This is a genomic window from Nocardia mikamii NBRC 108933 (assembly GCF_001613505.1).
GTDB lineage: Bacteria > Actinomycetota > Actinomycetes > Mycobacteriales > Mycobacteriaceae > Nocardia > Nocardia mikamii.
Genome location: NZ_BDCM01000017.1, coordinates 170206 through 226576, shown reverse-complemented (window position 1 = coordinate 226576; position 56371 = coordinate 170206). Strand labels below are relative to the sequence as shown.

Below are 56371 nucleotides of genomic sequence, written 5' to 3'. Positions count from 1 at the left end.
TGGGAGAGCGTAGATGAGCCCGAGTGTGACGCCGAGTTCGAACTCCGACACCCTTGCCGGCGACGGTATCTGGACCGACGAAACCGATTGGGAGATCGCCGATTTCGAGGGTGACGCGGACGCGCACGATCACGTGGCGATGCCCACCGTGGCCGTCGTCGGCCGCCCGAACGTCGGCAAATCGACGCTGGTGAACCGGATTCTGGGCCGCCGCGAGGCCGTCGTGGAGGATATCCCGGGCGTCACCCGTGACCGGGTGTCGTACGAGGCGAGCTGGGCCGGGCGCCGATTCCTGGTGCAGGACACCGGCGGCTGGGAGCCCGACGCCAAGGGGCTGCAACAGGCGGTGGCCCGGCAGGCCGAACTGGCGATGCAGACCGCCGATGCGATCCTGCTGGTCGTGGACGCCACCGTCGGCGCGACCGCGACCGACGAAGCGGCGGTGAAGGCGTTGCGGCGCTCCAAGACGCCGGTGATTCTGGTCGCCAACAAGGTCGACGGCGAGAAGGCCGAGGCCGATGCGGCGGTGCTGTGGTCGCTCGGTCTGGGGGAGCCGCGGATGGTGTCGGCGGCGCACGGCCGCGGTACCGGCGATCTGCTCGACGATGTACTGGCGGTGCTGCCGGAGACTCCGCGCGAGGGTTCCGGGGGAGGGGGTCCGCGACGCGTGGCGCTGGTCGGCAAGCCGAATGTCGGCAAGTCCAGCCTGCTGAACAAGCTGTCCGGCGACGAGCGCTCGGTGGTGCACGATGTCGCCGGAACGACGGTCGATCCGGTCGACTCGCTGGTCGAATTGGGCGGCAAGACATGGCGTTTCGTCGACACCGCGGGTCTGCGCCGCAAGGTCGGCACCGCCGACGGAACCGAGTTCTACGCCTCGTTGCGCACCAAGGCCGCCATCGAGGCCGCCGAGGTCGCGATCATGCTCATCGATGCCTCCGAACCGATCACCGAGCAGGATCTGCGGGTGATCGGCATGGTCGCCGATGCCGGTCGCGCGCTGGTGCTCGCCTTCAACAAGTGGGATCTGGTCGACGAGGATCGCCGCTACCAGCTCGAGCGTGAGGTCGAGCGCGAATTGGTGCGGGTGCCGTGGGCGCAGCGGGTGAACATCTCCGCCCACACCGGCCGCGCGGTCCAGAAACTCGTTCCGGCAATGGAAACCGCACTCGAGTCCTGGGACCAGCGCATTCCCACGGGCCGGCTCAACACCTGGCTCAAGGAGGTCATCGCGGCGACGCCGCCGCCGATGCGGGGCGGGCGTTTGCCGCGCGTGCTCTTCGCGACCCAGGCGACCACCCGGCCGCCGACGTTCGTGCTGTTCACCACCGGATTCCTGGAGGCCGGCTACCGCCGTTTCCTGGAGCGCCGCCTGCGTGAGGAATTCGGTTTCGACGGTTCGCCGGTACGCATCTCGGTGCGTGTGCGCGAGAAGCGGGACCGTTCGAAGAAGTAGTGGAAAGTGCCGGTGCGGGCGGATTTTCCGTCCGCACCGAACGCTCCGCGGGCCGTGTCGATGGAAGTTCACCGTGTCCGTCTGCCGCCCGTCGTTCATTGCCTCACGGACATATGCGCATCAAAACATGTGAATGCGTAGTGTCGGGGCAAGCCGGACTTCGCCGCGACGGCAACCTTCACAGTTTCGGCCACGATGTGAACCGCATCGCGCTACGGTGAATCCGCTTGGCCCACAATCGAAGAGGTTTGCCATGTGGAGCATCGCCGTCCTGTCGGTCATCGCCGCCGCGCTCATCGCCGCCGGATTTTCCGCCGGGTTCCCGGACAAGTAGTCCGCGGGGGCGATGCGGGTTCGCTTCGATCGCTGAGCATTTCGGGCTCGGGGACCGGAACGCGCCCACCCGGTATGGCCGTGCGGGGGTGGGCGAATGACACCGACGTCCCGATGCTGTGGGGCGGGTCGGAAATTTATCGGTCCACTCGAATTACCCTATGGCGCAGGGGAATACGCCCATCCGCCTCGGATGGTCACACAGATTCTTCGGCATCGAGCCGGTCGGCGACGAACCGGATGGCCCGGGCGAGATCACGTCCGCGCGGCGTGCTTTCCGCGTCGATCAGCTGGTGCGCCGCCAATCCGGTGAGCAGCACCTGATACAGCGCGCCGACCGCTTCGGTGTCGGTAGCCGGAGGTGTGGCGCGCGCGGTTCCCTCGGTGGGTTCGTCGAGTCCATCGATCAGTCGTGCCAGGCCCGAGCGGGCCTCGCCGAGGTTCTCGGCAAGCCGGTCTCGGATTTCCGGGTGGGCCAAGGCGTCGAAGGTGGCCGACCAGAGGCCGCGGTGGGTGGTGAGGCTGTCGATCACCGCGTCCCACCGAGTCTCGAATCGCCCGGCCGACGGCGATGTCGCCTGTGGTGACTCCGCCACGGCGCCGGCCAATTCCGTTCCCCAGTCGCGGGTGGCCTGGGCCAGCGCCTCGCCGAGCAACGCCTCCTTGGATCCGAAGTGGTAGCCGATCGCGGCCATGCTCACCCCGGCTGCCGTGGCGATATCGCGCACCGTCGTCCGGTCGTATCCCTTGTCGAAGAGGCATTGCCGGGCTCCGGCCAGCAGATCCTCACGATTTCCCATACGGGACAGGGTAGTGCATTCGCCTTAGACAAATGTCTTGCGCGTTTGCGCAAATTCGCTGTACGGTTCCACCATGCAGCAGACGAGCAACACCACTGTCCTGATCAGCGGCGCCGGCATTGCGGGCCCGGCTCTCGCGTTCTGGCTTGTCCGGCACGGTTTCGAGCCGACAGTCGTGGAGAGGGCCCCGGCATTGCGGGCCGGCGGGCAGGCCATCGACGTGCTGGGCACGGCGACCGAGGTGGTTCGCCGGATGGGTCTGCTGGAGCGGGTGCACGAACGCAGTACCGGTAAGCGCGGCACGTCCTATGTCGACGCCGACGGGCGGGTGCGTGCCAGTATCGACAGCGAGACCTTCAACGGCGTCGGCGCGGACGGTGACACCGAGATTCAGCGCGGCGATCTGGCGGAGGTGCTGTACGAGGCGACGCGCGACGACGTCGAGTATCTGTTCGGCGATTCCATCGCCGTGCTCACTCAGGACGAGGGCGGCGTGCACGTGGTCTTCGAGAATGCGGCACCGCGCCCGTTCGACCTGGTGATCGGCGCCGACGGCGTGCATTCGAACACTCGCAAGCTGGCCTTCGGGCCGGAGTCGCAGTTCCTGCGCCACATGGGTTACTACATCTCGATCTACACGATCCCCAATGTGCTGGACCTGGACCATTGGGAGCTCGACTACAACTCGCCCGGCAAGATCGCCGGCAGCTACAGTGCGCGATCGAACACCGAGGCGAAGGCGATCTTCGCGTGGGCCTCGGACCGGCTCGACTGCGACTACCGCGACAACGCCCGTCAGCGCGAGATTCTCACCGAAACCTTCGCCGGTGAGGGCTGGGAGGTGCCGACGCTGCTCGAGCATCTGCCCGCCGCGCCGGACTTCTACTTCGATGCGATGGCTCAGATCCGGATGCAGACGTGGTCGTCGGGCCGGGTCGCGCTGGTCGGCGACGCGGGTTACTGCGCGTCGCCGCTGTCGGGGCAGGGCGCGGATCTGTCGCTTGTCGGCGCCTATGTACTGGCCGCCGAACTGGCCGCGGCTCGTGGTGATCATCGAGCGGCGTTCGCGCGCTACGAGGAACGGATGCGACCGATGGTCGACGCCTGTCAGAAGTTCGCCGAGGGTGTCGGCGCGTGGTACGCGCCCACCAGCAAGGCGATGATCGGGTTCCGCAACCTCAACGTGCGGATGCTGCGTTACCTGCCGTGGCGCGGATTGATCGGTGGGGCGCCGCAGAAGGTCGCGCGCACGATTTCGCTGGACGACCCGGACGGGCGGACGCCGGACACCTCCGCCGCGTGACCGCTCGGCAGGTATGTCTGTTATGCGAAACCGATCGGTCGGAAATAAACATCACATTTCAGTAACGGGGCCGAGTGGGAGGTCGATACGGGCGTGACACGCGCAGTGCGGCGGACCCCGGCGAGGCAGGGGGTCGGGGGGCGGCACTGGGCACCGTCGCGGCCGGGCGGGGGCACGGCCTGCGGCGTTCGATCACGAAAGGTTGCTGTGACATGCGAAGATTGCGTCGGCAGAGATCCGGCCGCTCCGGTGCGACGCCGGGGCGGACCCTGCTCGCCTTGGCCCTGGCTCTGTTCGTACCGCTGACCGCGGCGGTATCGGGCCAGCTCCCGCGGGCCGCGGCGGCCTTCGACCCTTCCGGCTTCGACTTCTGGGTCGATTCGAGCATGGGGCCGGTCAAATCGCGCGTCTTCCGCGCCGCCGACGGCAATACCGACCGCGTCGTCTACGCCCTCGACGGCATGCGCGCTCGCGAGGACCTCAACGGCTGGGAGATCGAGACCGATATCGCCCATCTGCTGACGTCGTGGAATATCAACGTGGTGATGCCGGTCGGCGGTCAGTCCAGCTTCTACGCGGACTGGAACGCGCCGTCGAGCTTCCTCGGGGTCGCGCCGGGCTCGGGCTCCTCGTCTGGTTCCACATCGGGATCCGGTGCGCTGCAGGCATTTTCGGCCGGGCCGGGTAAGTCCTACACCTACAAGTGGGAAACCTTCCTGACGCAGAACCTGCGCGGCGCGCTGCGCGACCGCCTGGGCTTCCGGGCCGACCGCAACGGCGTTTTCGGCCTGTCGATGGGCGGTAGTGCCGCGCTGACCCTGGCCGCCTACCATCCCGATCAGTTCAGCTTCGCCGGCTCCTTCTCCGGTTACCTCAACATCTCGGCACCGGGTATGCGCGAGGCGATCCGCGTGGCGATGCTCGATGCCGGCGGTTACAACGTCGATGCGATGGCTCCGCCGTGGGGCCCGCAGTGGCTGCGGATGGACCCGTTCGTGTTCGCGCCCCGGTTGATTCAGAACCACACGCGGCTGTGGATCTCGGCCGGCAGCGGCATCCCCACCGCCACCGACGGACCGAATATGGGCACCGTCAACGGCATGGGACTCGAAGCTTTGGCGCTGGTGAACACCCGCGCATTCCAGGTGCGGATGGCGTCCCTGGGCGCGCAGAACATCGCCTACGACTTCCCGGCCGCGGGCATCCACGCCTGGAACAACTGGCGTGACGAGGTGTACCGGATGGCTCCGGACCTGTCGGCGAACATCGGCTGACGCGGATTCGCCGGGTCTTCTTCGAACGAGCCCGCCGGTCGGTAACCGGCGGGCTCGTGGTGTCGTGGTCACTCCGCCATCGCGGCTGCGTCTTCGGGGTGCGGCGCACGGGTGGCAGTGATGGTCATGAGCAGGCCGCAGGCGGTGAAGCCGGCGGCGACCAGGTAGAGGAGGCGGGGGCCTGCGGGGGAGTCCGCGATCAGTCCGCCGGCGAGCCCCGCGGCGGCGGCGGCGAGTTGGTAGCCGGAGGCGTTGACGGCCATGGCCAGCGTGGGGGCCGCGGCGGCGGTTCGCAGTACGCGCGCCTGCATGCCGGGGATGACGGCGAAGCCGAGCAGGCCGATCGCCACGACCGCGACCACGGTGAGCGCGGTGACGGTCGCGACGAACCACGCTGCCACGAAGGTCACGGCCAGTAACCCGAGCAGCGCGGGCTGGGCGAAGCGGGGATTGCGGTCGTAGAGTGTGCCGCCGACGAGGTTGCCGAGGGTCGCGCCGACGCCGTAGGCGAGCAGCAGCAGCGGCAAGCGGCCGGCGGGATGGCCGCCCAGGTTCGTGAGCAGCGGCGCGAGGTAGCTGAACACCATCAATGCTCCGATGTTGCCGACCGCGGTGATCGCCAGCGCGACCAGCACCGGCGGCCGCCGCAGGACCCGCAACTCGGCGACGGCCGAGGTCCGTTCCGCCGCGGCCACGGAGGTGAATGTCCGGGCGACCGACACCAGCCCGATCAGGCATGCGACCGCGATCGTGGCGAATGTCGCCCGCCACCCCCACTGACTGCCGATTCGGGTGCCGATCGGGGCGCCGAGAATCATCGCCAGGTTCATGCCGAATGCCAACCGCGCCACCGTGGTTCCGGCGCGTTCGGGCGCCGCGGACTGTACCGCGAACACGACGGCCTGCGCGAAGAACGTCGAGGTGACCAGTGCGGTGAGCAACCGGGCCGCCAGCAGCAATCGGAAGTCGGGTGCGAGAGCGGAGACCGCGTTGCCGACGACCGCGACGGTCAGTAACGCCACCATCAACCGTTTCCGGTCGATGCCGGCTGTCATCGCGGTCAGGAGCGGGCCGCCGACGATCATGCCGACCGCGTACGCGGTGATCAGCAAGCCGGCGGCGCCGACGGTGACGCCGAGATCGGCGGCGACCTCGGGCAGGATCCCGGCGACGACGAATTCGCCGGTGGTGACGCTGAATACGCAGAATATGAGGATGCCGAGTCGAAGCATGCTGGGACGCTAAACTCTCACGTCGACGTGAGAGTCAAGTCCGCACAGTGAACGGAGCACCGGATGAAGATCGGAGAGTTGGCCGAGCGAACCGGGGTGAGTGTGCGCGCACTGCGCTACTACGAGGAACGAGGTGTGCTGAAGCCGGAGCGAACCGCCACCGGATACCGCGTCTTCGGCGACTCCGACATCCGCACGGTGGCGCACATCCGCACACTGCTCGCGGCCGGCCTGCGTATGGAGCTCATCGGCGAAATCCTCTCGTGCCTGTCCGGCGATTCCCTGCTGCTGGACGGGTGCCGCGAACGACTGCAGGTGGAGCGTCGCCGGATCACCGGTGATATCGACCGACTCGTCCACACCCGGTCGCTGCTGGACGACCTGCTCGCGACCACCTAGGCCGTGTTTCGAAGTGAAGGGTGACCGCTCCGCTAAGTATCCGATGAGGACGGTCAGCCTGGTGGAGGTCGAGGTGCCTGGCGGTGTGTGCCTTCCCGCCGAGGGGATGGCCACAGTCGGCCCGGCATCGCGATTGAGGTCAGCATGATCGCGTGGATACAACTACGTAATTGGAGCGGTTATGGGTGTGTGGGGCGGAATCTGCGCGTTTGATGAGCAGCGACTCCGCGAGGTCATCGTTCCCGCGTTACGGACGGGCCAAGAACATCCGATGATCGCGCGCTCGCTGGAGACCCTGTGGGCGCATGGGCTTGGGATGGAAAGTGACCCAGACGGGGCGGATCTCTTTGATCAGCCGTATGTACCTTGTCGATTCGAGGGTCTGGCAGCAGTGATGGCGCATATCGACGACGCGTTCACCGCATGCGATTTGGGTCGTGATTTCTGGGTCGTGAACGGCGTGCTCACTGGGCCGGACGAGCCGCGAGACAAGCCCAGATGGGGATATGAGCAGTTGGCCGATCTGGTGGAGTGGGTGATCACCCGGGAGGCGCTGCGTGCTTGGGCTCATCTGGGTCTTGGGGGAGGGTCGCCGTGGGCGGTGTTCGATTACCATGTGCCGGATCGAGATGAGTGGACCGAACCAGACAGCGAATCGTTCAGGCTGCAGAATCTTCTCACGCGCCTTGACACCACCTCGGGATACTGGGTGCACGACAGCGGCGGATTCGGCGAGGGAATCTGCGGCTGGTTGAACACCGCGCAGACGCGTGAACTGGCGACACTGCTGCCACGCCCCATCGCGGCTATGAGCGCTTCAGACAGACGGTGCCAGGAATGCATTTGGACAGCCTTGGAATGGGCCATCGACCACGGCCTCGGACTGCTCTGGGGACGAGATCTGCACCTCTTCTACGAACACGATCCGACGGCAAATATTCTCGCCCCAGGAGCAGCACCGATCATCGAACTCACCTAGACAGTGTTTCGAAGTGCGATGAGGGGGCGGGCGCAAGTCCGCCCCCTCATCGATGTGGAAGCCACTGGTTAATGGCGGCGATGTGGATGGTGGCCAGGTAGCGGACGGCGAGTTTGTCGAATCTGGTTGCGACAGCCCGGTGTTGCTTGAGGAGGTTGATCCCGCGCTCGACGGTGTTGCGGTCACGGTAGAGAGTTGGGTCGAACGCGGGTGGTCTGCCGCCGGACGAGCCACGCTTGCGACGGTGGGCAGCCTGGTCAGCCGGGATCGGGATGGTCGCTTTGATACCGCGTCGGCGCAGGTATTCCCGGTTGGCGCGGGCAGAGTAGGCCTTGTCAGCAAGCACACGATCCGGGCGGATTCGTGCTCGGCCGATCCCGATACGGGGCACGGCGATGGCTTCGAGCACTGCGGCGAACTGCGGACTGTCACCGGCTTGACCGGCGGTGAGCAGCAAGGCCAGGGGTTTCAGTCCCTGTTCGCAGGCCAGGTGCAGCTTGGTCGTCCACCCGCGGCGGCATGCTGATGCGCTCGCATGATCGTGGAATCCACGCTCACCTGCCAGGAAATCGTACCGGCCGCCTCGGCGAAGGCCTGCAGCATTTTCAGGATCAACACCCAGGCCCCCGCCCGCTGCCAGCGCCGGAACAGCCCGTAGATCGCTTGCCAGGAACCGTATTTCGGCGGCACATCTCGCCACGGCGACCCGACCCGGGTGCGCCATCGGATCCCGTCGATGAGCTGCCGTTTGGTCCACATCGGCGGGCGGCCCGCCTTCTTCCCGCGGGGCAGCAGCTGTTCCAGCCGCGCCCACTGGGCGTCGGTCAGATCCGCACGCCCCGTAACCACCACGCTGGCCACGAGGTCTCCGGTATTCCAGATGATGTTTCTTCGCTGAACCCCCTACCGGGGATCTCGCCGCGTCAAGTCATCGACCCATCAACGCAGACAACACCTTTCAACTTATCAACCGCCAGTCCGCGCGCACCGATCGTCCACTTCGAAACACTGCCTAGCGGGCGGTCGGAACCGTTCGACACGAACTGCCTCGGACACCGGCGTTCGAGCTGCCTTCTGGTGCGGCGCTAACGTTGAACATCGAGTAATCGATGACGGAACTCGTTGGAGTCAATTCTGATGGCAAGGTCGGCACCGCCGTACCACCATGGCGATCTGCCCAATGCGCTGGTGCGGGCGGCGGTGGAGATTTTGGAGGAGGGCGGCTCGTCGGAGCTCTCACTCCGTGGGGCGGCACGGCGCGCGGGTGTTTCCACCGCGGCGCCGTACCGTCATTTCGCCGATCGCGATGCGTTGGTGTCCGCCGTCGCCGCGGTCGGGTACCGGGACCTGGCCGTCCATCTGGCCGCGGCGCAGCCGAGCCCGGTGACCTCCGCGGGTCTCGGCGACGTCGCGGTCGCCTACGTCCAGTTCGCGTTGTCTCGGTCGGGAATGTTCCGGGTGATGTTCACCGAGTCCTGCGATTCGACCAGCCCGGAGCGGGTCGCCGCGGTGGAGGCGATTCACAAGTATGTGGAATCGCTGGTGCGGCAGGCATTTCCGGATGCGGACCCGGAACCGGCCGCGACCGCGATGTGGGCGCTGGTGCACGGCCTGGCCATGCTGCATCTGGACGGGAAGTTCGACACGTCGTCGAAGAAGGCCGTCGCCGAACGGGTTCGCACCGCCGTGTCGGCGGTACTCAGCCTTTCGTGATCCAGCCGATTCGGCCCGGCCGAGCCGGCCGAGCCGTCACGGTGATCATGCCGGCTGCAGGGCAGGCACACGGGTGGTGCGAGTCAGGCCTTTCCGGTCGTAGAAGGCGGTCACCAGAACACCGGAGACGATGCCGACGGCCAGCCCTGCCGCGGTCGTCCACAGTCCACGTTCCAGGCCGGCCGCAGCGCTGCCGTCGAAGTACATCAGCGACCGCACGGCCAGGTAGACCTGACGCATCGGCTCGAAATCGGCCAGCCGTTCGAACACCCGTGGTGTCGCCTCGATCGGGAGTGTCCCACCCGCCGAGGGCATTCCGAGGATGACGAACAACACCAGGTTGATCAGGATGCCTGCCGAGCCTATGGCGGCCATGATCGTCAGCGCGGTGACGCCGACCGCGGTCATCGCGAAGGTGCTGTAGAGGAACAACTCGAACGGCCGGTCCATGTGCACGCCCAATGCCGTGGCGATACCGGTCAGGGCGCCGGAGCTCAGCGTCGCTGCCGCGGCCATGACGCTCCATTTGATCAGCAGCGTGCGCAGGCGTGAGATCGGTGCTGCGGGTGCATGGTTGAAGAACGGGCCGAATTCGGTCGGCGCGAAGCCGAGGATCGAATCGATGAGTGCCTGGATGGTCATTGCCCCGGTCATACCGCCCAGTAGGACGGTCAGTGCGAAGAAGAACGCGGTCAGTCCCTTGCCGGATCCGTCCGGCATACCGTGGTAGGCCTCGATGACCGGCTGGACGGGTTCGTTCAGGGTCAGCCGGGCCGCCGCACCGAGTTGGGTGGCCGGGCCCACCTGCTGTTGCACCCGGTCCACGAGCTCGGGTCCCAGCGCGCCGTTGACCGCCGTCAGCGTCTGATTCGCGAACGTGGTGGACAGCGAGGTGGCGAACGGGCCCAGGCGCGGGTTGGTCTGCATGGTGATCGTCGGTCGCTGCAGATCTCCCGGCAGGACCGAGCCGGCGCCGAGATTGCCGAGTCGTTTGGTGAAGTCGGCGGGAACGATCAAGGCGCCGTAGACCTTGCCGTCCTGCATCAGCTGTTGCGCCTCGTTGATGCCGACGACGCGCAGGTCGAATCGTTGGGGCGAGGTGTGCGTGGTGACCGCGTCGAGTACCTGGCGGCCGTAGTTCACGTGCGCACCCGATGCCCCGGCGGTGTCGCCGACGTCGTTGTCGACGATCGCGATCGGATAGTGGTGCAGGTTCTGGTCGGGTTTCGCGACGTAGGCGAGATACATGAGCCCGAGGAGGGATGCGAACACCGTCACCACGACAGCCGGGGTGATCCATCGCAAACCTATCGAGCGCGGCGGGGCCGGCGCGGATGTGGTGTGTTCGGGAAGGTCGCTCATCTGATGCTCCTGGTCACGGTTCTGGGACGGGGGTCGCCGTGCAACGGAATCGACGATCCTCGGTTCGCGCCTGCGAATCGAGGTCAGAACGCCACCGATTTCTTCTTGGGAGGTGCATAGTGTTCATGTGGATCGAGGGTGGTCGCGCCCGTCGCATCGGGTGGCCGAGGTCTGGCGGCGCGCTGCCGAGGTGGCGTTCACCTCCGGTGAGGCCTGGTTCGGACCCGGGGCCGAGACGCTGACCGGCGAACAGTTGCGCCCGATCGCCGAGGACCCCGCGCTGGCCGAGGCGGTGTGGCGTGGCAATGTGGCCGTGCTGCGGCAATGGGCGGTGCACAATATGCAGCGCCCGGGCCGGCGGGTACCCGCCGACGTGCCGCCGGAACTGCTGGCCAGTGCCCGCGATATGGCCCGCCGCGGCCTGGACAGATCTGTCCTCAACGCCTATCGCACCGGTCAGAGTCTGGTGTGGCGGCGGTGGATGCAGACCTGCTTTTCGCTGGCTTCCGAGCCTGCCGACCTACCGGAACTGCTGGATCTCTCGGCGCGATCGATCAGTACCTATGTCGACGATATTGCCGACGCGGTCGGGGTCGCGATGGACAGCGAGCGGCGCGCCCTGACGCGAGGCACACATGCCGAGCGCCTGGCGGCGGCGACCCTGGTCCTCGAGGGGACGGCCATCACCACCGCGCGAGCGGAGTCTCAACTCGGTTACCGGCTCACCGGCCCGCATACGGCCGCGATTGTCTGGGATGTGTCGGCCGAGGCGGCGGGACAGCTCGACGCGGCCGCCGAGGCGCTGACCCGGCACACGGGTGTGCTGAACCGGCTGACGGTGATCGCGAGTGCGAACGCGCTGTGGGTATGGCTGCCCACGGCGGCCGCGATCGACACCGCGGTGTTGGCATCGGACATCGCGCAGTACGAGGCCATCCGCATCGCCATCGGGCGGCCGGGGCGGGGAGTCGACGGGTTCCGGCGCAGTCATCTCGAAGCGGCGAACACCCAGCAGATGCTGGCGCGCCTGACCTCGCGGCAGCAGGTGGCTCGCTACGACGACATCGCGGTGGTGGCGCTGATGACCCGGGACCCGGCGTCGGCCGACGAGTTCGTTCAGGACACGCTGGGGGATCTGCTGACCGCGGATCGGGAAACGCTGACGATCCTGCGGGTCTACATCCAGCACCTCTGCAACACCTCACGAACGGCGCAGCGGTTGTACATCCACCGCAATACGATCATCCGGCGTCTGGCTCGTGCCGAGGAACTTCTGCCGAAGCCGTTGGCGGACAACGTCGTTGCGGTCGCCGCCGCGCTCGAGGTGTGGCATTGGCGGGGTGAGGCGGCCCGCTCGGGCGCCTGTGCGCATGACCGAGGTCACTCGGGTTGACGACCGACTCCGATGTCAGCGGCGCTTACTCGAGGTAATGTTAGCGCTGTCTACATAGGATCGATCGACGAGGAGACGATATGTTCGCGGTGACGCTCGACGGATTCGGCGGACCGGAGGTCATGAAGTGGGCGCAGGTCGACGACCTGCCCGCCCCCGGGCCGGGGGAGGTCGCGGTGGATGTGGTGGCGGCGGGTGTCAACCGCGCCGACATCATGCAGCGCTGGGGCGCGTACCCGCCGCCGCCGGGTGCCAGCGAGATTCTGGGTCTGGAGGTTTCCGGCATCGTCGCCGAGGTCGGTGCGGGTGTGCAGGACTGGCGGCCTGGTGACGCCGTCTGTGCGCTGTTGCCCGGCGGCGGTTACGCCGAACGGGTGAACGTACCGGTCACCCGGGTGCTCCCGGTGCCGGAGGGGGTCGGCCTGGTCGAGGCGGCGGCGCTACCGGAGGCAGCCGCGACGGTCTGGTCGAATGTCGTCATGGCCGGTGGGCTCCGCGCGGGGCAGACTCTGCTGATCCACGGCGGCGGCAGCGGAATCGGCACCCATGCCATCCAGGTGGGCCGGGCGCTCGGCGCCAGGGTCGCGGTGACTGCCGGCTCGCAGTTCAAACTCGAGCGCTGCCGCGAGCTCGGCGCGGATACGCTGATCAACTACCGGGACCAGGATTTCGTGTCGGTCGTGACCGACGAATACGGCGGCGCCGACGTGATTCTCGACATCATGGGCGCCGGATACCTCGGCCGCAATGTCGACACCCTGGCCGAAGATGGTGACCTGACGATCATCGGATTGCAGGACGGAGCCGTCGCGGAGGTGAATCTCGGTGTGCTGCTGGGCAAGCGCGGTTCGATCCACGTCACCAACCTGCGCCGCCGCCCGGAAACCGGCCCCGGATCGAAGGGCGAGATCGTCGCCGAGCTGCGCCGCGAACTCTGGCCACTGATCGCGGCGGGCACGGTCACACCGGTGGTATCCGCGACGATTCCGATCGCCGATGTCGCGCAGGCGCACCCGCTGCTCGATTCAGCGGACACGGTCGGCAAAGTGCTGCTCACCGTCCGTGAACCCTGACGAAAGTCTCCGCGCGGGCTGCCCCAGACTGTTCGGCCCGCCTGGACGAGACAGGCCCGCCACGGGACGCTTCGCCGGCCGCGCACCCGATGCCGGATGCCCGGTGTACAGCTGCCGATCCCGTACGACGAACGGGAGCAACGGAATACGGCCCTTCGTGTAGTGCTCCGCTTCGCCGCCGCGACCAAGGCGATGAAACTCTCACCGGCGCTGGACTGTTCGGCCGACATGAGTTCGCTCGTCTCCCCTGATCGGCTGCGCGCCCCGCCGGCGTTCGGTCCATGATTAGTCCGCGGCGGTGCGGGCGTAATAACGCGAACCTGGCAGACGTCGATGATCTCCTCGAACGCGTGTCGCCGGGCCTCGCCGTTCTCGAGCTGGATCGGGCCGTGCTGACCGACGTCACCGAGGACATGATCGTCTACGACGACGAAACGTTCGGACCAGCGGTCTCGCTCGCCGACCATTGCCGTCGAACGCGGGCTGCCGGTCGGCGCCCCCGCCGGTATGGACGCCGGGTGTTGTGCCCGCATCGCCCACCGCCGGAATGCGGCTGCTCAGGGATGCAACGCGTCGCGCAGGGTGTCCTGCGTGAGCTTGATCGCGGTGGTGGCGGCATGGGTGGAGCGCATCGAGTTGATCATCATGAAATCGTGGATGATCCCGCCGAATCGCACGTGCGTGACCGCGACCCCGGCCTCGCGAAGTTTGGCGGCGTAGGCCTCGCCTTCGTCGCGCAGGACGTCGGCCTCGCCGGTGATCACCAGGGCGGGCGGCAAACCACGCAACTGCTCGAGCGACGCGCGCAGGGGAGAGGCGTAGATTTCCTCCCGCTGAGCATCGTTGTCGGTGTACTGGTTCCAGAACCACTTCATGCCCTCGCGAGCGAGGAAGTAGTGCTCGGCGAACTGGTGGTAGGAATCGGTGTCGAAGTCGGCGTTGGTGACCGGGTACAGCAGCACCTGCTGGCTGACGCGGATATCGCCGCGTTCCTTGGCCATCAGTGTGAACACCGCGGACATATTGCCGCCCACGGAGTCGCCCGCAACAGCGAAACGCGATGCGTCGAGCCCTTTTTCGGCGCCGTGCGCGACCACCCACTGCGCGGCGGCGTAGTTCTGTTCGATCGCCGTCGGATACTTCGCTTCGGGTGACAGCGAGTATTCGGGGAAGACCGCGGCGGCATTCGCGCCCACCGCGAGTTCGCGAACCAAGCGGTCATGGGTGTGGGCGTTGCCGAACACCCAGCCCGCGCCGTGGATATAGAACAGCACCGGCAGGGGCCCGGTGGCGCCCGCGGGTTTCACGATGCGTACCGGGACGGTGCCCGTCGGCCCGCCCTCGACGGTGACCCATTCCTCCTCGATCGCCGGCATCTCGATCTCGCCGGATTGGACCTCGTCGACGGTCTTGCGTCCCTCCTCCGGCGACAGCTGGTACAGGAATGGCGGCGTGTCGGTGGCCTTGGCGAATTCGGCGGCTTCGGGCTCGAGCACGGGCTTGATTTCGGTCATGGACGATCTCCTTCCGATGGGGATGCGAGGTCAGCGCTTGTTCGAGGTCGGTATCCATCCGGTACCTGTCCTACAGGCCGTCTTTCGGGACACTGACCGTGTGACCGCCGAGATCCACCTTCACTGTTTCACGCTGAATAGTTGCCATCGGCGTGAGCTCTCCTCGCTCGAAGGTGTGCGGTGCTGGTGACCAGGTTAGCCCGGCAATGTAAGCACCGGCAACACTTTTCTTGATTTCATTGCAGGCGAAACGAATTCGGACAACTGCGGCCGTATCGAGGCCGGCTGCCTGTAGTTCGCGTGAAAGCATTTCCGGTCGGTACTTGCTTTGCTGAGAATGAGCTCATGACCGATCCAGTCATGCCAGCGACGCGAACCCCATATCAGACCTGGGTGAGCCCGAGTTCCGCGCAGCCGGACCGCAGCGTATCGAGACCGAAGGCCTCGACCGGGCCGACGACCCCGGCGGTGCGCGCCGGCCGGGTAGCGAGTTGTCCTGCGGCCCAGGCGATGAGCTCGCCGGTGAGGGTGTAGGAGCTGGGACCTTCGACGTGGACCTCGGCGCGCGGACCGGAGCTCGCGGTCGAGGCGACGGCGACCACATGGCTGCGGGTGCGGGCGCGTTCGGTGGCGTCGGGGCCGCCGGCCGGGCCGATCATCGGACGGGTGCCGATGTCGATCAGCTTGCGGCCCAGGGCGGTTCGGGTCGCGACCGCCGAACTCGCCGACATCACTCGGATCGCCCGGCTGAGCGAGGGGAACCAGCCGTTGTAGACGGTGACCGTGTCGAGGTCCGGGAAGGCCGCGGGGAGCAACAGAACTTCGCTGCCGGACACCAGGAATGCGGTTCGGCGTCGGCCTCGGACGGTGAAATCGCGGACACGCGCGGCGGTGCGTTCCTCGATGAGCCGACCGCGGTACCAGCGCGGCGACGGCAGGGTGAGGCCGTCGCGCATGGTGGTCCGGGTGCCCTGGCTGAGGCCGCGCCACAGCGGGCCGGTGGCGAAATACCCGATGTCGACCGAGCGTGCTTCCGGCCCCGCCTGCTGCGCGGCGAGTGTGCCGGCCAGGATTCCGGGCACATAGTCGTAGCCGAATGCCGGCAGCATCACCGACCCGGATTCCCGGGCGTGGTCGTGCAACTGCCGCCGCAGATCGAGCACGAAGCCCACTTCCCCGGTCGTATCGAGATAGTGGGCTCCGGACTCGGCGGCGGCCCGGGCGACGGCGGGTCCGAAGCGTTCGAAGGGCCCGACCGTCGTGATGAGAACATCGCCCGGGCCGACCAGCGCGGCCACGGAGGCGGCGTCGGTGACATCGGCCAGAGCGTATTCGAGGTCGCCGTGGTCGGCGGCGAGCCGAGCGACCGCGGTGCGGTTGCGCCCGGCCACGACCGGTTTCGTCCCGCGCCGCCGAAGGGCGTCCAGAACGAGACCGCCGGTATAGCCTGTGGCGCCGAGCAGCACGATACGTCCGCTCATCGATACTTCTCCTTCGAGGGCCGAGTTGTCCGAGTTGTCCGAATTTCCGGCGAATGTCGTTGTGTGCGTGATAGTTCAGCGAATGCCGAGCCGTTTCATGATTTTCAGCGCAGTGGTCAGACCGGTGGCCCAGGTGTCGTAGGAGATTCCGGCGGGCGGGGTGAAACCTGTGATCCGTTGCTGGGCAACGGTTTGCGCCTCGGTGTATTTGAGGATCCCTTCGGCGCCGTGGCGGCGGCCCAGGCCGGAATCCCCCATGCCGCCCATCGGGGAGTCGATACTTCCCCATGCCGCCGCATACGCGTCGTTGACGTTGACGGTTCCGGCGTGCAGCCGGGCGGCGACCGCCCGGCCCTTGGCGCCGTCGCGGGTCCAGACGCTGGCGTTGAGCCCGTACGGCGTGGCGTCGGCGCGGGCGATCGCGTCGTCGATGTCGTCGAACGGATAGATGGAGACGACCGGACCGAAGGTTTCGTGCGTGTACAGCGTCATGTCGGGAGTGACGTCGGTGAGAATCGTCGGTTCGTAGAACAGCGGTCCGAGATCCGGCCGCGGCCGGCCGCCTGCCAGTACGGTCGCGCCCTTGGCCACCGCATCGTCGACATGTGCGGTCACGGTCTCGAGCTGGGCCGGCGTGGTCAGGGACCCGACGTCGCGGCTGAAGTCGTAGGCGCCGCCGAGTTGCAGTTTCCGGGTGCGTTCGACGAATGCGGAAACGAACTCGGCGCGAACAGATTCGGCCACGTAGAGCCGTTCCATCGACACGCAGAGCTGCCCGGTGGACGGGAAGCAGGCGTTGATCGCGCCGTCGGCGGCGCGGTCGATATCGGCGTCGTCGAGAACCAGCATGGCGTTCTTACCGCCGAGTTCCAGAGAAGCGCCGATGAGGCGTTCGCCCGCGTCGCGGGCGATGCGGCGGCCGCTCGCGGTGGAGCCGGTGAACATCATGTAGTCGGCGTTGTCCATCAGGGTGTCGCCGATCGAGCTGCCGCGGCCCACCACCATCTGCCAGACGTCGGCAGGTAGACCGGCCTGGTACATCAGATCCATGGCCCACAGTGCCGTCAGCGCGGTCTGGGTGTCGGGCTTCTGGACCACGGAGTTGCCGGCCATCAGTGCCGGAATCGTATCTCCCGCCGCCATACTCAGCGGATAATTCCACGGCGAAATGACGGCGACCACACCCTTGGGGTGACGCAATTCGGTGGTGTGGGTCAGCAGCGGGATCGCGCCGCGGCGGCGCTTGGGCGACAGCAGGCCGGCCGCGCTGCGCGCGTAGTAGCGCGAGCAGATCGCGATATCGGTGACCTCGAGGAAGGCGTCGCGGCGCGTCTTGCCGCTCTCGGCCTGCATCAGGTCCAAAGCCTCGTTCCGGCGTTCGAGCAACAGGTCGTGGAAGCGCAACACGACACGTTTACGTTCGGCGAATGACGTTGCCGCCCAGCGCTTCTGGGCGGCGCGCGCCCGGACGAAGGCGGTATCGACGTCCGCCGGGGTCGAGATCGGCAGGTCGGTCAACTCGGCTCCGGAGTAGGGCGCGGTCTTGGTGACCTGGGCAGCGTCGGGCGCCGCTGTCACGCGGCGGGCCAACCGCGTGACGAGGTCCTCGGTCAGAGTCGGCGGCCGGTCGGCGCGCCGGGGCGCGGTTGTGGCAGGGGAGGTGTGATCGGTGGTCATGGCGGACTCTCCGGAGAATGGTCAGTTGCGGCTGGGAATCGAGGTGGGTGCCGGCATGTGCAGCGCGAGTTGGCCTTCGGTCATGACGTCGAGCCGGACGGTGGTGATCGGCGCGAGTGAGCGCAGGTCGTCGGCCATCCGGCCCTGCCCGACCGTCAGGTCGATCCCGCGTGGGAACAGGGCGGTTCCGGCCGACAGCAGGTTGATCTGGCTCAGGGTGGAATGCCACGCTCCGTCGATCGTGGTGTAGGAGGTCAGGCTCGAGACCCGTTCGCCGGTGCGGTGTGCCTTCTGTCGTGGTGTGGCCACCGACAGTGCCAGATCGGTACCACCGTCGGTGTTCGCCACGCGTGCGGTGGTGCGAGCGCCATCGATGTCGACGTCGAGGGCGGTGACCCATTTCGGGAAACCGTAGCCGTCGTGCCCGCGGACCTGGGCGATCTCGGTACTGACCGGAAGAGACAGCACATACGAGTGGATGTGGTCGTCGTCGAGTGCGGTGAGCAGATCGGTGAAGCCGAGACGCCCGTGCCGAGCCGGCCGGACCGCGACCCCGACCGCCGCCTCGGTGTAGAAGTCGATATCGCACACGTCGTAGCGGAAGAACATGACCGAGACCAGCCCGACGCCGGGGGCGACCTCGAGGGGTGCCAACTCCTCGGGCAGGCGCGACCGGATGGCGCGTGAGCGCGCGAGCATGGTCAGCCGGGCGTTGGACATGCGGTAGTAGAAGTTCGGGGTCAGCGTCGGACCGATCCTGGATTCGACCGCGGTCTTGGGTAGCCGGCGGAAGAAGTCCACACTGCTGACCCGCGGATCTCGGGCCACGGCATCGAGATCGGTCTTCATCCGGTAGCGATCGTAGAGACCGCCTTTCGGGACGGTGACCGTGCGCCCGCCCAGGTCGATCTCGACCGTCTCGTCCAGTGTCTTCGGCATGGGTGCAGCTCCTCGAAGCGAATGTTTACGGCGTGAACATGAGGTTAACGAGCAATGTAAGCACTGTCAACAAATTGGTGGAGATCGAGGCGCTGCTGTTGACGGCAATGTTACCGTCGCTTACATTCGGGGTGTGAGTGGCGCTACTCGGACTTCGCCGGATCTTCCCACCTTCGCACATCGCACCGTTGCCGTCACCGGAGCGAACAGTGGGCTCGGGTTGGTGGCGCCGCGCCACCTCGCCCGCGTCGGCGCTCACGTCGACTGCCGGCCGGGGGTACGCCGCGACCGGAAGCCGCGCCGGAGTAGAGCCCGATGATGCGGCGGCCGGTGTGGAAGGACCTTCGGCGCGGTACGTCGGGCGGTGTCGCGAGCCTGCTCGAATTGGGCGCGAACCATGGATTACCGCCTTCGGATTGTCTGCGGGGCAGCGGATTACGCCTCGATGATCTGCGCCGGAAAGCGACGCCCGTGATGGCCGAACAAGAACTCACGGTGATCGGCAACCTGGTTCGTCTGCTCGGCGACCGGCCGGGGCTGGGTGTCGAGGCGGGCCGGCTGGTGAATCTGGGCAATCTCGGCATCTTCGTCTTCGCGCTGCTGTCGAGTCCCACGCTGGCCGACGCCCTGTCGGTGGCCACGCGGTTTGCGAATCTGACCAACACCTACGCCGATCTGTCGCTGATGCACGACGATGCGCGGTTGCGGCTGGTCTGCGGATTCGACGATCTCGACACCGAGGTGCGCGCCTTCGTCATCGAGCGCGACCTGACCGTCGTCGCCGGGCTGGTGCCGATGGTGCTCGGTGACGCGGTGACGCGGTGCCGCTGAGCATCGAGCTCGAGCTGGGTGCGGATCGGGCGTCCTGTCTCGCCGAGTTCTTCCCGGCCGAGCGCTTCGTCTGCGATGCGCCCCGCACAGCTCTGAACGTTCCGGAAACGTGGGCCGATCGCCGCCTTCCGCACGCGGATGCCGACACCGCCCGCAGTTGTATCGAGCAATGCGAAAACCTGCTCGCGACAAGGCAGCTGGGCATGCGATCGCTGGCGTGGTCGCGACTGACGGACCGCGACGTCCCGGTGCGATCGCTGAGCGAACTCGCCGCCGAACTGCACATCGACCAGCGGACCCTGCAGCGCAGGCTGGCGCGCGAGGGCGCCTCGTTTCGTACACTGCTCGACGAGGCGCGCCGGACACGCGCCGAGGAATTGCTCATCACGACCGAGTGGACGGTCGATCAGGTTGCCGCCGCATTGGGATATGCCGAGCGTGCCACCTTCATCCACGCTTTCACGCGCTGGCACGGCACGACCCCGTCGCGGTTCCGTTCCGGGCGCAGGTGACCGCATTGCGGGGCGGCGGGAGCTTGCGAATCACCGAGATCGCAGCCCGGACCGCCGCTCGTGTCGTTGCGACCGCCGCAGGCGCCGGCTTCCGCATCCGCAAGGCCGCCAGCACATGATCATCGTGCAGGGACAGTACGAGCGGGCGTGCCAGCCAACGCAATCCGCGCGGAAAGCGGCGATGCGCGAACTGGCGCAACAGCGTTTCCGCGACCCGATGGCCCGCGACCGAGGGGCCGAACCACTCCGGCGCGGCCTCGTACGCGCGCATCGCCTGCCGCATGCCCTGCCAGGAGCCGGGCATGTCCCGCACACCCAGATACGTGCCGACGGTGCGCCAGTGCCGGACCTGGGCCTCGCGCTCGACTTCGGAGAATCCGGGTGCGCCGACGATATCGGTGAGACATTCGAGTTGCACCGTGAAAAAGGCGATGGTGTGAACGAATGTCTCGTTCGACATCGAATAGCGCTGACCGATGCGGTCGTGGATCCGTTTGATCTCGGCGGCCGAGGTCCGGGTGGCGGCACTGCTCGCGCCGTCGTACATCCAGCCGGTGAGGTAGCCGATGGTGTCGGCTGCCCGCCGATCGCCGTTGCGATAGACCTTCCCCCGCCCCCGGCGATCGACGGCGGCCGCACCCTCGAGCTGTCCCATCACCCGCATCAGCGAGACGGTGAACACCAGGTCGAGCACGAATTCGGCGCCCACCGGCGGGAGCAGCGAATCGAGGACCGACCGGACGATGTGCGCGGTGTCGTCGTGCGGGGAGAGGTCGTCGACGTCCTCGCGGATGGTTGTCATGAGCACCGACGGTACGAACGACCGCCGGTGCTGCGGAATGCTCGAAGACGACCACTACGTGACATTTCGCGACACCGCTACCGTTCCGCAGCTCTCGGTGACCGCGTGATCAGGTCCGCGACGGCCTCCGGTGCCACCCACAGCGGAGTGTGCCCGCCCCTGGGAAGCGTGGTGGTCGTGCCGTGCGCTTGCGGCTCGAACGACGCGGAACGGGTCGCCGCCGAGGCGAGCAAGAACTTCGTCGAAAGCGCTGTGCGGCAGGTATTCCCCGGACCGATCCGAACGCCACGGCGATCGCCGTGTGGGGGCTGGTGCACGGCTCGGCCTTCTTGCGCCTCGCCGGCAAGCTCGACGCGTCATCACCGGACGCCGTTGCGCTCACGGTGGATTCGGCCGCGCTCGCCAGACGGCGTCCGACGTCACGGACGAAACGCTGTGACCTGCACGGCCTTCCAAGCCGCGTCACACTCCGAAGATGTGGCTCAGCCGCTCTCCTTCGAACAAGAGCAGGAACAAGCCGTAGTACACATCGAGCATCAGAGCATTGTGCACTGCCGCGGTGTCGTACGGCGTCGAGATGCGCGAGTTCGGTCCCACTGAGCGGGTTCGGTGATATTCGGACCATTCGGAATGTGACACGGTTCACGCCATCTTGTTCACCTGTCACTCCGGAGGGCATATGTCCACCTCCCTCGAAGCGACGACACCGTCGGAGCCGGTCGATACGACCGGCCGTCTCGACGGTGCGTCCCCACTGCGCATCTTCACCGTGCTCGCGGTGATCGTGCTGTTCACCGAGGTCGCCCCCATGCAATTCGTCATGGTGTCGGCGGCGCTGCGCCAGATCGCGCCGACCTTCCCCGACCAGGGCGCGAACATCAACTGGGCGATCATCATCTTCGGCGTCATCGGCGCCGCGGCCTCACCGCTCATCGGCAAGATGAGCGACATCTGGGGCAAGAAGCGGATGTTCATGCTCTGCGGGGTGCTGTTCCTGATCGGCTGCGCGCTGTGCGCGATCACCAGCAACTGGATGCTCTTCCTGCTCGGCCGGGGTCTGCAGGCCACCGCGATCGCCACCGCGGTGATCTCCTACGGCCTGATCCGCGACCTCATGCCCCGCAAATATGTGCCGATCGGGCTGGGTGTCGCCTCCACCGGCCTGGGCGTTTCGGCCGTGGCCGGACCGCTGATCGGCGGCTACATCGTCGATCATCACAGCTGGCGGGCGATCTTCTGGTTCCTGTTCGTCTTCACCGTGATCATGCTGCCGCTGGTCGCGCTGATCGTGCCGGAGTCGCGGCTGCGCACGCCGCAGCGGCTGGACTTCATCGGTGCGGTGCTGCTGGCCGCGGGTGCGGTGCTGACGCTGATCTACCTGGACAAGGGGCAGGATTGGGGGTGGGCGAAGCCGTCCACGCTCGCCTGGCTGGTCGGCGGGCTGGTGCTGCTGGCCGCTTTCCCGATCGTGGAAATGCGCGTGCGGCAACCGATCATGGATATGAAGCTGCTGTTCCACCCGCGGGTGAGTGTGGTGCTGTTCGTCGCGCTGCTGGCGTCGTTCACGATCGGATACCAGGGTTACGCGGTGGGGTACATGACCCAGTCGCCGCCCGCGGCGGACGTCACCGCCGGTGTCGTGCAGGGCACGCTCGCCGAGATCCACGCCCAGACCGGGCAGATGTTGCCGGCGCAGGCCGTGCAGGTGAGCCTGAATCCGGGCTACACCTACGGCGACAGTCTGACGCTGCTCGGGTATGCGGTGCACGTGGCCTTGGCGCAGGCGGTGATCGGCATGATCGCCGGGCTGATCGGCGGCTTCTGGATTCGCCGCTCCGGCGCCCGGCTGCCGCTGATGTCGGCGCTGGTGGTGATGGTGCTCAGCGGGCTGGCCTATGCGGTCCTCGATCACGGCTGGAGTGTGATCGCGCTGATCAGCGCCGTGTACGGGCTCGCCTTCGGCCTGTACTACGCCTCGACGCCCAACCTCATCGTGGAGGGCGTCCCGGCCGAACAGCAGGGCATCAGCGCGGGCATGCTCGGGGTGATGCAGTCGATGGGCGCCGCGATCGGCATCGCGGTGGCGACCGCCTTCCTCAACGCCAATCCGGTGCGCGCCGATATCTCGGTGGCGGGAAATCATGTGGCCACCAAGGATATTCCGCTGTTGTTCGCCGACCGCGGATACGAGCTGGGCTTCTACTTCGTGGCTGCGTCCGCGGCGATCGCGCTCGTGGGTGTCGTGTTCATGAAGCACGGTCGCAGCGCGGCCACCGGTGGTACGGCGTACTGATTCCGGGCTGACCGCGGGCGGTGCGGTGACCGGCGACGGCCACCGCACCGCCCGTATGCGTCGAGGTCAGCGGCCGTGCGGATTCGGCAGCGAGCCCGGCAGTTCGAGCGGCAGCGACCCGGGCTCGACGAGTTCGCGGGCGAGCAGATCCGCGATCACGTCGGCGTGCACCGGATGGTGGAAGTACCAGCCCTGGGCGGTATCGCACTGCAGTCCGAGCAGCCGATCGGCTTGATGCCGGGTTTCCACACATTCCGCGGTCACGCTCAGGCCCAGATCGTGGCTGAGGTCGATGATCGTCTCCAGGATCAGCAGATCGCTGCGGCCGACCGTGCCGGCATTGCGGATGCGGTGGATGAACGGCCCGGCCAGTTTCACCACGTGCAGCGGAAGCTGGCCCAGATAGGCGAGATTGGAATAGCCGGTGCCGAAATCGTCGATGGCGATGCGGATTCCGGATTCGGCGAGGGTGTGCAGCGCCTGTAGCGGCCGCCCGATCGCGTGCATGAAGGTGCGCTCGGTGAGTTCCAATTGCAGCCGGTCCGGCGGGATTCCGGTATCGGCCACGATCTTCTGCACCCGTTCGAGCCACGCCGGATCGGCGACCTCCTCCGCCGAGACGTTCACGCTGACCACCGGCGCCTTGTCGCCGAAGCGGTCGCACCAGCGCCGCCCCTCCCGGCACGCCTGCTCGAGCACCACCGTGCCGAGCGCGATGATGTGGCCGCCGCCCTCGGCCAGGTCGATGAACCGTGCGGGACTGAGAATTCCCAGCTGGGGGTGGTGCCAGCGCACCAGCGCCTCCACCGCGACCGGCCGATGGTCGCCGAGATCCACGATCGGCTGGTAGTCGAGGAAGAATTCGCCGCGGGCGAGCGCGCCCGGGAGATCGGCGAGCAGTTCGGCGCGGGTGTGCTCACGGCGGCGCCGGCTGGGGTCGAAGACCGCGTAGCGGCCGCGGCCGTCGGTCTTGGCCCAGTACATGGTCGAATCGGCGGCCTGCAGCAGCTCTTCGGTGGTGGTTTCGGCGGCCTGTTCGGAGATGACGCCGATGCTGACCCCGATCCGCAACCGGTGCCCGTCGATGTCGAACGGCACGGTGAACGCGTCGAGCACCGTGCGGGCGAGGTCGATCAGTTCGCGCCGGCGTCGGGTGCGGGGCACCAGGATGACGAATTCGTCGCCGCCCATGCGGGCCACCAGATTGTTCTCGCCGACCGCGCACGCGCACAGCCGGGCCGCCGCGCGGGTGAGCAGTTCGTCGCCGATGGAATGGCCGAAGGTGTCGTTGACGGCCTTGAAATGGTCGAGGTCGACGTAGCACAGGCCGACGCGCGCGTCCGGGTCGGCGAAGGCCTCGGTGAGGGCGTCGAAGAACCGGGACCGGTTGGCCAGTCCGGTGAGCGGATCGTGATGGGCGCGGTAGCTGAGCCGCTCGCGCAGCTCGCGCTGTTCGGAGATGTCCTCGACCAGGACCAGCGTGTACTGCGGCCGGCCGTGATCGTCACGGATCAGCGAGACGTTGATATTGGTCCACACGGTATGCCCGTCGCGATGACGATAGGCCTTCTCCATCTGCGCATGGTCGTGATCGCCGCGCAGCACACCCGCGTACAGCTCCCACATGCCCGGCGGGTCGTCGGGATGGGTGAGGTCGGTGACCTCGAGTTCGTACATCTGTTCCGGTTCGTAGCCGAGCATGGCGGCGAACGCGTTGTTGACCTCGATGATCCGGCCGGTCATATCCGACAGCCCCGTGCCGATCCCGGCCTGGGAGAACACGGCCCGCAATCGGGCCTCACTGGCACGCAACTGTTCCTCCACCACACTGCGCGCCGCGATGTCGGCGGTGCGCACACTTTCCTGTTCGCTGAGCAGCCAGGCCCGGAACGCTCGCACGTAACCACCGGCGAAGGCGCCGATCAATTCCGCGGCCCGGCCGGAGGCGATGTCGAGTTCGGCGAAGTAGGTGGCCAGCACCGTCATGGTGCGGCCGAGAACCTCGTCGCCGACGAAATGAGCGCGGGCCAGATCGCCGCCCAGTTCGGCGACCCGCGCGGTACCGCCGGAGTCGGCGGCGCCGATCAACCCCCGGGCGAGGGTGAGCAGCAACTGGTGGGCCTCGGAAACGCTCATGGGTACGACGTGATCGCGGACCCCGCCGCCGAGCGCCGCTGCCCATCGGTGCGCCAGGTCGGCGTGCGGACCGTCGTGTTCGGACCCATCCCACGCCATGTCGACGATGGTAGCCGGGGCGTGGACTTCGTGTGAACCGCGGGAGTTTCGCACGTGTGTCGAATACGATTGCGTGGCTTCGCCTTCCGGCGGGGTTCAATTCCGGAGAGGTTGCGATGACCAGACCTAGTTGGGCGCCGGAAGGCATCGACCTGGATCGGCCCAGCGCATCCCGGGTCTACGACTATTTCGTCGGCGGGATGCACAATTTCGAGATCGATCGCACACTGGCCCGCCAGATCGAATCGTTCACTCCGAATGTCGCCGAAACCATGCGCGCCAATCGAGATCTGTTGCGTCGCTGCGTGCGTCATCTGGTCGATGCCGGCGTCACGCAATTCCTGGATCTGGGCTCGGGCATTCCGACCGTCGGCAATGTGCACGAGGTGGCGCAGGCGCGCAATCCGCGGGCGCGGGTCGTCTACGTCGATATCGATCCGGTGGCGGTGGCGCACAGCCGGGCGATTCTGGATGGCAACCCGCATGCGGCGGTCGTGCAGGCCGATGTCGCCCAGCCGGACACGATTCTGAACGATCCGCTGGTGCGGGAGGTGCTGGACTTCGACCGGCCGATCGCCGTATTGCTCTTGGGAGTATTGCATTTCGTCCCGGACGAGGCCGATCCGGCGGGATGTGTGGCACGGCTGCAGCAGGCCGTGGCCCCGGGCAGCTATCTGGCGATCACCCATGCCACCGCCGACGGGCAGCCGGTCGAAGTGCTGGAGGCGCAGAAGCTCTCGGGGCGCACCTCGACCGAGATCGTGCTGCGCGACAGAAACCATATCGCGGGATTCTTCCACGACTGGCCGTTGCTGGAACCAGGACTGGTGCATCTGCCGTTGTGGCGGCCGGACAATCCGGCGGACGTGGGGGAGCATCCCGAATTCTCCGGTGCCTATGGCGGTTTGGCGTTGCTGAGTTGAGCACGACGGTAGGGTGTGGACGCCCGTTTGAATATGGAAGGAATGCGGTGCGTACACCTTTGCTGATGGTTGTGTTCGGTCTGGCGCTGACGGCCGGTGGGGCGAATGCGGTTGCCGGGGCCGACCCGATTCCCGCGGTGCCCGGTGCCGTGCAGGCGGTATCGGAGCCGATCATCGTCGGTACCGACGGCGACGGCGGGACCACGACCCTCGAGGTCGGTCAGGAACTGGCGGTGGCCCTGCCCGACAACCCGACGACCGGTTACGTCTGGCAGATCGGTGAAGTCGACCGCGGGGTGCTCGCCCAGGAGGGTGACCCGGTGTTCCGGCCGGGCAGCTCGATGCCGGGTGCGCCCGGTACCAGCGTGTGGACCTTCACCGCTGCCCGCGCCGGCAGCACCCGGCTGAGCCTGGTGTCGGTGCGGCCGTGGGATCAGGCCAACCCGGGCCAGCGGTTCTCGATGACCGTCACCGTACGGTAATACCCCCCGGTATCGATACGGCCCGTCACCGGAAGGGACGGGCCGTTCGTGTGTCCGGGGACGCCGTACCGGCCGCCGCGCCGCACGAGTATCACCGGTGTGGCGGTTCGTGTCCTGGTGTCGCGGTGGCGTTGTCGTCGAGCAGGCGGCCGTCCGCGAGTCGCAACCGCCGGCTCACCCGCACCTCGGCGAGGAACCGTTCGTCGTGACTGACGACCACGATCGCGCCCTGATAGGACTCCAGGGCGCCGACCAGCTGCCCGACGCTCACCAGATCGAGGTTGTTGGTGGGTTCGTCGAGCAGCAACAGCTGCGGCGCCGGTTCGGCGAACAGCACGCAGGCCAGGGTGGCTCGCAGTCGTTCCCCGCCGGAGAGGACACCGACCGGCAGATGGGCGCGGGAGCCGCGGAACAGGAAGCGCGCCAACAGGTTCATCCGCTGCGCGGCGGGCAGGTGCGGGGCGGCGGCGGCCAGATTCTCGGCCACGGTCCGGTCGGGGTCGAGCAGGTCCAGCCGCTGGGACAGGTAGGCGATGCGACCGTCGGCGCGGGTGACGGTCCCGCTGTCGGGTGTGAGGTCGCCGTGCACGATGCGCAGCAGCGTGGATTTGCCCGCGCCGTTGGGACCGGTCAAGGCGATGCGCTCGGGTCCGCGGATGGCGAGATCGGCGCCTTCGCCGGCGAACAATTCGCGGTCGCCGAAGCGGAACCGGATGTGCTCGGCGGCGAACAGGGTGCGCCCGGCGGGGACCTCGGTCTCGGGCAGGTTCAGCACGATGCGTTGTTCCTCGCGCAACGCCCGCCCGGCTTCGTCGAGGCGGTTCTTCGCGGCGTCGAGACGGGCGCCGTGAGTTTCGTTCGCGCGTCCCGCCGACTGCTGGGCATTGCGTTTCATGGTGCCGGCGAAGATCTTCGGCAGTCCGGCGTTGCCGAGATTGCGTTGCGCGTTGCTCGCCCGGCGCGCGGCGCGTTCGCGGGCCTGCTGCAATTCCCGTTTCTCGCGCTTGACCTCCTGTTCGGCGGTGCGGATGTTCTTCTCCGCGACCGCCTGTTCGGCCTGCACCGCCTGCTCGTAGTCGGTGAAACTGCCCCCGTAGTAACGGATTTCGCCGTCGTGGAGTTCGGCGATGCGATCGGCGCGGTCGAGTAGGGCGCGGTCGTGACTGACCAGCAGCAGGCAGCCGTTCCAGTCGGTGAGCACGTCGTAGAGCTGGTGACGGGCCTCGAGGTCGAGATTGTTGGTCGGTTCGTCGAGCAGCAGTACGTCCGGTCGCCGCAGCAGCTGAGCGGCCAGTCCGAGTGAGACGATCTGGCCGCCGCTGAGGGTGTGCAGCCGCCGGTCGAACGGCAGCTCGCCCAGCCCGAGCCGGTCGAGTTGTGCGCGGGTGCGTTCCTCGATGTCCCAGTCGGTGCCGATGGTGGTGAAGTGCCGCTCGTCGGTGTCGCCGGATTCGACGGCGGCCAGCGCGGCCAGCACCGGTGCGATGCCGAGGACTTCGGCGACGGTCAGCTCTCCGGTCAGGGGCAGATTCTGCGGCAGGTATCCGAGAATGCCGTCGACGGTGATGCTGCCCGCCGACGGGGTCAGCTCGCCGGCGATCAGCCGCAGCAGGGTGGTCTTTCCGGCGCCGTTGGGAGCGACCAGGCCGGTCCGCCCGCCCGGCACGCTGAAGGACAGCTCCCGGAACACCGCGGTGTCGTCGGGCCAGGTGAACGACAGATTCGAACAGACGATGAAGGCATCGGACATGAGTGAGACCTCGAAAGTCGTTGTGGCACGGGACGACCGCGCCACAGGGTGATCGGGTGAACGACGACATGGCCACGTCGGCGGCGCCGCATGCGCCTACCGGTGGCCGTGACTTCCGGGTCTATCCGGAGATGTCGAGTTCACCAACCATGTCTGGTCTCCTTGATCTACCGACTCCGCCCGACGATAACAGCCGGACCGGATCTCGGCGAAAAAGGCGAGGTCGGATTGTCCTCGTGCGTTGACAGGTCGCCGCGACAACCGTAATCTTGACAGTGTCAAGATGGACCGATCCGAAGGGTGTCTCATGGCCCCGCTCGTCGTACTCGTCGTCGTCACCGCACTGGCCCGGCTCGCCGGTGCGATCGACCTCGCCGGCTGGCTCGATTCGTGGCCGCACGCCCTGCGCGTCGGGCTGGCCGCGATGTTCCTGCTGACCGCGTCGGCGCACTTCCAGCAGCCGCGGCGCGACGCGCTGATCGCGATGGTCCCGCCCGGGCTGCCGTCGGCTGCCGGATTGGTGACGCTGACCGGTGTCCTCGAGGCGGCGGGCGCGGTCGGACTCCTGATACCGCCGGTCGCGCCCGTCGCCGCCGCCGGTCTGGTCGTACTGCTGATCGTGATGTTCCCGGCGAATGTGCGGGCCGCCCGGGCCGATCTGGGCATCAAGACCATGCCGCTGCCGTTGCGCACGGCCGTTCAGGTGGTGTTCATCGCCGCTGCCGTCGTGGCGGCGTTGTGATCCGTTCCCGGCCGGTGATCGCGCACTGGAGTCCGCTCGGCCATCCGGAGAACCGATAGTGTCGACAGCGCGCCGAGGTCGCTCGGCGTGTTGCTATCGCCCCGCGGTGACCGGCGTCGCCGGGCGCCGGGACCGGACAGGAGTGTTCACGGATGTCGCTGGTCGGCCGGGAATCGGAACTCAAATATCTGGACGAAGCGATCGCCGGCATCGAGGAGCGCGGCGGCGCCGTCGTCGTCGCGGGCGAAGCGGGGATCGGTAAAACCGCACTGCTGCAGGCGGTTACGGCGATGGCCACACTGGCCGGCGTCCGGACCGTGGCCGTGACCGCGACCGAGGCCGAACAGCAGCTGCCGTATGCGGGATTGCACCAGATCGTCTTCCCGCTGCGGTCCGGTCTCGATGCGCTGCCGCCCACGCACGCCGCGGCGCTGAACGCCGCGCTCGGATTCACGGACGCGGCCGCACCGAACGAATATCTGATCGGTTCGGCGCTGCTGACCCTGCTGAGCGATCGGGCGGCTGAACAACCGCTGCTGCTGGTGGTGGAGGACCTGCACTGGCTCGATGCCGCCACCGCGGGGGTGCTCGCCTTCCTCGCGCGCCGCCTGGAATCCGAGCCGATTCTGCTGGTCGCCTCCACCCGGGACGCGGATACGGCGCTGACGCCGGCCGGATATGCGACCCTGGCGCTGTCACGGCTGGCCGAGGAGGAGGCGCGGCAGCTGCTCGACACCGCCGCCCCCGGCCTCGACGATCGCCGACGGGAACGCGTGCTGGCGGCCGCGGCCGGAAATCCCTTGGCGCTGAAAGAATTACCGTCGGTCGCCGACCGGCCGGACGTGCCGCTGCCGCTCACCGAGCGTCTGGAACGCGCATTCGGTCTGCGCGCCGATCAGTTGCCCGAGACGACCCGCACCGCCCTCCTGCTCGCCGCGCTCGACGAACTCTCGGTGGCGCAGACGCTGGGGGCCGCCGCACTGCTGACCGACGGTCCGGTCGAGGATGCGGAGCTGATCCCCGCCGTCGCGGCCGGGCTGATCGAGATCGATTCCGGCGCAGTGCGATTCCGTCACCCGCTGATGCGTTCCGCGATTCCCGCCGCGGCGCCACCGGCCGCCCGCCGCGCCGCCCACCGTGCCCTGGCCTCGATCCTGCGCGATCAACCGGATCGCGCCGCGCGCCATCACGCGGCCGCCGTCGTCGGACCGGACGACACCGCCGCCGCGGAACTCGAGGCCGCGGCCGAGCGGGCGTTGCGCCGGGGTGGGGTCGCGGCGGCGATCACGACCCTGGAACATGCCGCGCGTCTGACCGGAACACCGGCAGTGCGGGTGGGGCGACTGTTGCGCGCGGCCGAACTGGCGGTGGAATCCGGTGCGCGCGAAACCGTCGATCGGCTGCTGCGGGAAGCCGGACGCCAGGATCTCGACTCACGCCGGCGCGCCTTGGCGACATGGCTGGTGAGCGGATTCGACGACGGCGTCGGCGAGGATCCGGCTCGCACGACCGAACTCGCGAATCTGGCCGAAACCGTTGCGGCGGAAGGTGATCGGGATTTGTCGATGCGCATTCTGTGGGGGACCGCCATGCGCTGCTTCTGGTCCGAGCCCGGTCCCGACGCGCGCCGCGCACTGCTGGCGGTCGCCGACGGCATGGGCCTGCCCGCCGGCGATCCGCGGCTCGTCGCGATCACCGCCTACGTGGCCCCTTTCGAGCGCGGCGCGACGGTCTCCGGCGAACTGCGCGCACTGGCCGGGCGAACCGGCGCCGACCCGGAGGTCGACCGCTACCTCGGCAGCGCGGCACTGCAGATCGGCGACTTCGCGCTGGCCGGCCGCTTCTCCGCGACGGCTATCACCGGCCTGCGGGAACAGGGCAGGCTCGGCCTGCTGACCAGGGCGCTGGCGGTGCGGGCCTGGAGTTGTGCGCGCACCGGCGATCTGGCGGGCGGTGCGACGGCCGCGGCCGAGGCCGGGCGCCTCGGACCCGAAACCGGACAGCACTTCATGTACGGTCTCGCCGTCGCCGTCGCGGCCGAAATCGCCGCGCTGCGAGGCGATTTCGATGATGCCGTGAAACGGGCGGAGGAGGCCGAACGGATCGGCGCGGCCGCCGGGGCGCGACCGGTGCTGGCGACCGTGCAACGGGCCCGCGCTCTCGTCGCGCTCGGACAGGGCCGCTACGACGACGCGCTCGCCGACCTGCGCCGGATTCTCGACCCCGCCGACCCGGCCTACCAGCTCGCCCTGCGCGCCTACATCGTCGGCGATCTGGTCGAAGCGGCGGTGCGCGCCGGACGCGTCGAGGAGGCGGAGGAGATCGTGCGCGAATTCGAGCAGCAGGCGCCGCGTACTCCGTCGCCGGCTCTGCACGTCGGCCTGCGCTACGCCCGTGCCCTGCTCGCCCCGGCCGAGTCCGCGGAGGAACTGTTCACCGCCGCACTCGACGGCGATCCGGACGGGTGGCCGCTCGAACGCGCCCGCGTCCAGCTCGCCTTCGGGGAGTGGCTGCGCCGGCAGCGGCGCATCGTCGAGTCGCGTGCCCATCTGCGCGCGGCCCGCGACACCTTCGACGCGCTGGGCGCGCGGCCGTGGGGTGAGCGGGCGCGCCGCGAACTGCGGGGTGCGGGGGAGAGCAGCCCGCGCCGTGACCCCGACGCGCGCGACAGCCTGACCCCGCACGAACTGGGTATCGCGCAGCTGGCCGCCGAAGGGCTCACCAATCGGGAGATCGGGCAGCGACTGTATCTGTCGCATCGCACCGTCAGCACGCACCTGCACCGCATCTTCCCGAAACTCGGCGTCACCTCCCGCGCCGAACTGGCCGACGCGCTGCGCACGGCGGCGGATCCGGTGACGTAGTCCGGGCGCGATGACGTACGCACATACCGTCATCCGACGGGCGCGACCGCACACCGGTGCCACCTACCGTTTGTCCTATCGAAGCCGTGGCAGTGGGCGCGGCGGACGAGGACACGGGAGATGAGCAGATGTTCACCAAGAAGCGATTCGCGCAGATCATCGCTGCGGCGGCGGTAGTCGCGTCACTGGCGGCGTGCTCGTCGGGAACGGATGCGCAGGCTCCCGCCGCTCCGGCGAGCGCAGCGGGCGTCGGCGCCGGTGAACACACCACGCTCGGTCCCATCAAGCACATCACCGCCGGTGTCCTCGACACCGCCTACGTCGAATACGGTCCGGAAAACGGCCCGGCGGTCGTGCTGATCCACGGCTGGCCCTACGACCCGGCGAGCTACATCGACGTCGGCCCGCGGCTGGCCGCTCAGGGCTACCGGGTGATCGTGCCGTATCTGCGCGGCTACGGTCCGACGCGATTCCTGTCTCCGGCCACCGTGCGCAACGGCGAGCAGGCGGCGGTCGCGCACGACATCGTCGCGCTCATGGACGCCCTGCACATCGACAAGGCGGTGTTCGGTGGATACGACTGGGGGGCAAGGACTGCCGACGTGATCGCGGCGCTGTGGCCGCAGCGGGTGAAGGCGCTGGTGGCCGTGAGTGGATATCTGATCACCGATGTCGCGGCAAATCAACAGCCGCTCGCGCCGGCCGCGGAGGCCGGCTGGTGGTACCAGTACTACTTCGCCACCGACCGCGGCGTGCTCGGCTACCGCCGCAACGTCCACGACTTCGACAAGTACATCTGGAAGACCGCCTCGCCGAAGTGGAACTTCGACGACGCCACCTACGACCGCAGCGCCGCCTCGTTCGACAATCCCGACCATGTCGACGTCGTGATCTCCAACTACCGCTGGCGCCTGGGTCTGGTCCCCGGCGAACCGCAGTACGCCGCGGAAGAGACCGCGCTGGCCCAGGGGCCGGCGATCACCGTCCCGACCGTCACCATCGGCAGCGATTTCGACGGCGCCAATGCCGACGGCAAGAGCTACCGCGCGAAGTTCACCGGCAAGTACGAGCACCGCACGCTGCCCGGGGTCGGCCACGACGTCCCGCAGGAAGCGCCCGCGGCCTTCGCGCAGGCCGTGATCGACGCCGATCATCTCTGAAACTCGCTCGCAGACAGCAGAACACCCGCGCCGCGATGATGCGGCGCGGGTGTTCGAGCGTCGGGTCAGGGCAGCGGGATCCACTGGCCGAACAGCCAGAAGCCGTGCTGGGCCGGCTGCGGGTTCGGCTGCTGATTCTGATGCTGCTGCGTCGGCTGATGCTGTTCGGGAGCCGGTTGCTGCTGGTGGCCGGGGTCGGCGCTGGCGACACCGGCACCGATTCCGACCGTCGCGAGCGCCACGCCCCCGGCCACCGTCGCCTTCGCGAGCTTCGACTTCATCTTCACCGTGAATTCTCCTTCGGCACATTCGGTTCGGGTACGCACCGATCCTGTGCGGCGTGGATGTGTGCGCCCGCGGTCTCGCCTGTGCGGCGGCTATGACTGTGTCGCGAGGGGGCGTAGACGGGTGAGCACCTCACGGTCGCCACGTGTGGTGAGGCCGATCCGCTGCGCCACCTCGAGATCGATCACACCGGTGAGCAGGCCGAGAACCGCATTGGCAGGTCCGTCGAGGACCAGATCGGCCGCCTCGGTGCCGCCGACGCGGGTCCGGACGCGGCCCGCGCCGATATCGACGACAGCGTGCACGTCGTCGACGACGAGCTGAATCACCACCGGTGCGGCCGCGGGGTCGGCGTCGGCGGTGAACCAGGTGGGTACGTAGGCCAGCCACTGCGGGAGGAATGTGTCCGTCGGGGCGACCGTATCCATGTACCTCAGACCCCAGCGCCCGAGTGCGCGCAGGGCGGGTTCGAGTTCCCGCCCGGTCTCGGTGAGCCGATAGAGCGCCGTCGCGACGGGCGGCGGCGCATCCTCGCGGTCGATCAACCCGGCGTCCCCCAGGTCGCGGAGGCGGGTGGACAGCAGATTCGCGGCGATGCCGGGCAGCCCGTTCTTGAGGTCGGTGAATCGGCACGGCCCCTGGATCAGCAGTTCGCGCACGATCAACAGGGTCCAGCGATCGCCCACCACATCCAGGGCGCGAGCGATCGAACAGTACTGGCCGTAGCTTCGCATGCGTCCACTATATCGTTTAAGTAGCTTTTCTGAATTTGTTAGTTGAAAAACTCTACTTTGCAGTTCTAGCATGAAAGGCAAGGTCGGTCGCCCAGTGGCCGGGAATTCCTCTGTATCGGAGTAGACGCATGACTCGCACTCAGATCCCCGCCCAGTACGCCACCGGCGCGGCCCGGACCGATATCGAACGGGCACTGCTCGCCGCCGGCAAGGATCTCGACGGGCTGCGGCTCGATGATCTGGCGATGCTCGAGGACTTTCACACCAGCGGCCGCGTCGCCACCGGCGAGCTGGCCGACCTTGTCGAAATAACTTCTGCCACAGCGGTTCTCGACGCCGGCACCGGCATCGGCGGCACCGCCCGATACCTGGCGGACCGATTCGGATGCCGGGTCACCGGCGTCGACATGGTGGAGGAGTACTGCGAGATCGCCCGCTGGCTCGACCGGCTCGCCGGCCTGGACGATCGAATCGCCGTGCGGTGCGCCGATGTCACCGCACTGCCGTTCCCGGACGGCGCTTTCCAGGTCGTATTCAGTCAGCACGTCCAGATGAACATCGCCGACAAGGAGGGCCTCTACCACGAAATGCGCCGGGTGCTGGTGCGTGGGGGACGGCTCGCACTCTGGGACATCACCACCTCCGGCGCCGGTGAACCCGACTATCCGCTCCCGTGGGCCGACAGTCCCGGCTTCGGGCACCTCATCACCCCCGTCGCCCTGCGCGCGGTGATCGAGGCGGCCGGATTCGCCGTCGAGCGGTGGGACGACCGCACCGACGAAGCCGTGGCCGTGATGCGCATGGTGCGGGAGCTGCCGGCGAGCCCGCTCGGCCTGCACGCCTTCGTGCCCGACTTCGCTACGCGCGCAGCACATCTCACCGATGCGCTGGCCGACGGGCGACTGCGGGCGATACGGGCGGTGGCGCGGGCGCGGTGACCGGTCAGCGCGTCAGCGCTGCGCCCCGGGTGGCCAGGTAGTCGCGTTCGCGCTGGTTTTCGGTGAGGCGGGCGGCGGTCTCGAAGTCGCGTCTCGCCTCGCCCGTCCGGCCCAGTCGGGCGAGCAGATCCGCGCGCACGGCATGGAAGAGGTAGTGCTCGGTCAGCTCCAGGTCGTCGACGAGGCTCAGTGCCGCGGCCGGTCCGTCGACCTCGGCCACCGCCACCGCTCGATGAAGTGCCACAACCGGATTCGGGTCGAGGCGCGTCAACCGGTCGTAGAGCGCGAGGATCTGCGTCCAGTCGGTGACCGCATCGGTGTGCGCGGCATTGATCGCGGCGAGCAACTGGCACCGGCCGGGCCGGTTGCGGCGCAGGCAGGCGCGGACGATGGCCCGGCCCTCCGCGACCAGTGCGGTATCCCAGCGGCCGCGGTCCTGGTCGCCGAGCCGGACCAAAGCGCCGGCCGCATCGGTGCGGGCATCGCGGCGAGCGTGGGTGAGCAACATGAGGGCGAGCAGGCCCGCCGCCTCCGGTTCGTCGGGCATCGACGCGACCAGCGCGCGAGTGAGCCGGACGGCCTCCTCGCACAGGTCCGCGCGCAGCAGTTCCGCGCCCGACGATGCGACATATCCCTCGTTGAAGATGAGAAACAGTGTGGCGAGAACGGAGTCGAGCCGTTCGGGCAGATCGGCCTCGCCGGGCACCCGGTAGGGGATGCGGGCGTCGCGAATCTTGGCCTTCGCGCGGGCCAGCCGCTGCGCCATCGTCGTCTCCCGGACCAGGAACGCACGAGCGATTTCGGGGGTCGTCAGGCCGCCCAGCAGCCGCAGGGTGAGCGCGACCTGTGCGGGCCGGTTCAGCGCCGGATGGCAGCAGGTGAAGATCAGCCGGAGTCGCTCGTCGGGCACGGCGCTCTCCTCGATGTCGTCGGGCGGGGCGTGCACGATCGCCGCCTCGGCGTACTTGCCGGGCCGGGCCGATTCGCGACGCAGTTGGTCGATGGCTCGGCGCCGGGCGGTGGTGATGATCCAGCCGGCCGGACTCGGCGGCGGCCCGTCCTGCGGCCAGCGATGCAGCGCGATGGCGAAGGCGTCGGCGACCGCGTCCTCGGCCAGGTCGATATCGCCGAGCACGCGGATCAGCACGGCGACGGCCCGGCCGTATTCGGCGCGGAAGACGGTGGCGATCTGCTCCGGTGTCATCGCGTCAGAACGGCGGAACGTCCTGGAACGGGCGGATTTCGATCGGCAATGTGGTGGCCGCCGCGGCCTTGCGTCCCCAAGCCAGCGCAGCATCCAGATCGGGCGCGGTGATCACCCAGATCCCACCGATATGTTCCTTGCCCTCCAGATAGGGCCCGTCGGTGATCAACCGGTCGGCTCGCACCACGGTCGCGCTGTCGGGCCCGTGCAGGCCGCCGGTGAACACCCACGACCCGCTGTCGCGCAGTTCCTCATTGAGCCGGTGCAGGTCGGCCATGATCCGGTCCATGGTCTCGGCATCGGGCGCACCCCCGTCGGGCTGGTAGATCGAGAGCAGATACTCGGGCACGGCCCTCTCCTCAGCGCCGGGCGTAGCGGGCGATGATCACGCCCGTGGTGGTCGCGACGCTACCGAGGAGGCGAAATTCGGTCAACGGCGCGGCACCCTCGAACAACCTGGTCCCCGCACCGAGGGTGAGCGGGTGGATCACCAGCGTGTACCGATCGATCAACCCCGCGCCGTGCAGGCTGCGCACCAGGGCCGCGCTGCCGATGATCGACAGATTCTTCCCCGGGCGCGACTTCACTTCGCGCACGGTTCGAGTCGCGTCGCCGCGCAGCAGGATCGAGTTCTGCCACGCGTCGACGTCGTCGAGGCCGGTCGACGCGACGTACTTCGTCGCCGCGTTCATATGTTCGCTGTAGGGGTTGTCGTCCGCCCGTCCCCATACCGTGGTGAAGTCCTCCCAGGTGCGCCGCCCGAACAACATGTCGCCGGGCTGTGCCATATCCCTGCCCATTTCACGGGCGAGTACGTCGTCGTGAAATCGCTGCCCCCAGCCGCCGAACGGAAAACCGCCCCGGGTGTCCTCGTCCGCGCGTCCGAGCCCCTGGACGACACCGTCGAGCGTGACGTTCATCGTCACCGTGATCGTTCGCATCGCGCTGTTCCTCTCGATTCCGGGGACGCGCACGATCGCGACCCTCACCTCCCATACGAACGGGTGTCGCCGAAATCGACATCGCGCGAAGAATCGTTCGAATCGGTGGCAGCCATCCGACCTGAGCGCCGCCGGCTACGGCTTCGGATTCGGTGCGGGCGTGGGTTTTCGCGATCGCGTGGCGAGCGCTGAGCGCTCGGCCGCGATCTGGGCGTGGAGGGCGTGGCATCGGCGCAGCACGTCGGCGCGGTCGGGTTCCTCCGGTATGAGCGGGACCGCGTGCTCGATCATCGTCGCCTGTTCGAGGATCACCCGGAGCCGGTCGGGATCGGTGACGCGGTCGGAGATCTGCGCCAGCGCGTCGAGCTGGCGGATCATCACCGCCGGTTGCCCGGCACCGGCCTGGCGGATCTTCTCGAAGGCGCGCTGAACCAGCCGCTCGTAGCTGACCTGCGCGGCGAGTACCCGGATGTGACCGTCCTTGTCGCGGCGCACCGGATTCGGTTCCCAGGTGACCGCGATCCGCGACAGGCAGTCGCCGAGCCAGTCGATACACGTCAGCACCGTGAACGTGTCGTTGGTCGCGGAGGCGAGCGCGCGCAGTGCGACCTCGACGATCTGATCGACACCGAAGGACACGTCCTGTACCAGGCTGCGCATCGAGCCGGTGACGTGGCCGCGGGAGAACTTCTTCTCGATCCCCTTCGCGGCCTGCGCCGGCCAGACTCGCGCGATCACCTGCCCCTCGGTGACGAAATGTCCTGGGCGATAAGGCAAATGGATGACCGCATCCGCCTCGGCGGCCAGCCGGACCAGCCGCTCGTAGCGGATGTACTGGAGATATCCGCTGTTGGAGGTGCGCACCTCTCCGCCGGACCGGGCCAGCAGATCGCGAAGTTCACGCGCCGACGGACCGTGTTTCGCCCCGCCCGCGGTGGTGTCGGCGTTGGCGGCGACCGCCGTGCGCACTTCGCGCGCGATGTCGGCGACCACATTCGGCAATTGGATCTGCCCGCCGATGTGATTGATGAAGTAGATGAGCACCGCCAGATCGACCACCAGCGAACCGATCGATACCGTGGCGCTGATGTGCGGAACGAAATCCTCGCCGACCGACACCAGCGCCGCGATGGCGTAGACGAAGGTCGCGACGAAGGTACCGAGTGTCATCTGGGTGCCGCGGTCGCGGATGAAATTGCGCAGCATGCGCGGCCCGAACTGGGTGGAGGCCAGCGTCAGCGCGAGGATCGTGATCGAGAAGACGACACCGACGACGGTGATGATCGCGGCGGCGATGGAGGTCAGGACCTGGCGTGCCGCATCGGGCGTGCCGCCCAGCACCCAGGTGGGCAGGGTCGTGCCGCTGTGGTAGGCCGCGCGGTCGAGGGTGAAGGTCAGTGCGAACAGCGCTACCGCGGCCAGGACTTCCAGGGTCGGGACGAACCAGAGATTGGTGCGTAGCCGTTCCCGCCATCGGTCCGCCTCGAGCGAGATCCCGTGCACGCTGGACCTCCTTGCGCTCTCGCCGACGGCGACTCTCGGCCTGTCGCCCCGAACCTACCTCCACTTCTCGGCGAAGATCGAATTGTCGCGCGGCGTCATCGAACCGATCGAGACGACAATAGGTTCGCAATTGCGCACCTATTGTCTAAACTGGGGGTGTTCGATGCGTACCGCGGCTTCCGGAGGTCCCGAAGTGCTGGAGATCTTGCGGCACGACCGTTTCCGGCGGTTGTTCACCGCGCAGGTGGTGGCGCTGGTCGGGACCGGTCTGCTGACGGTCGCGCTGGGTTTGGCGGCCTACGATCTGGCCGGAACCGATGCCGGTGCGGTGCTGGGCACGGCGCTGGCGATCAAGATGGTCGCCTACGTCTTCGTGGCGCCGGTGATCTCGGCGCTGACCGATCGGGTGCCGCGGCGGGTGCTGCTGGTGTCGGCCGATGTGGTCCGGCTGGTCATCGCATTGTTGTTGCCGCTGGTCACGCACGTCTGGCAGATCTATGTCCTGATCTTCGTGCTGCAGGCGGCCTCGGCCACGTTCACCCCGGCCTTCCAGGCGGTCATCCCGTCGATCCTGCCCGACGAGGAGGACTACACCCGCGGGCTGTCGCTCTCGCGGCTGGCCTACGACCTGGAATCGCTGCTCAGTCCAGTCGTGGCGGCGGCATTGCTGACCGTGGTCGGCTACCACCTGCTGTTCGTCGGCACCGCGGCGGGTTTCGCGACCTCCGCGATCATGGTCGTGCGCACCACGCTGCCCCGGTCGGCGCCCGCCGACCGAGGCAATTCGCTGCCGGCCCGGATCACGTGGGGCGCACGCCTGATGGCAGCGAGTCCGGTGCTGCGGGGGCTGCTGGCGATGAACGTCGCCGTCGCCGCGGCGACCGCGCTGGTCGTCGTCAACACCGTGGTCTACGTGCGCGGCCTGCTGCACGGGCCGGCGCCCGCGGTCGCGGTGGCGCTGGGCTGCTTCGGTGGTGGTTCGATGATCGTCGCGCTGGCGATTCCGCGGCTGCTCACCGGCATTCCCGATCGCCGCCTCATGCTGATCGGCTGCGCGGTGCTGCCCGTCGGCCTCGCCGGCGCCGCGACGCTCGCCGCGCTCGAGCCCGGACCGCGGGCGGGCTGGATGCTGCTGGTGGTGGCGTGGTCGGCGATGGGCGCGGGTACCTCGCTGATCAACACCCCCTCGGCGCGGCTGTTGCGCGCCCAATCCGACAGCGGCACCCGCACCGCCGTGTTCACCGCACAGTTCTCGCTCTCGCACGCCTGTTTCCTGTTGACCTATCCGATCGCCGGCTGGCTGGGCGCCGCCGCCGGACAAGCCTGGGCGGCGGTGACTTTGACGGTGCTGGCCGGTGTCGCCGCCGTGGTTGCCGCGCGGATGTGGCCGGTCCACGTATCGTCGGGTGCGCAGATGGCCACAGCAGGAAGTCGGTGAACCAGCCCATGACCGGTGAGGAAACCCCCGCAGTCGACGCCCTGCCGCCCAGCCTGGTGCACCTCGTCGCACCCGACCCGGCCCGTCTCGAGGCCGCCACCTCCGTGTTCCGGATGCTCGCCGATCCGACCCGGCTGCACATCCTCTGGGCGCTCGCCGACGGCGAGGCCGACGTCACCGCCCTCACCGAGGCCTGCGGCGGCTCCCGCACCGCGGTCAGCCAGCACCTGGCGAAGCTGCGCTTCACCGGCATGGTCGAAACCCGCCGCGAAGGCCGCCGCATCATCTACCGCATCCGCGACGGCCACCTCGCCCGCCTCGTCCGGGAAGGTCTCAACCTCGCCGACCACATCGTCACCGGCGAACTGCCGCACGAATAGAGCGCGGTTCGAACGGGTCGTTTCCTCGCCCGCGCGGGCCCGCCGGATGTCGTGGCGGGCACCGACCGGTCACGGAGTGGGATCGATCCGGGGCCCGCGGTGAATACGTAGTCCCTCCGAAGGCAGTGGCGCCGAATCAGTTCTGGGCCGTCCCGATCGGCCCGGAAGGGTATGAGCCGTCATGTCCGCCGATGATCGAGATGCCCGCCCACCGGAGTCGAATGCGGAACTGTCCGCCGGCGACCGTGCCGAACTCGAGCGATTGCGTGCCTATGTCGCGGCGCATCCACCGCACGGAACTCGTCGGCACGCATGGCGCTGGACCGGAGTCGTGCTGCTGCTGATCCTGACCGCGGTGCTGATCATCGGATCGGTGACGACACGCTTCGTGCGCAGCCAGATCTTCGACACCGACCGCTATGTCACGACCGTCGCACCGCTGGCGACCGATCCGGCGATCCAGAAGGAATTGGCCGACAAGATCACCGACGCGATCGTCACCCGCGTCGACATCAAGGCGTACACGGCCGATGCGGTCAATGCGCTCACTCAGAACGTCGGCCAGTTGTCGGATCGTCCTCGTGCGGTCGCGGCGCTCGACAGTCTTCCCGCGCTGGTGGCCGACCAGGCCGAGAACTACATCCACCAGGCCGCGACGGCGGTGGTGACCAGCGATCAATTCGTCGAGGCATGGGATAACGCCAACCGCCGCGCGCACGACGCACTGGTCCACGTGGTCAAGGGGGAGACCAGACCAGGCATCGAGGTCAGCGACAACGGCACCGTGAGCATTTCGCTGAAGCCGATCCTGGCGACGGTGCGCGAACGTCTCGACGCCCGCGGAATCCGCTTTGCGGACAAGATTCCGGATGTCGACACGCAATTCGTCATTTTCCACGCCACCGAGCTGCCCAAGTATCAGAAGTGGATGCGCACCCTCGATCGGTCGGCGAACATCCTGCCGTGGGTGGCATTGGCCACCGCGGCGGGCGCGGTGTGGCTGGCTCCGCGCGGACGGCGGCTGCGGACCCTCGCGCTGGTCGGCGTCGCCGGCGCGGTCGCGATGGTGCTACTGGCGGTCGGGGTGGTGATCGCGCGCAGTATCTACCTCGATTCCGTTCCGCCCGATGCCTTGTCACCACCGGCCGCCACCGCACTGTTCGACACGGTGATCCACCCGCTGCGGGTGTCGCTGCGCGCGGTCGCGGTCGTGAGCCTGGTCGTGGCAGCGGTGGGATATCTGGCCGGGTCGTCCCACTCGGCGCAGTCGGTACGTTCCGGTTTCGGGCGGCTCATGGTCGCCGCCCGCGGCCGGCGTGGGCGCCCGCCCACCGTGGTCGAGGCGTTCGTCGCGCGCTATCGCACACCGCTGCGCCTGGCGGTGCTGGCCGGCGCTGTGCTCGTCCTGGTGCTGTGGCCCTATGCCACCGGTCTGGTCGTAGTGGGTATCGCGCTGGTCGCGGGCGCGCTGCTGCTGATCGTCGAAATACTCGCGCGGCCGGCGGCCCCGGCGGAAACCACTGTCGGCCCGCAGACCTCGTCGACGACCGGGTGACGCCGGGTCCGGCAATTCGGTCACGTTTCGAGGTCGATCGACCGGTGCACCGGTTCGTGATTATCCGCGACGTTTGCCGCGACGAATCGTTAGATGCCCGGTTGGCTCGCCGAATTCGTCCATCGAGGGATGTACCAGGTCGGTGAGCGAACCGGGACCATCGTCCGCCGCGGCGGCTGGTCAGGAGGCAGCGCAGCGCCGCATGTCACAACCCACCAGGACCGACGCATGTCGGTGCACGCCGGCGGATGTCCCGCCGGTGAGGTTCACGAAAAGGGGTGAGCCGTCGTGACGGCTACGCAACACGGAACACCGAATGGGCGATCCGACACCCGGTATGCGGTGGCGGCCGGTACTTCGCTGGCCGCGGCGGCCCTGTTGGCCGTCACCGGAGTGGTGTCCATCCTGCAGGGCGTTTCGGCCATCGCGAAGGACGACGTCTACGTCTCCGGGCCGGACTACATCTACAAGTTCGACATCAGCGGATGGGGATGGATCCACCTCATCCTCGGCATCCTGATGGTGGCGGCCGCCGCCGGTTTGTTCACCCGTTCGACCTGGGGACAGATGCTGGCGATCGCGCTACTGGGCTTGTCCATCATCGCCAATTTCCTGTGGTTGCCGCACTATCCGTGGTGGTCGATCCTGGTCATCGCCCTCGACATCGTGGTGATCTGGGCGATCGCCACGTGGGATCCGCGCCGGGTCTGACAGCTCGCGCCGACCGGACCGCGTCTCGGGGACACGGTCCGGTCGCCGTGCTGTCATCTGCAGCCACCGCATCGGCGCGTCGAATTCGCCGCTCCCGTATCGCCCGCGCAGGGCCTCGGCCGCGATCGCGGTAGCGGATTCGAGATCGAGGGACGAATGCCGTTCGATCTCGCCGCGCAGCGGGGTGCCCTGGCACAACGCCATCGCAGCGGTCTCGGCAGTCGACCGGCTCGCCCCGTCGATGTACTCGCCGGTGATCTGTTCGAAGCCGGCTTGCGCGAGTTCGCCGCGAATCCGGTCGATGTCGAAGTATCCGTGCGGTGTACGGCGGAAGAATTCGAGCGGTTCCTCGGGTGCCGCCGTACACAGCGCCTGGGTGACGACCAAAGCCACGGCATTGGTCTCGAGCCGGTCCCAGACGTTGAAGGCGAACACGCCGCCCGGGCGCAACACCCGCAGGGTCTCGGCGTATCCGGCGACCTTGTCGGGCAGGAACATGGCGCCGAACTGACAGGCCACCAGGTCGAACGAGCAGGCGGCGAACGGCAGGTGCCCGGCGTCGGCCACCTGCCATCGCACCCGATCCGACGTCGAGCGGTTCGCGGCGGTCGTCAGCATGGGTTCGTTCAGGTCGGTCGCCACGATGTCGCGGCCGTCCAGCCGTGCCAGCGCTCTGGTCAGCACCCCGGTCCCCGCCGCGGTTTCGAGAATGTCGACCGCGTCCGTCGCGGCCACCGCCTGCGCGAGCAGCCGAGCGGGCTCGGCGAAGATCATCGGAACCAGCAGCGTGTCGTAGATCTGCGGGATCGATCCGGTGAACGACGTGTCCCCGCCTCCGGCCGGTGGGTTCGGCCTCGGATCACCACTCACGGCACGGATGCTACGCGCGCCCTCTCGCTGCCGGGCGAGATCTCCGCAGCGCCGGTATGTTTCGGCCGCGGCGATCAGATAGCGAGTGCGGTGGGCGTCTGCTCGAAGATCTGCGGCTCGCCGCCCGCGGGAAGCGCTGCGAGCATCCCGCGCCGACGGCGGTGGTCTTCGCGCATCGGCCGGACAGACGATCGCGGCCGGGCCACCACATGAGCTGCGCGCGCCAGTCGATCAGCCGGGCAGCCGCCACGGCGGATTGCGCCTGTTGCCGGCGGCGTGGAACAGGCACAGCCGGTGCCCGTCGGGGTCACGCAACCGGGCTTCGCGCCACAGCCAGGGCATATCGGCGGGGGATCGATCGAATGCGATGCCGGCGTCGGACAGGCGCCGATATTCGCCGTCGAGGTCGTCGGTCTCGAAATACAGGGTGATTTCCTCGCCGGTCGATACGGCGTCGACGCGGTCGACCGACAAGGTGCTCTCACCGGCGGGACATTCGAACCGCAGATAGTGATCGTTCTCGACGATCAGGCGCAGGCCGAGCAGCCGGTAGAAACGCTCGGAGCGGTCGAGGTCCGTGCTGCCGACGGTGACCTGGTTCAAACGCATACCGTCCAGTGTCGTCGTCGCGGTGCCGGATCGGCTAGGTTCGGTCTCGAGGTGCCTCGTGGCTATGCCTCGTCGAGCTGGAGGACCATGCTGCGGATCGTCGCATAGCGGCTGAGATGTTCCCGCACATCGTCGGCGCACTGCCGCCCGAGCTCGGACTCGAACGCCGCGACGAGGGTGGCCATGTCATCCCAATCCAGCATTCCCACGATGTAGTACGGCTCGCCGACTACGGGCTTCGCGTCGCGGCTGACGGTGTAGCGACGCAGGCCCGGCAGCTTGTTGGCGAGCGGGATATGTACATCCCAGTAGTGGTGTTCGAATGCCTCGATGTCGGAGGGGGTTTCGTACATGACCAGGAATCGGGCCGCAGGCTTGGGCGGCGTCGGTGCGCTCATCGGTCGGTCTCCTCGGGTGCTTGTGGTCCGGCCGCGTTGTTCGACCGGTTCCATAGTTCCGACGAACGACACCCCGCCAGATCGACAGCTGGGCGCCGAATTGTGAAACCGGTTTCCACAGAGTGCGGGCGGTTCCAGCCTCGCCCCCTTGCGCATCGATCAGGTCCGCTCGCCCCATGGCTCACTTCGCGACAGAACCTAGCCCTGGAGTGGAAGAGCCGGTGAGGCGGTGGTCGACGCGTTCGAGCCGGGCGGTTCCTCTCCGTCACGGAAGAGCCGGACTTCATCATCGGTGGCCTGCTCGCCGCGTGCCGTGCCAGGCGTGGGGGAGGGACGACCGGCTGCTCGAAACGGTCTGTCATGCAGACATTTCCGGCGGGGCGTGGAACCTGCCCTGACCGGATGGACAGCAGATGTTAATTCCAGAATCTCCCGGGTATGACGAAATACGCAGTCCGCAAATGTTACCGAAAGGAGGAACCCGATGATTATCGGTGATTTGTCTCAGGTCGTGAACATGGTCGTGGACTGGTTCGATCAGATGCGTAGCGTGATCGGCATCTGACTCCGGTCCCTCATCCACCCGCCGAACCGCACGGTATGCGGTTGGGCGGGTGGTTCTTCGGCTGAAAAGCTGGTCGGCACAGCGTGTTTCGATTGCGGTGACGTTTTCCTGACGGGTCCAGCGCTTTCGTTTCTCACAGCGGGGGCGGGATCCCTCACAGATGCCCGACGGCGAAGTCCGCCGCCTCGCCCGCCTTGGCGGTGTAGCTGGTCCGGTGCACTTTCCAACTCGTGCCCTTCGGATCGCAGACCGGGTCGTTCGCGGTGCAGGTGTCGTAGGTGCGGCCCGCGTAAGGGCCGGTCACGCTGTGACCGATGCCGCGAATGGGGTTGCCGAACAACAGAATCGCGGCGATCTTCGGCGCCACCGACGCGGGCAGGGTGGCAACGATCGGCCCGCCGACCTTCGCACCCACACTGCTGATGCCGATCGAATTGTCGACCACGTTCGCGCCTTGCGAATATCCGACCAGGACGAAGCGCTGGTTCGGGCACGCCTTCGCCGCGTCGGTCACATGTGTCACCAAGTCGCGGTTGCCCTGCTGCACCGACCACGGCTCGACCAGGCTTGCCGGGTACTGAACGCGATAGGCGCTGTGCGAGATCGACAAGCGCTGTGCGAGTGCGTGATACACCGGGTCGCCGACGACTGCGCCGAGACCGGGGCCGGCGCCCAGCGGCTCGCCGGTGCCGCGAGCGACGACGACGTCGACATCGGCACACGTCGTCTGCGCCGCTGCGGGCGCGGCCGCCGAAATGCCGGCCACTGCCAGCGTGGCGGCGACCGACGCCACTGCTGACGCCGCAGCCATCCCGCGGACATGGCGCGCCCCTTCCCTGTCGAACAGTGCCATCTGTGCGTCTCCTCTGCCGGTCGACCCGATACCCGAGCGGTACCGATGCTGATCGGACGCTAGAACCGCAACCAGGCTCAGGAGAGCCGAGGCGCCGGACTCCAGTATTTTCACCAAGCCCCTCCGGCATCGCTGGTGGGGTGCACAGGGCCTCCGACCCGCCCGGTTCGATACCCGACAACACCCCAGCAGAGGAGGGGGTCGAGGTTGGACGGCCTCAACAGGCGTCCACGGAGGCCACGACCCCGTCCCGAGCGAATCGAGCCGCCCTGGCACTCAGCGGCAGGCCGCCCAGCCCGGCCGAGAGAAGAACCAGGGCGACGAACCGGTCGCCCATGACAGACCCCGCGACCCTCGTGCAACGAACTCCACAACTGCCACACCGCGACTTCGAAAGGGCCGCAAGTTCGTTCGGCTCCTCGTCGTGCCGACCCGTCGGCGACAGCGGTCTCGCCGTCGCCGCACTCGCGGCCGACGCCCGCCCCGGCAACCGTCGGTCAGGCGAGCCGCACCACGCGGTCCCGCTCCATCCTTCCCCTCTGCCGGGATCGCCCGCATGCAGCCGATTTGGTCCAACAAGGGGGTAGTGAGGTAATCTCTTCGAGCACCCGCAAGCGGGAGCCACGGGCTGTGGCGCAGCTTGGTAGCGCACTTGACTGGGGGTCAAGTGGTCGCAGGTTCAAATCCTGTCAGCCCGACCGAGAAAATCCCCTCCGACCAGCATCGGAGGGGATTTTCGTGAGTGGGGATATGTCCGGAATTCGAGCCGATCTCACAGAAATCTCACGTTTTCGGACCTGCACCGCGGGCCCACTGCTCGAGGACCTCCCGATTGTCGGGCGCGGTCTCGGGGACGTCGATGTAGTGGGCCTTGGCCACCGCTTCGGTGTTGCCGAGCTGTCGCGCGGCCCGTTCGGGATCACCGTAGGCGTTGTCGATGACTGTCGCGACCACGCGGCGGAAGGTCCGTGGCGTCACCCACGCGTAGTTGTCCCCGCGCGAGGCCCGCCACACTCGCCCGAAGTTGTTCGGATTGCGCAGCGAGCCGTTGCGGGCGGGAAACAGCACACCGTGCGGGTTGGGCTGGCCGGTCACCTCGAGGTCCTTCATCGCCTCACGGCACGCTTGCACCGCATGCTCCGGCAGCAACATCCTGCGCCAGCCGTGCTCCGACTTGGGGAAAGGCTGGCGGACCCACCCTCCCGTACCCGCTCCTTTCACTTCGATCAGTGTTCCGGTGACGTCGAGGTATGGGATGGGCGCATCGAGATCGATGTCGTCGAGGCGGACCGCGAAAACCTCGTGCGGACGCAGGCCGGTGCCGCAGATCAGGTCCACCACCCACACCACCGACCAGTCGCGCGGCGGACCGCAGGTGTATGCGGGGGTGCCGGGAATCTCCTCGCCGCGGGCCCATGCCCGCACCTGTTCCCGGAAGGCGGGTAACGCGTCGGGGTCGGCGACCTTTCCGCGGGCGCGCGTGCCGCGCCGTGTGAACGCGCTCACGCCGTCGACCGGGTTGGTGTCGATGGCGCCGTGACGCACTGCGATCTGCATCATCGCACGGAGAATGATCTTGTGCTGCTTGGCTTTGCGCCGCTTGCCCAATCCGACCAGGTGCTTGAGATGGCGATCCAGCTCGCCGGTCGTGGCCTGCCATACCTGCAGATTTCCCACGGAATTCTCGATCTTGATCGTCTTCGGGTCTGCGCGTTTGTCGGTCGACACATAGATTTCGCGCCGATAGTCCTCCACGTTGCCCTCGGTGTAGGCCTCGTCGGCCTCGAGGTCCGAAAGGAGTTCGGCGGCAAGCTCGATCAGCTTGGTACTGCGAGTGATGCGCCGGTATCCCAGCTGCTCTCGATAGTCGCGCATCGCCTCCGCGAGCCGGTTGCTCGCGTCGTCGGAGCTGCGCCCGATCCGCTCGATCTGAGTCGGGCCGCTGGCGCCGTAGAAGCGAACCGTCGTGCGCCACCGACCGTTCTTCTGCTTCTTCGGTTTCGTCGGAACACCGAAAGTGCCCACCGGTCTCGGTAACCGGCCTCCCATATCGCCTCCCTTGAACATTGAGTGGTCCCAACCCCGCGCCGACGAGACCGTGGACGCTCGTCCCGCCGGCCCGAACGCCCGCGCGAGTCGTCCAGAGCGCTACCGGTCCATGGCGTGGCGTCGCTGCCGAATTCACCAGCCGAAGCCTGGCCATCGCACCGCCGCCCTACAAGGGGTGAATAGTCGCTGGGAATTAGCCAACGGTCCGTCGTGTGGGCACGACGAGAAAGATGCCGTTGCTTCCGGTTGGGCGGTGCATGCAAGGTGCCGCGTCGCTTCTTGCCGACCAGCAACAGCCGCAACGTATTTCATCGAAATGAATCGGATGGATGCACAGGCAAATTGAGATCGGGATTCAGCCAGGAGACGCACTGCGCGTACTAGTCCAACGGTCGGCGCTGGCCGCCGCCGTCGTCGACCTTGCTCTGCTCCCAGGCCAGCAGATCCGACAGGCGATACCGCCTGTAGCGGCCCATGCGCGCAAAGCGTGGGCCACGTTGAGCGGCCGCCCAGCTGGCTAATGTCTTCTTCGGTATCTTCAGTCGCTCGGCCACCTCATCGGTGCTGAGCCACACTTCCTCATCTTCCATGGCCGCCTCTGCGGAAATCGCCCAGCCGGAACGCCTTTGCGGCAAGCAAAGACAGGAAAGAGGGGAGGATGACGATCGTTGGCAGAAAAGGGAGTAAGTGCTCGTGGCGCCGGCACCGGTCCCGATGAGGATTCATGAAGCTGCCGGTGGACGGCGGCCCCTCACCGCGAGGTCGGTGGCTGACAACTTTCGGGATCGAACTGCGGCACATGCGGAAACGTGCGTGATTCTCGGCGCAGCCGTCCCAACGGAGATGTCGGCGTCGCAACATGGTGAGGCCTCGATTCTGTTCGTATCGAGTCCCTCGCGTTGCGCCAGACGAAGTACAGGCTTCCAGCTCTGCAGTCAGAAGGGAAGTGGTATTCCGAATCGAGAACTACTTCTTGGCCGGATCTCAGGTGTTGGCGGCGTTCGCCGACCGGCATAGCCGAAATTCGGGAACGAGGCGTGGCTCACGAGAAACCCTGAAAAAGCGCCTTGTCGCTGGGATGCATCGCAGCCACGCTCCCGGTCTCGCCCCATGGGCCCGACTGAGCCGGCCACCGGCGCAGCGCCCGACCAGCGGTGTTCCACTCGGGTGATGGGCTGGGCTGGGCCGAGTAGGTCTAACTTGCCTGGTTGTATGCCTCGACGATGTCGGCCTGGATCCGCCCGCGGCTGGAAACGTTGTAGCCGTTGTTCTTTGCCCACTCACGGATCGCGCCGGTTTGCTGCTTGTCGGCTGCGGTACGCGTCGTGGGCTTGGCCTTGGCGCGGGAATACCGGCCGACCTTGCGAGCCGCAGCAGTCCACTCCTCCAACGCGCCACGCAATTTGCGGGCGTTCTTGTTCGACAGATCGATCTCGTACTCGACACCATCGATGCTGAACGAGACCGTCTCTTCAGCTTTCGACTTGCCGTCGAAGTCGTCGATCAGTTCGACGACGACCTTCTTCGCCACGTAGCCCTCCTGCGTAGTTGATCGAAACGTGTTGCCAAAGTGTCGGACAGATAAGCTTAGGCAGAGCCACCGCACGCTGAGTGGCCAGTCTGCGTGCCCGGACCCTCACACGCGAGAGGTCGCTGGTTCGAAACCAGCTGGGACCACTTCGTTTATGCAGGTCAGCAGTCGTTCTGTGTACTCCGATCACGCTTCGTGCAACATGCGTGCGATAGTCAAGTCGTCCGATTGTGCTCCTACCGCGGTGTCGCGGCTTACGCGGGCGCGTTGCCGCATCGGTGACGGAAACGTAACAAACTTGGGGCGCCGGAGAGGATGGTGGGCGAGGTGTCGGAATACCTTGGTGCCCGTCTCCCTGCTTCTCGTTTAGAACCTCCGTCGGCGCCTTAGGGGAGTGATCGAGCGCCTCGCTGTCCCTCTCCCAAGAGTCGGTTGGAGCGGACGGTACCGGGCCGGTTCCCTGTTCATGACACCGTCGACAATGTCACCTTGCTCTTGGGGTTCCAAGGCGTTATTGCCCGCGGGAGGTCCGCCTCGGCGGCCGGCACGGCAGCCGGATGCGCGGTTGAAGGCGTCGGCCACCGGCCCAAGTTCATTTGTCCCGGACTCGAGTTCCCGGTTCCCGGGGATGCTCGACTCGGTCACTAAAGGCTCTTCTGGCCATATACTGGGGGAGCCAGCGCGACGGGGCTCCGCGGAAAAATCGACGTGTCGGAACGGCGCCGATGGCCGAGAAGGATTCTGTGATAACGGGGAGCGATCCTCCCGCGGTGATGATCGCCGAACTGCGAGCGGTCGGCTTCGAGGATGCACAGGTGATCGGCCGGGGCGGATTCGGTGTCGTATACCGGTGTAGGGAAAAGGCTTTGGGCCGCATCGTCGCGGTTAAGGTGCTCACGTCCGTATCCGACTACGGCGGTGAGAATCTCGCCCGGTTCCTGCGTGAACAGCGGGCCATGGGTGGGCTTCCCGAACACCCCAACATCGTTCAGATCCTGCAGGTGGGAACGACTGGACATGGGCACCCCTTCCTGGTCGTTCCCTATTACGCCAGGGGTTCACTGGAGCAGCGGATCCGGCAGTCGGGTCCGTTGTCGGTGGCGCAGTCGCTGCGCGTTGCGGTCAAGCTCGCGGGTGCGCTGGAGACGGTGCATCGTGCGGGGATCTTGCATCGAGATATCAAGCCGGGCAATGTTCTTCTCACCGACTATGGCGAACCGCAGCTGACCGATTTCGGCATCGCGCGCATGGAGGGTGGCTTCGCGACCACGACGGGTGTGGTGACCGGCTCCCCGGCCTTCACCGCACCCGAGGTGTTGCGCGACGGCACGCCCTCAGTCGTCTCAGATGTGTACGGTCTGGGCGCGACCCTGTTCTGCATGCTCACCGGGCACGCGGCCTATCAGCGGCACTCCGGGGAGCGGCTGGTTGCCCAATTCCTACGCATCGCCGAGGAACCGGTTCCTGATCTGCGTCCCACCGGAATGCCCGGCGACATCTGCGAATTGATCGAAGCGAGCATGTCCGCCGACTCCGCGACCCGGCCCGAGTCGGCGCTCGCATTCGGCAACCGGGTGCGTCAACTGCAACGCAATCACGACCTGCCTGTCGACGAGATGGCGATACCGCAGCTCGGACCAGCCATCACGCTGGAAGGTGCCGCCGATACCGGCAGGGCGACAGTCTCGGCTCCGTTCGCCCGAACCGGAACTTCGGTCACGCCCCCGACCGCGGAGACCAGGTTCTACCCCGCGCGCTCACCGCGCCGGCTGGTCGCTCGCCCGCGGCTGCTGGAGGTTCTCGACGCCGATCCGTGGCCTCGGCTGATCGTGGTGCACGCACCGGCCGGATTCGGTAAATCGACCTTGGCCGCGCAGTGGGGGCAGCGCCTGATCGAGCGCGAGGTGGCGGCCTGCTGGCTCAATATCGACGATGACGACAACAACCCGGCATGGTTCCTCCTGCATCTGATCGAGGCCGTCCGCCACGCACGCCCGGCACTGGCCGCCGATCTCGACCGCATCGTCGAAGAACACGGTGCCGGCGTGGCGCGTTATGTGCTGACAACGCTGATCAATCGAATTCATGCCGGCGGTGAGCGTCTGGTCGTGTTCATCGAGGACTGGCATCTGGTGACCGACGCCGACACCACGGCGGCGCTGCGGCTGCTGCTCGACAACGGCTGTCATCACCTGCAGCTGCTGGTCACCAGCCGCGAGATGATCGGACTGCCGCTGTCCGCGTTGCGGGTTCGCGACGAATTGATCGAGATAGATTCCACGGCATTGCGTTTCGACGATGCTGAGGCCGCTGAATTCCTCTCCCGCGTCAACGGCCTGACATTGGGCGATCGCGATGTAGGCCGGTTATGTTCCGGGACCGACGGCTGGATCGCGGGCCTCCAGCTGGCGTCGATATCGCTGCGCGGGAAGCGGGACCCGGCGGCCGCGATCTCGGCGATCTCGGGGCGGCATCAGGCCATCGGCGAATATCTCACCGATAACGTTCTCGATGCGCTCGCGCCCGAATTGCTGACCTCCCTCCTGGAAACTGCTGTCACCGAGCGGATTTGCGGACCGCTGGCCTCGGCGCTCACCGGGCGGCCCGACGGGCAGGCGATGCTTGAGGATATCGAGCGCCGGGATTTGTTTCTGCGCCGCATCGATGAGGGCGGTCGGTGGTTCCGTTACCACCATCTGTTTTCCGATTTCCTGCAGCAGCGGCTGGAACGCGATCGGCCCGAACGTATCCCGGAACTGCATTCTCGGGCCGCGCACTGGTTTGCCGACAACAACATGCTCAGCGAGGCCGTCGATCACGCACTGGCCGCCGGTGAGCCGAAGCTGGCGGTGCGATTGGTGTCCGAACACGCGCGAGATGCCATCCAGCATTCCCAGCTGACCACCCTGACCGCACTCGCCGACAAACTCCCGCCTACGCAGGCAAACGCCGATACCGATCTGCAACTGGCGCTCGCGTGGGCAGCCGTGCTCCTGCGCCGGCCGCACCGGATGCATATTGCCGTCGAGCTGGCGATCGCCGGCGCTTCGGCGAACGATGAGATGCCACAGCGAGATTCGAACCTCGTCGTGGAGGCGAATCTTGTGCGGTGCGTCGCGAGCGCCCTCTCCGACCACCTCGAAGGAGTCGACGCCATCGTCGCGCAGTGCTGTGCACGCACCGATACCCTGGACCCGTTCGTGCTGTGCGCGGCCGCCGACTTGGGCGCCTTCGCCGCCCTGCACCGATTCGACTACGACCGGGTCCACGAATGGCATCGGTGGGGCAGGACCTACTTCCAGCACGTCGCCGGCGCGCTGAGCGTGATGTACAACCACTGCTTCGCCGGGATGGCGGCCCGCGAACAGCTCGACACCGCTACCGCCGAGGACCATTTCCGCACTGCCCTGCAGGTGGCGCGCACCACCGCCGGGGAGAATTCGCTGACGGTGCGGCTGGCGTCGGCGATCCTGGGCGACTTCCACTACGAACAGGGCGACTTCGACGAGGCGGAGCGACTGCTCGAGGCGAGCATCGAAGTCGGATTCGAGGGTGGGACAGTCGATTTCCTGCTGTCCGCCTATGGAACCTCCGCCCGGATCGCGGCCGCGCGCGGCGATCGGACGAAGGCCCGCGAGCGGCTCGCCGAGGGCGCGGAAGTCGCCGAAACTCACGGCCTGCCGCGGTTGGCGGCCCGCATCACCTTGGAGCACGCCCGGCTGGGTGCCGCGGTACTGCCTGCCGAGATCCCTGGTGCACCGGGTGACGACGGCATCGCGATCGTGACCCGGGAACTGCTGGAGGAGGCCGCAATTCGCACGTTACTGCTCGGTGATCAGGCTGGCGCGACCGCGCGAGCGGCCGCACTGCGCCAATCGATCGACGGCGAGGCTCGCCCCCGTGCTGCCCTGTATTCCGCTGTGCTGTACGCGCATTGCCTGCTGGCGACCGGCCAACGCGACGCCGCCGAACCGTTGCTGGCAGGGGCACTGCGCCGCTGCGCGCAAGCGAACATCGTGGCACCGTTGTTCGACGAAGGCCCCGACGTGCTGTCCGAAATCCGCCGTCTGACTGTCGAATTCACCAGAGACCGACACGCGCCTAACAGTTTCTCGCTCCCGCGCGCATTTCTCGACCGCCTCGCCCGGCCGCTGTAGGACTGCCCCGCACAGCTGATCGGCAACCATTCGACGGCATGTCAGGTGGGGCGCAGCTGGGTGAACGTTGTGGCCAGCGCTAGCAATCGGTCGGTCAACTCGAGTGCGTCAGGTTCGTCGGTTCCGGCGGTCAGCCATTTGATCGATCACCGCCATGACGCCGCCGAGGAAGAATGTGCTGATGACCGCTGGGTTATGCGGTCGAATGCCTTCCAGCACCGACTCGGTGGCGTGGCGGTGCAGCGTCTCGGAGGGGCGAATCGCGGCAGTTCTCAGCGTGAACGCGCAGGATCCGGTGACCAGCGCTCGGTAGAAGCGGTGACGAGCGGCCAGATGCTGGGCGGCGGCCAGTGTCCGTACCCGTAGGGTCTACTCGCTCAGGTCTGGAAACAGGGAAACACCTCGCGCTCGGCCATGTCCATCGCCGCGGCCGGGAGGGCCGAATCGCGGTCGCCGAACTGTAGATAGACCACCTGCCGGCTCACTCCGGCGGCGTCGGCGAGTTCGGTGACCGTCACCGAGGTGGTGCCTCGCTCGGATACCAATCGCACCGCGGCATCCAGCAGCGCCGCGCGGGTGCGCTGCACCCGCGGATCAGTGGTGTTGTGGCAAGAATAGAATCCGACCGGTTGGGTCGTGTGGTTAAGTCGGGTCCGCCGGTATGTATCTCATGAATGAGAATGCAGTTCTCGTGCAGGTGTGGCCGCTACCGGACCGCGGCCGGCCGATACTACGGGCGGCGGTGGCTGAGTCGGGCTGCCCACGGGGTAGCCGTTGTCGCTGCCGCTGCGGCGGTCACGACTGCCGGGGGTGTCGCACACGCGGACCAGACCCCTGTCGCCTCGGCCGGTTGCGGCGCTTCGGTCTCCGGACCGGGGCGCTCGACCCAGCAGTTCGCCGCAGCCGGGAGATCGGGGAGCTTCATCCAGGACGTCCCGCCCGAGTCCGGCCGGCCCCTGCCGGTGGTGATCGACCTGCACGGGTATATCGATCCGGCCACGATCGCGCACGACACCAGTGGGTTCGGTCCCTTCGGCGCCGACCACGGGTTTATCACGATCACCCCGCAGCTGGACGAACCCGGTTTGCCGCGTTGGAATTTCGCACAGAACAGTGCCGATGTCGACTATCTGTCGGCGCTGCTGGCCCACGTGCAGTCCACGATGTGCACGGACGTGCGGCGGATGTACGTGACGGGGATGTCGATGGGCGCGTTCACCGCCTCGTCGCTGGTCGAAGCGGTCATCGTCGGTGTGCCCGACGAGAAGTGGGGTGAGCAGATCGGGGCGGTGCTGCGCGCCGAGGATCCGGACAATCCGCCGGACGTGGCGGATTTGAAGCTCTGGTGCCGCGAACGAATCGCCGCGCACAAGACGCCGGCGCTGTGGTACTTCACCACCGAACTTCCGATGACGCCCTCGGGCAAGATTCAGAAGTTCCGTGTCCAGGACGATATCGCCTCGCAGCGCCTGGTCCCGGCGTCGTCGTTGACGCCGGTCACAGACTGACGGCCGCCTCAGACGAAATCGGCCACGAGGCGGTTGAACTCGTCGGCGCGTTCGATCTGAGTCCAGTGACCGCATCGGGAGAACATGTGCAGATCGGCGTCGGGCAGTAGGTGCACCATGTTCCACGAGACATCGACGGGGACGACGCGATCCTCGCGGCCGTGGATCAGCAGGGTGGGAACGGTGATGGCGCGAACCTGCTCCGCGGTGATACCGAGTTGACTTCCGGCGTGGTCGGGGTGGAAGAACATCGTGCGGTAGGCCTCGTGTGCGCCTGGGGCGGCGCTGGCTTCGTATCGGATCCGGACGAGCTCGTCGGTGATCATCGACTTGTCGACCGCGAAGTAGTCGCGCAGCAGGTCCCGCATCGCCTGATGTGACGGTTCGTAGCCGCGCAGTGCCTCGAGCCCTTCGGTCATCGTCATGCCGACGCCCGGTGAGCCCATCAGGACGAGGCGGTCCAGGCGGCTCTGGTCGTCCTCGGCCATCTGCATCGCGATGCGGCCGCCGAGCGAATTCCCGACCACCGAGGTCTTCTCGATGCCGAGCGCGTCCAGGAATTTCCACGCGTGGTCGGTCCAGGTTCGCAGCGAGTAGCGCAAATCCGCGGGGCGTTCGGT

General features: G+C 67.4%; 53 protein-coding genes, 1 tRNA gene and 2 pseudogenes (2 of these 56 running past the window's edge). 27 read left to right on the top strand and 29 right to left on the bottom strand.

Going from position 1 to position 56371, the window contains the following annotated elements; all coding sequences use genetic code 11:
• Together cmk and der are read left to right on the top strand one after the other, a co-directional pair.
• A protein-coding gene (gene cmk, locus NMI01S_RS27980) for a (d)CMP kinase (RefSeq protein ID WP_063001732.1) crosses the window boundary here: on the top strand, nt 1-17 show its end. 652 nt of this gene lie to the left of the window's left edge; the window shows 17 of its 669 coding nt (coding positions 653-669); the start codon falls outside the window, past its left edge; it ends in the stop codon at nt 15-17.
• A complete protein-coding gene (gene der / locus NMI01S_RS27975) occupies nt 14-1456 on the top strand; it encodes a ribosome biogenesis GTPase Der (RefSeq protein ID WP_063001698.1) in 1443 nt (480 codons plus the stop codon). The genes cmk and der overlap by 4 nt, the downstream gene beginning before the upstream one ends.
• Before the next feature lie 530 nt (nt 1457-1986).
• On the opposite strand, the gene NMI01S_RS27970 is transcribed toward der, so the two are convergent.
• Nucleotides 1987-2589, bottom strand: a complete 603-nt coding sequence (locus tag NMI01S_RS27970; RefSeq protein WP_063001697.1) for a TetR/AcrR family transcriptional regulator — start codon at nt 2587-2589, stop codon at nt 1987-1989.
• A 73-nt stretch (nt 2590-2662) separates the two neighbouring features.
• Between NMI01S_RS27970 and NMI01S_RS27965 the strand changes: the two genes are divergently transcribed.
• Together NMI01S_RS27965 and NMI01S_RS27960 are read left to right on the top strand one after the other, a co-directional pair.
• The gene (locus tag NMI01S_RS27965; protein WP_063001696.1) at nt 2663-3892 is read left to right on the top strand and encodes an FAD-dependent monooxygenase; all 1230 of its coding nucleotides are present in this window, start codon (nt 2663-2665) and stop codon (nt 3890-3892) included.
• Between the two features lie 212 nt (nt 3893-4104).
• Complete coding sequence (locus tag NMI01S_RS27960) at nt 4105-5166, top strand: alpha/beta hydrolase (protein ID WP_063001695.1); 1062 nt, start codon at nt 4105-4107, stop codon at nt 5164-5166.
• A gap of 68 nt (nt 5167-5234) precedes the next feature.
• Here NMI01S_RS27960 and NMI01S_RS27955 read toward each other — a convergent pair whose 3' ends face one another.
• On the bottom strand, nt 5235-6398 hold the full coding sequence (locus NMI01S_RS27955; RefSeq protein WP_063001694.1) for an MFS transporter: 1164 nt from the start codon (nt 6396-6398) through the stop codon (nt 5235-5237).
• A gap of 63 nt (nt 6399-6461) precedes the next feature.
• Here NMI01S_RS27955 and NMI01S_RS27950 point away from each other — a divergent pair, with 63 nt between their 5' ends.
• Nucleotides 6462-6797 (top strand): MerR family transcriptional regulator, encoded by a 336-nt coding sequence (locus NMI01S_RS27950; protein ID WP_063001693.1) that lies wholly within the window; start codon nt 6462-6464, stop codon nt 6795-6797.
• Between the two features lie 181 nt (nt 6798-6978).
• Nucleotides 6979-7776 (top strand): hypothetical protein, encoded by a 798-nt coding sequence (locus NMI01S_RS27945; protein WP_157126406.1) that lies wholly within the window; start codon nt 6979-6981, stop codon nt 7774-7776.
• A 46-nt stretch (nt 7777-7822) separates the two neighbouring features.
• Here NMI01S_RS27945 and NMI01S_RS36605 read toward each other — a convergent pair whose 3' ends face one another.
• Together NMI01S_RS36605 and NMI01S_RS36600 are read right to left on the bottom strand one after the other, a co-directional pair.
• Nucleotides 7823-8248, bottom strand: a complete 426-nt coding sequence (locus NMI01S_RS36605) for a transposase (protein ID WP_439956307.1) — start codon at nt 8246-8248, stop codon at nt 7823-7825.
• Nucleotides 8245-8637, bottom strand: a complete 393-nt coding sequence (locus NMI01S_RS36600) for an IS5/IS1182 family transposase (RefSeq protein ID WP_063001691.1) — start codon at nt 8635-8637, stop codon at nt 8245-8247. Before NMI01S_RS36600 ends, NMI01S_RS36605 begins: the two co-directional genes overlap by 4 nt.
• Nucleotides 8638-8913: 276 nt before the next feature.
• Between NMI01S_RS36600 and NMI01S_RS27930 the strand changes: the two genes are divergently transcribed.
• Nucleotides 8914-9489: a TetR/AcrR family transcriptional regulator gene (locus NMI01S_RS27930; RefSeq protein WP_063001690.1), complete on the top strand. Its 576-nt coding sequence runs from the start codon at nt 8914-8916 to the stop codon at nt 9487-9489.
• 45 nt (nt 9490-9534) lie between these two features.
• Here the strand turns inward: NMI01S_RS27930 and NMI01S_RS27925 are convergent, their stop codons facing one another.
• Nucleotides 9535-10851, bottom strand: a complete 1317-nt coding sequence (locus NMI01S_RS27925) for a YhgE/Pip domain-containing protein (protein ID WP_063920878.1) — start codon at nt 10849-10851, stop codon at nt 9535-9537.
• A 127-nt stretch (nt 10852-10978) separates the two neighbouring features.
• Here NMI01S_RS27925 and NMI01S_RS27920 point away from each other — a divergent pair, with 127 nt between their 5' ends.
• From NMI01S_RS27920 to NMI01S_RS27910, 3 genes are all read left to right on the top strand, one after another.
• Nucleotides 10979-12244 carry a PucR family transcriptional regulator gene (locus tag NMI01S_RS27920; protein ID WP_063001688.1) on the top strand — a complete coding sequence of 422 codons (1266 nt, stop codon included), beginning with the start codon at nt 10979-10981 and terminating at the stop codon, nt 12242-12244.
• A gap of 80 nt (nt 12245-12324) precedes the next feature.
• Nucleotides 12325-13317, top strand: coding sequence for an NAD(P)H-quinone oxidoreductase (locus NMI01S_RS27915; RefSeq protein WP_063001687.1), 993 nt, complete (start codon nt 12325-12327; stop codon nt 13315-13317).
• Between the two features lie 96 nt (nt 13318-13413).
• Complete coding sequence (locus NMI01S_RS27910) at nt 13414-13602, top strand: hypothetical protein (protein WP_063001686.1); 189 nt, start codon at nt 13414-13416, stop codon at nt 13600-13602.
• Between the two features lie 272 nt (nt 13603-13874).
• On the opposite strand, the gene NMI01S_RS27905 is transcribed toward NMI01S_RS27910, so the two are convergent.
• The 5 genes from NMI01S_RS27905 to NMI01S_RS27885 all read right to left on the bottom strand — a co-directional run bounded on the left by NMI01S_RS27905 (nt 13875) and on the right by NMI01S_RS27885 (nt 18928).
• Nucleotides 13875-14831 carry an alpha/beta hydrolase gene (locus tag NMI01S_RS27905; protein ID WP_063001685.1) on the bottom strand — a complete coding sequence of 319 codons (957 nt, stop codon included), beginning with the start codon at nt 14829-14831 and terminating at the stop codon, nt 13875-13877.
• Nucleotides 14832-14901: 70 nt separating this feature from the next.
• Entirely contained in the window at nt 14902-15141 is a 240-nt protein-coding gene (locus tag NMI01S_RS35095; RefSeq protein WP_157126405.1) for a hypothetical protein, read from the bottom strand.
• Between the two features lie 73 nt (nt 15142-15214).
• Nucleotides 15215-16312: a saccharopine dehydrogenase family protein gene (locus tag NMI01S_RS36305; protein ID WP_063001683.1), complete on the bottom strand. Its 1098-nt coding sequence runs from the start codon at nt 16310-16312 to the stop codon at nt 15215-15217.
• 75 nt (nt 16313-16387) lie between these two features.
• Nucleotides 16388-17989: a succinic semialdehyde dehydrogenase gene (locus tag NMI01S_RS27890; RefSeq protein WP_063001682.1), complete on the bottom strand. Its 1602-nt coding sequence runs from the start codon at nt 17987-17989 to the stop codon at nt 16388-16390.
• 21 nt (nt 17990-18010) lie between these two features.
• Nucleotides 18011-18928, bottom strand: a complete 918-nt coding sequence (locus tag NMI01S_RS27885; protein WP_063001681.1) for an acetoacetate decarboxylase family protein — start codon at nt 18926-18928, stop codon at nt 18011-18013.
• A gap of 133 nt (nt 18929-19061) precedes the next feature.
• Between NMI01S_RS27885 and NMI01S_RS36085 the strand changes: the two are divergent.
• From NMI01S_RS36085 to NMI01S_RS34415, 3 genes and pseudogenes are all read left to right on the top strand, one after another.
• Nucleotides 19062-19190: pseudogene (locus tag NMI01S_RS36085) on the top strand (oxidoreductase); the annotation flags it as partial.
• A gap of 53 nt (nt 19191-19243) precedes the next feature.
• A complete protein-coding gene (locus NMI01S_RS34420) occupies nt 19244-19759 on the top strand; it encodes an AraC family transcriptional regulator ligand-binding domain-containing protein (protein ID WP_063001680.1) in 516 nt (171 codons plus the stop codon).
• Nucleotides 19750-20271, top strand: coding sequence for a helix-turn-helix transcriptional regulator (locus tag NMI01S_RS34415; protein ID WP_063001679.1), 522 nt, complete (start codon nt 19750-19752; stop codon nt 20269-20271). The genes NMI01S_RS34420 and NMI01S_RS34415 overlap by 10 nt, the downstream gene beginning before the upstream one ends.
• Here the strand turns inward: NMI01S_RS34415 and NMI01S_RS27870 are convergent.
• Both NMI01S_RS27870 and NMI01S_RS36300 read right to left on the bottom strand, forming a co-directional pair.
• Nucleotides 20219-21073: an oxygenase MpaB family protein gene (locus NMI01S_RS27870; RefSeq protein WP_063001678.1), complete on the bottom strand. Its 855-nt coding sequence runs from the start codon at nt 21071-21073 to the stop codon at nt 20219-20221. The genes NMI01S_RS34415 and NMI01S_RS27870 overlap by 53 nt on opposite strands.
• A gap of 462 nt (nt 21074-21535) precedes the next feature.
• The gene (locus NMI01S_RS36300; protein ID WP_281186781.1) at nt 21536-21670 is read right to left on the bottom strand and encodes a hypothetical protein; all 135 of its coding nucleotides are present in this window, start codon (nt 21668-21670) and stop codon (nt 21536-21538) included.
• 82 nt (nt 21671-21752) lie between these two features.
• Between NMI01S_RS36300 and NMI01S_RS27865 the strand changes: the two genes are divergently transcribed.
• Nucleotides 21753-23366, top strand: a complete 1614-nt coding sequence (locus NMI01S_RS27865) for an MFS transporter (RefSeq protein ID WP_063001677.1) — start codon at nt 21753-21755, stop codon at nt 23364-23366.
• Between the two features lie 66 nt (nt 23367-23432).
• Here NMI01S_RS27865 and NMI01S_RS27860 read toward each other — a convergent pair whose 3' ends face one another.
• On the bottom strand, nt 23433-25601 hold the full coding sequence (locus NMI01S_RS27860) for a putative bifunctional diguanylate cyclase/phosphodiesterase (protein WP_063920876.1): 2169 nt from the start codon (nt 25599-25601) through the stop codon (nt 23433-23435).
• A gap of 116 nt (nt 25602-25717) precedes the next feature.
• Between NMI01S_RS27860 and NMI01S_RS27855 the strand changes: the two genes are divergently transcribed.
• Both NMI01S_RS27855 and NMI01S_RS27850 read left to right on the top strand, forming a co-directional pair.
• A complete protein-coding gene (locus NMI01S_RS27855; RefSeq protein ID WP_063001676.1) occupies nt 25718-26524 on the top strand; it encodes an SAM-dependent methyltransferase in 807 nt (268 codons plus the stop codon).
• A 47-nt stretch (nt 26525-26571) separates the two neighbouring features.
• Entirely contained in the window at nt 26572-27006 is a 435-nt protein-coding gene (locus NMI01S_RS27850; RefSeq protein ID WP_157126404.1) for a protease inhibitor I42 family protein, read from the top strand.
• Between the two features lie 91 nt (nt 27007-27097).
• On the opposite strand, the gene abc-f is transcribed toward NMI01S_RS27850, so the two are convergent.
• Complete coding sequence (abc-f, locus tag NMI01S_RS27845; protein ID WP_063001674.1) at nt 27098-28756, bottom strand: ribosomal protection-like ABC-F family protein; 1659 nt, start codon at nt 28754-28756, stop codon at nt 27098-27100.
• Nucleotides 28757-29063: 307 nt separating this feature from the next.
• Here abc-f and NMI01S_RS27840 point away from each other — a divergent pair, with 307 nt between their 5' ends.
• The 3 genes from NMI01S_RS27840 (at nt 29064) to NMI01S_RS27830 (ending at nt 33522) form a co-directional block, all read left to right on the top strand.
• Nucleotides 29064-29498 (top strand): DoxX family protein, encoded by a 435-nt coding sequence (locus NMI01S_RS27840; RefSeq protein WP_063001673.1) that lies wholly within the window; start codon nt 29064-29066, stop codon nt 29496-29498.
• A gap of 152 nt (nt 29499-29650) precedes the next feature.
• Nucleotides 29651-32362, top strand: a complete 2712-nt coding sequence (locus tag NMI01S_RS27835; protein ID WP_063001672.1) for an AAA family ATPase — start codon at nt 29651-29653, stop codon at nt 32360-32362.
• A gap of 128 nt (nt 32363-32490) precedes the next feature.
• Nucleotides 32491-33522 (top strand): alpha/beta fold hydrolase, encoded by a 1032-nt coding sequence (locus NMI01S_RS27830; protein ID WP_063001730.1) that lies wholly within the window; start codon nt 32491-32493, stop codon nt 33520-33522.
• 65 nt (nt 33523-33587) lie between these two features.
• On the opposite strand, the gene NMI01S_RS27825 is transcribed toward NMI01S_RS27830, so the two are convergent.
• A complete protein-coding gene (locus tag NMI01S_RS27825) occupies nt 33588-33803 on the bottom strand; it encodes a hypothetical protein (protein ID WP_063001729.1) in 216 nt (71 codons plus the stop codon).
• A gap of 96 nt (nt 33804-33899) precedes the next feature.
• On the bottom strand, nt 33900-34541 hold the full coding sequence (locus NMI01S_RS27820) for a winged helix-turn-helix transcriptional regulator (protein ID WP_063001671.1): 642 nt from the start codon (nt 34539-34541) through the stop codon (nt 33900-33902).
• Between the two features lie 128 nt (nt 34542-34669).
• Here NMI01S_RS27820 and NMI01S_RS27815 point away from each other — a divergent pair, with 128 nt between their 5' ends.
• Nucleotides 34670-35479, top strand: coding sequence for a class I SAM-dependent methyltransferase (locus NMI01S_RS27815; protein ID WP_063001670.1), 810 nt, complete (start codon nt 34670-34672; stop codon nt 35477-35479).
• A gap of 4 nt (nt 35480-35483) precedes the next feature.
• Here NMI01S_RS27815 and NMI01S_RS27810 read toward each other — a convergent pair whose 3' ends face one another.
• From NMI01S_RS27810 to NMI01S_RS27795, 4 genes are all read right to left on the bottom strand, one after another.
• Nucleotides 35484-36683: an RNA polymerase sigma factor gene (locus NMI01S_RS27810; protein ID WP_063001669.1), complete on the bottom strand. Its 1200-nt coding sequence runs from the start codon at nt 36681-36683 to the stop codon at nt 35484-35486.
• 4 nt (nt 36684-36687) lie between these two features.
• On the bottom strand, nt 36688-37032 hold the full coding sequence (locus NMI01S_RS27805; protein ID WP_063001668.1) for a YciI family protein: 345 nt from the start codon (nt 37030-37032) through the stop codon (nt 36688-36690).
• Between the two features lie 10 nt (nt 37033-37042).
• Nucleotides 37043-37624 (bottom strand): dihydrofolate reductase family protein, encoded by a 582-nt coding sequence (locus NMI01S_RS27800; RefSeq protein ID WP_063001728.1) that lies wholly within the window; start codon nt 37622-37624, stop codon nt 37043-37045.
• 135 nt (nt 37625-37759) lie between these two features.
• The gene (locus tag NMI01S_RS27795) at nt 37760-39127 is read right to left on the bottom strand and encodes a DUF2254 domain-containing protein (protein WP_084513340.1); all 1368 of its coding nucleotides are present in this window, start codon (nt 39125-39127) and stop codon (nt 37760-37762) included.
• Nucleotides 39128-39290: 163 nt separating this feature from the next.
• On the opposite strand from NMI01S_RS27795, the gene NMI01S_RS27790 reads away from it, so the two are divergent.
• From NMI01S_RS27790 to NMI01S_RS34410, 4 genes are all read left to right on the top strand, one after another.
• Nucleotides 39291-40565 carry an MFS transporter gene (locus NMI01S_RS27790; protein ID WP_245717059.1) on the top strand — a complete coding sequence of 425 codons (1275 nt, stop codon included), beginning with the start codon at nt 39291-39293 and terminating at the stop codon, nt 40563-40565.
• Between the two features lie 8 nt (nt 40566-40573).
• A complete protein-coding gene (locus NMI01S_RS27785) occupies nt 40574-40945 on the top strand; it encodes an ArsR/SmtB family transcription factor (protein WP_063001666.1) in 372 nt (123 codons plus the stop codon).
• Nucleotides 40946-41126: 181 nt separating this feature from the next.
• Nucleotides 41127-42500 carry a hypothetical protein gene (locus NMI01S_RS27780; RefSeq protein WP_063001665.1) on the top strand — a complete coding sequence of 458 codons (1374 nt, stop codon included), beginning with the start codon at nt 41127-41129 and terminating at the stop codon, nt 42498-42500.
• Nucleotides 42501-42788: 288 nt separating this feature from the next.
• A complete protein-coding gene (locus tag NMI01S_RS34410) occupies nt 42789-43211 on the top strand; it encodes a DUF7144 family membrane protein (protein WP_084513339.1) in 423 nt (140 codons plus the stop codon).
• 423 nt (nt 43212-43634) lie between these two features.
• Here NMI01S_RS34410 and NMI01S_RS36080 read toward each other — a convergent pair.
• From NMI01S_RS36080 to NMI01S_RS27760, 4 genes and pseudogenes are all read right to left on the bottom strand, one after another.
• A pseudogene (locus NMI01S_RS36080) lies at nt 43635-43985 on the bottom strand (class I SAM-dependent methyltransferase); the annotation flags it as partial.
• Nucleotides 43986-44312: 327 nt separating this feature from the next.
• Nucleotides 44313-44690, bottom strand: a complete 378-nt coding sequence (locus NMI01S_RS27770) for a VOC family protein (protein WP_063001664.1) — start codon at nt 44688-44690, stop codon at nt 44313-44315.
• A 62-nt stretch (nt 44691-44752) separates the two neighbouring features.
• A complete protein-coding gene (locus NMI01S_RS27765; protein ID WP_063920891.1) occupies nt 44753-45088 on the bottom strand; it encodes an EthD family reductase in 336 nt (111 codons plus the stop codon).
• A 719-nt stretch (nt 45089-45807) separates the two neighbouring features.
• A complete protein-coding gene (locus NMI01S_RS27760; RefSeq protein ID WP_245717058.1) occupies nt 45808-46506 on the bottom strand; it encodes a cutinase family protein in 699 nt (232 codons plus the stop codon).
• A gap of 624 nt (nt 46507-47130) precedes the next feature.
• Between NMI01S_RS27760 and NMI01S_RS27755 the strand changes: the two genes are divergently transcribed.
• Nucleotides 47131-47204 (top strand) — tRNA-Pro (locus tag NMI01S_RS27755).
• Between the two features lie 85 nt (nt 47205-47289).
• Here the strand turns inward: NMI01S_RS27755 and NMI01S_RS27750 are convergent.
• The 3 genes from NMI01S_RS27750 to NMI01S_RS27740 form a co-directional block, all read right to left on the bottom strand.
• Nucleotides 47290-48531, bottom strand: coding sequence for a site-specific integrase (locus NMI01S_RS27750; RefSeq protein WP_063001661.1), 1242 nt, complete (start codon nt 48529-48531; stop codon nt 47290-47292).
• Nucleotides 48532-48935: 404 nt separating this feature from the next.
• Entirely contained in the window at nt 48936-49145 is a 210-nt protein-coding gene (locus NMI01S_RS27745) for a helix-turn-helix domain-containing protein (protein ID WP_063001660.1), read from the bottom strand.
• A 605-nt stretch (nt 49146-49750) separates the two neighbouring features.
• Complete coding sequence (locus tag NMI01S_RS27740) at nt 49751-50086, bottom strand: histone-like nucleoid-structuring protein Lsr2 (protein ID WP_063001659.1); 336 nt, start codon at nt 50084-50086, stop codon at nt 49751-49753.
• Between the two features lie 773 nt (nt 50087-50859).
• On the opposite strand from NMI01S_RS27740, the gene NMI01S_RS27735 reads away from it, so the two are divergent.
• Entirely contained in the window at nt 50860-54243 is a 3384-nt protein-coding gene (locus NMI01S_RS27735; protein ID WP_245717060.1) for a serine/threonine-protein kinase, read from the top strand.
• A 377-nt stretch (nt 54244-54620) separates the two neighbouring features.
• On the opposite strand, the gene NMI01S_RS34405 is transcribed toward NMI01S_RS27735, so the two are convergent.
• The gene (locus NMI01S_RS34405) at nt 54621-54830 is read right to left on the bottom strand and encodes a TetR family transcriptional regulator (protein ID WP_063001657.1); all 210 of its coding nucleotides are present in this window, start codon (nt 54828-54830) and stop codon (nt 54621-54623) included.
• A 378-nt stretch (nt 54831-55208) separates the two neighbouring features.
• Here NMI01S_RS34405 and NMI01S_RS36075 point away from each other — a divergent pair, with 378 nt between their 5' ends.
• Nucleotides 55209-55751 (top strand): AMP-binding enzyme, encoded by a 543-nt coding sequence (locus NMI01S_RS36075; RefSeq protein ID WP_245717057.1) that lies wholly within the window; start codon nt 55209-55211, stop codon nt 55749-55751.
• Nucleotides 55752-55759: 8 nt separating this feature from the next.
• Here NMI01S_RS36075 and NMI01S_RS27720 read toward each other — a convergent pair whose 3' ends face one another.
• Nucleotides 55760-56371: the 3' portion of an alpha/beta fold hydrolase gene (locus NMI01S_RS27720; protein ID WP_063001655.1), read on the bottom strand. Its footprint extends 210 nt past the window's final position; the window shows 612 of its 822 coding nt (coding positions 211-822); the start codon falls outside the window, past its right edge — the gene reads right to left on this strand; its stop codon occupies nt 55760-55762.

Bases quoted from the DNA above. Each gene is read 5' to 3' on its own strand.
- NMI01S_RS27820 (WP_063001671.1), bottom strand. From the start codon at position 34,541: ATGCGAAGCTACGGCCAGTACTGTTCGATCGCTCGCGCCCTGGATGTG.
- NMI01S_RS27830 (WP_063001730.1), top strand. From the start codon at position 32,491: ATGTTCACCAAGAAGCGATTCGCGCAGATCATCGCTGCGGCGGCGGTA.
- NMI01S_RS27825 (WP_063001729.1), bottom strand. From the start codon at position 33,803: ATGAAGTCGAAGCTCGCGAAGGCGACGGTGGCCGGGGGCGTGGCGCTC.
- NMI01S_RS27765 (WP_063920891.1), bottom strand. From the start codon at position 45,088: ATGAGCGCACCGACGCCGCCCAAGCCTGCGGCCCGATTCCTGGTCATG.
- NMI01S_RS27925 (WP_063920878.1), bottom strand. From the start codon at position 10,851: ATGAGCGACCTTCCCGAACACACCACATCCGCGCCGGCCCCGCCGCGC.
- NMI01S_RS35095 (WP_157126405.1), bottom strand. From the start codon at position 15,141: ATGCTTTCACGCGAACTACAGGCAGCCGGCCTCGATACGGCCGCAGTT.
- NMI01S_RS27970 (WP_063001697.1), bottom strand. From the start codon at position 2,589: ATGGGAAATCGTGAGGATCTGCTGGCCGGAGCCCGGCAATGCCTCTTC.
- NMI01S_RS27780 (WP_063001665.1), top strand. From the start codon at position 41,127: ATGTCCGCCGATGATCGAGATGCCCGCCCACCGGAGTCGAATGCGGAA.
- NMI01S_RS27930 (WP_063001690.1), top strand. From the start codon at position 8,914: ATGGCAAGGTCGGCACCGCCGTACCACCATGGCGATCTGCCCAATGCG.
- NMI01S_RS27890 (WP_063001682.1), bottom strand. From the start codon at position 17,989: ATGACCACCGATCACACCTCCCCTGCCACAACCGCGCCCCGGCGCGCC.
- NMI01S_RS27865 (WP_063001677.1), top strand. From the start codon at position 21,753: ATGTCCACCTCCCTCGAAGCGACGACACCGTCGGAGCCGGTCGATACG.
- NMI01S_RS27760 (WP_245717058.1), bottom strand. From the start codon at position 46,506: ATGGCACTGTTCGACAGGGAAGGGGCGCGCCATGTCCGCGGGATGGCT.
- NMI01S_RS27800 (WP_063001728.1), bottom strand. From the start codon at position 37,624: ATGCGAACGATCACGGTGACGATGAACGTCACGCTCGACGGTGTCGTC.
- NMI01S_RS27835 (WP_063001672.1), top strand. From the start codon at position 29,651: ATGTCGCTGGTCGGCCGGGAATCGGAACTCAAATATCTGGACGAAGCG.
- der (WP_063001698.1), top strand. From the start codon at position 14: ATGAGCCCGAGTGTGACGCCGAGTTCGAACTCCGACACCCTTGCCGGC.
- NMI01S_RS27945 (WP_157126406.1), top strand. From the start codon at position 6,979: ATGGGTGTGTGGGGCGGAATCTGCGCGTTTGATGAGCAGCGACTCCGC.
- NMI01S_RS27785 (WP_063001666.1), top strand. From the start codon at position 40,574: ATGACCGGTGAGGAAACCCCCGCAGTCGACGCCCTGCCGCCCAGCCTG.
- NMI01S_RS27860 (WP_063920876.1), bottom strand. From the start codon at position 25,601: ATGGCGTGGGATGGGTCCGAACACGACGGTCCGCACGCCGACCTGGCG.
- NMI01S_RS27840 (WP_063001673.1), top strand. From the start codon at position 29,064: ATGGCCCCGCTCGTCGTACTCGTCGTCGTCACCGCACTGGCCCGGCTC.
- NMI01S_RS27770 (WP_063001664.1), bottom strand. From the start codon at position 44,690: ATGCGTTTGAACCAGGTCACCGTCGGCAGCACGGACCTCGACCGCTCC.
- abc-f (WP_063001674.1), bottom strand. From the start codon at position 28,756: ATGTCCGATGCCTTCATCGTCTGTTCGAATCTGTCGTTCACCTGGCCC.
- NMI01S_RS27745 (WP_063001660.1), bottom strand. From the start codon at position 49,145: ATGGAAGATGAGGAAGTGTGGCTCAGCACCGATGAGGTGGCCGAGCGA.
- NMI01S_RS34420 (WP_063001680.1), top strand. From the start codon at position 19,244: ATGATGCGGCGGCCGGTGTGGAAGGACCTTCGGCGCGGTACGTCGGGC.
- NMI01S_RS27910 (WP_063001686.1), top strand. From the start codon at position 13,414: ATGCCCGGTGTACAGCTGCCGATCCCGTACGACGAACGGGAGCAACGG.
- NMI01S_RS27815 (WP_063001670.1), top strand. From the start codon at position 34,670: ATGACTCGCACTCAGATCCCCGCCCAGTACGCCACCGGCGCGGCCCGG.
- NMI01S_RS27855 (WP_063001676.1), top strand. From the start codon at position 25,718: ATGACCAGACCTAGTTGGGCGCCGGAAGGCATCGACCTGGATCGGCCC.
- NMI01S_RS27915 (WP_063001687.1), top strand. From the start codon at position 12,325: ATGTTCGCGGTGACGCTCGACGGATTCGGCGGACCGGAGGTCATGAAG.
- NMI01S_RS27960 (WP_063001695.1), top strand. From the start codon at position 4,105: ATGCGAAGATTGCGTCGGCAGAGATCCGGCCGCTCCGGTGCGACGCCG.
- NMI01S_RS27870 (WP_063001678.1), bottom strand. From the start codon at position 21,073: ATGACAACCATCCGCGAGGACGTCGACGACCTCTCCCCGCACGACGAC.
- NMI01S_RS27790 (WP_245717059.1), top strand. From the start codon at position 39,291: ATGCGTACCGCGGCTTCCGGAGGTCCCGAAGTGCTGGAGATCTTGCGG.
- NMI01S_RS27905 (WP_063001685.1), bottom strand. From the start codon at position 14,831: ATGACCGAAATCAAGCCCGTGCTCGAGCCCGAAGCCGCCGAATTCGCC.
- NMI01S_RS27885 (WP_063001681.1), bottom strand. From the start codon at position 18,928: ATGCCGAAGACACTGGACGAGACGGTCGAGATCGACCTGGGCGGGCGC.
- NMI01S_RS27955 (WP_063001694.1), bottom strand. From the start codon at position 6,398: ATGCTTCGACTCGGCATCCTCATATTCTGCGTATTCAGCGTCACCACC.
- NMI01S_RS36305 (WP_063001683.1), bottom strand. From the start codon at position 16,312: ATGAGCGGACGTATCGTGCTGCTCGGCGCCACAGGCTATACCGGCGGT.
- NMI01S_RS27735 (WP_245717060.1), top strand. From the start codon at position 50,860: ATGATCGCCGAACTGCGAGCGGTCGGCTTCGAGGATGCACAGGTGATC.
- NMI01S_RS27965 (WP_063001696.1), top strand. From the start codon at position 2,663: ATGCAGCAGACGAGCAACACCACTGTCCTGATCAGCGGCGCCGGCATT.
- NMI01S_RS27950 (WP_063001693.1), top strand. From the start codon at position 6,462: ATGAAGATCGGAGAGTTGGCCGAGCGAACCGGGGTGAGTGTGCGCGCA.
- NMI01S_RS27810 (WP_063001669.1), bottom strand. From the start codon at position 36,683: ATGACACCGGAGCAGATCGCCACCGTCTTCCGCGCCGAATACGGCCGG.